Annotated in this window: 51 protein-coding genes, 1 tRNA gene and 1 other RNA gene (2 of these 53 only partly in view); 27 read left to right on the top strand and 26 right to left on the bottom strand. The window is 65.3% G+C overall.

Annotation, left to right across the window (positions count from 1 at the left end; genetic code table 11):
- On the bottom strand, window positions 1-426 hold the 5' end (the start) of the coding sequence (locus ACXJ1Z_RS03185) for an aspartate carbamoyltransferase catalytic subunit (RefSeq protein WP_463779482.1). The gene continues 555 nt to the left of window position 1, outside the view; 426 of the gene's 981 nt are visible here — the first part of the coding sequence; the start codon lies at window positions 424-426; its stop codon lies off the left edge, out of view.
- A gap of 194 nt (window positions 427-620) precedes the next feature.
- On the opposite strand from ACXJ1Z_RS03185, the gene sppA reads away from it, so the two are divergent.
- Complete coding sequence (sppA, locus tag ACXJ1Z_RS03180) at window positions 621-2,510, top strand: signal peptide peptidase SppA (protein ID WP_463779480.1); 1,890 nt, start codon at window positions 621-623, stop codon at window positions 2,508-2,510.
- Between the two features lie 42 nt (window positions 2,511-2,552).
- On the opposite strand, the gene ACXJ1Z_RS03175 is transcribed toward sppA, so the two are convergent.
- The gene (locus ACXJ1Z_RS03175) at window positions 2,553-2,768 is read right to left on the bottom strand and encodes a hypothetical protein (protein WP_463779479.1); all 216 of its coding nucleotides are present in this window, start codon (window positions 2,766-2,768) and stop codon (window positions 2,553-2,555) included.
- A 128-nt stretch (window positions 2,769-2,896) separates the two neighbouring features.
- On the opposite strand from ACXJ1Z_RS03175, the gene ACXJ1Z_RS03170 reads away from it, so the two are divergent.
- The 4 genes from ACXJ1Z_RS03170 to clpX all read left to right on the top strand — a co-directional run bounded on the left by ACXJ1Z_RS03170 (window position 2,897) and on the right by clpX (window position 6,989).
- Window positions 2,897-2,981, top strand: a tRNA-Leu gene (locus tag ACXJ1Z_RS03170).
- Between the two features lie 60 nt (window positions 2,982-3,041).
- Window positions 3,042-4,628, top strand: coding sequence for a trigger factor (tig, locus tag ACXJ1Z_RS03165; RefSeq protein WP_463779477.1), 1,587 nt, complete (start codon window positions 3,042-3,044; stop codon window positions 4,626-4,628).
- Between the two features lie 283 nt (window positions 4,629-4,911).
- A complete protein-coding gene (gene clpP, locus ACXJ1Z_RS03160; RefSeq protein ID WP_463779475.1) occupies window positions 4,912-5,589 on the top strand; it encodes an ATP-dependent Clp endopeptidase proteolytic subunit ClpP in 678 nt (225 codons plus the stop codon).
- 137 nt (window positions 5,590-5,726) lie between these two features.
- Window positions 5,727-6,989, top strand: a complete 1,263-nt coding sequence (clpX, locus tag ACXJ1Z_RS03155; RefSeq protein WP_463779473.1) for an ATP-dependent Clp protease ATP-binding subunit ClpX — start codon at window positions 5,727-5,729, stop codon at window positions 6,987-6,989.
- A 138-nt stretch (window positions 6,990-7,127) separates the two neighbouring features.
- On the opposite strand, the gene ACXJ1Z_RS03150 is transcribed toward clpX, so the two are convergent.
- Window positions 7,128-8,042, bottom strand: coding sequence for a cation diffusion facilitator family transporter (locus tag ACXJ1Z_RS03150; RefSeq protein WP_463779472.1), 915 nt, complete (start codon window positions 8,040-8,042; stop codon window positions 7,128-7,130).
- 410 nt (window positions 8,043-8,452) lie between these two features.
- Here ACXJ1Z_RS03150 and ACXJ1Z_RS03145 point away from each other — a divergent pair, with 410 nt between their 5' ends.
- Window positions 8,453-11,812 (top strand): TonB-dependent receptor, encoded by a 3,360-nt coding sequence (locus ACXJ1Z_RS03145; protein ID WP_463779470.1) that lies wholly within the window; start codon window positions 8,453-8,455, stop codon window positions 11,810-11,812.
- Between the two features lie 160 nt (window positions 11,813-11,972).
- Window positions 11,973-12,590: a carboxymuconolactone decarboxylase family protein gene (locus tag ACXJ1Z_RS03140; protein WP_463779469.1), complete on the top strand. Its 618-nt coding sequence runs from the start codon at window positions 11,973-11,975 to the stop codon at window positions 12,588-12,590.
- A gap of 3 nt (window positions 12,591-12,593) precedes the next feature.
- On the opposite strand, the gene mtgA is transcribed toward ACXJ1Z_RS03140, so the two are convergent.
- The 7 genes from mtgA to ACXJ1Z_RS03105 all read right to left on the bottom strand — a co-directional run bounded on the left by mtgA (window position 12,594) and on the right by ACXJ1Z_RS03105 (window position 20,320).
- On the bottom strand, window positions 12,594-13,262 hold the full coding sequence (gene mtgA / locus ACXJ1Z_RS03135; protein WP_463779468.1) for a monofunctional biosynthetic peptidoglycan transglycosylase: 669 nt from the start codon (window positions 13,260-13,262) through the stop codon (window positions 12,594-12,596).
- Window positions 13,263-13,365: 103 nt separating this feature from the next.
- Window positions 13,366-14,574: an ABC transporter permease gene (locus ACXJ1Z_RS03130; protein ID WP_463779466.1), complete on the bottom strand. Its 1,209-nt coding sequence runs from the start codon at window positions 14,572-14,574 to the stop codon at window positions 13,366-13,368.
- The gene (locus ACXJ1Z_RS03125) at window positions 14,574-15,332 is read right to left on the bottom strand and encodes an ABC transporter ATP-binding protein (protein ID WP_463779465.1); all 759 of its coding nucleotides are present in this window, start codon (window positions 15,330-15,332) and stop codon (window positions 14,574-14,576) included. Before ACXJ1Z_RS03125 ends, ACXJ1Z_RS03130 begins: the two co-directional genes overlap by 1 nt.
- The gene (locus tag ACXJ1Z_RS03120) at window positions 15,325-16,674 is read right to left on the bottom strand and encodes an efflux RND transporter periplasmic adaptor subunit (protein WP_463779463.1); all 1,350 of its coding nucleotides are present in this window, start codon (window positions 16,672-16,674) and stop codon (window positions 15,325-15,327) included. Before ACXJ1Z_RS03120 ends, ACXJ1Z_RS03125 begins: the two co-directional genes overlap by 8 nt.
- Window positions 16,674-18,146 carry an efflux transporter outer membrane subunit gene (locus ACXJ1Z_RS03115; protein ID WP_463779462.1) on the bottom strand — a complete coding sequence of 491 codons (1,473 nt, stop codon included), beginning with the start codon at window positions 18,144-18,146 and terminating at the stop codon, window positions 16,674-16,676. The genes ACXJ1Z_RS03120 and ACXJ1Z_RS03115 overlap by 1 nt, the downstream gene beginning before the upstream one ends.
- 224 nt (window positions 18,147-18,370) lie before the next feature.
- Complete coding sequence (rpoH, locus tag ACXJ1Z_RS03110) at window positions 18,371-19,279, bottom strand: RNA polymerase sigma factor RpoH (protein ID WP_463779461.1); 909 nt, start codon at window positions 19,277-19,279, stop codon at window positions 18,371-18,373.
- 93 nt (window positions 19,280-19,372) lie between these two features.
- Window positions 19,373-20,320 carry an RluA family pseudouridine synthase gene (locus tag ACXJ1Z_RS03105; protein ID WP_463779459.1) on the bottom strand — a complete coding sequence of 316 codons (948 nt, stop codon included), beginning with the start codon at window positions 20,318-20,320 and terminating at the stop codon, window positions 19,373-19,375.
- Between the two features lie 15 nt (window positions 20,321-20,335).
- On the opposite strand from ACXJ1Z_RS03105, the gene ACXJ1Z_RS03100 reads away from it, so the two are divergent.
- From ACXJ1Z_RS03100 to ACXJ1Z_RS03080, 5 genes are all read left to right on the top strand, one after another.
- The gene (locus ACXJ1Z_RS03100; protein WP_463779458.1) at window positions 20,336-20,752 is read left to right on the top strand and encodes a M67 family metallopeptidase; all 417 of its coding nucleotides are present in this window, start codon (window positions 20,336-20,338) and stop codon (window positions 20,750-20,752) included.
- A gap of 84 nt (window positions 20,753-20,836) precedes the next feature.
- The gene (locus ACXJ1Z_RS03095) at window positions 20,837-21,481 is read left to right on the top strand and encodes a histidine phosphotransferase family protein (protein WP_463779457.1); all 645 of its coding nucleotides are present in this window, start codon (window positions 20,837-20,839) and stop codon (window positions 21,479-21,481) included.
- 54 nt (window positions 21,482-21,535) lie between these two features.
- Window positions 21,536-22,240 (top strand): N-acetylmuramoyl-L-alanine amidase, encoded by a 705-nt coding sequence (locus tag ACXJ1Z_RS03090; RefSeq protein ID WP_463779455.1) that lies wholly within the window; start codon window positions 21,536-21,538, stop codon window positions 22,238-22,240.
- A gap of 9 nt (window positions 22,241-22,249) precedes the next feature.
- Window positions 22,250-22,681, top strand: an RNA gene (gene rnpB / locus ACXJ1Z_RS03085) — RNase P RNA component class A.
- A gap of 144 nt (window positions 22,682-22,825) precedes the next feature.
- Window positions 22,826-23,728 carry an alpha/beta fold hydrolase gene (locus tag ACXJ1Z_RS03080; protein ID WP_463779454.1) on the top strand — a complete coding sequence of 301 codons (903 nt, stop codon included), beginning with the start codon at window positions 22,826-22,828 and terminating at the stop codon, window positions 23,726-23,728.
- Window positions 23,729-24,168: 440 nt separating this feature from the next.
- On the opposite strand, the gene ACXJ1Z_RS03075 is transcribed toward ACXJ1Z_RS03080, so the two are convergent.
- The gene (locus ACXJ1Z_RS03075) at window positions 24,169-24,981 is read right to left on the bottom strand and encodes a metallophosphoesterase family protein (RefSeq protein WP_463779453.1); all 813 of its coding nucleotides are present in this window, start codon (window positions 24,979-24,981) and stop codon (window positions 24,169-24,171) included.
- A gap of 259 nt (window positions 24,982-25,240) precedes the next feature.
- On the opposite strand from ACXJ1Z_RS03075, the gene ACXJ1Z_RS03070 reads away from it, so the two are divergent.
- From ACXJ1Z_RS03070 to ACXJ1Z_RS03050, 5 genes are all read left to right on the top strand, one after another.
- Window positions 25,241-26,653, top strand: coding sequence for a glycosyl transferase family protein (locus ACXJ1Z_RS03070; RefSeq protein WP_463779452.1), 1,413 nt, complete (start codon window positions 25,241-25,243; stop codon window positions 26,651-26,653).
- A complete protein-coding gene (locus ACXJ1Z_RS03065; RefSeq protein WP_463779451.1) occupies window positions 26,650-27,846 on the top strand; it encodes a hypothetical protein in 1,197 nt (398 codons plus the stop codon). The genes ACXJ1Z_RS03070 and ACXJ1Z_RS03065 overlap by 4 nt, the downstream gene beginning before the upstream one ends.
- A gap of 47 nt (window positions 27,847-27,893) precedes the next feature.
- On the top strand, window positions 27,894-28,808 hold the full coding sequence (locus ACXJ1Z_RS03060) for a sulfite exporter TauE/SafE family protein (protein ID WP_463779449.1): 915 nt from the start codon (window positions 27,894-27,896) through the stop codon (window positions 28,806-28,808).
- Entirely contained in the window at window positions 28,805-29,557 is a 753-nt protein-coding gene (locus tag ACXJ1Z_RS03055; RefSeq protein ID WP_463779447.1) for a TIGR02186 family protein, read from the top strand. The genes ACXJ1Z_RS03060 and ACXJ1Z_RS03055 overlap by 4 nt, the downstream gene beginning before the upstream one ends.
- Window positions 29,558-29,650: 93 nt before the next feature.
- Window positions 29,651-31,324 carry an ATP-binding protein gene (locus tag ACXJ1Z_RS03050; RefSeq protein WP_463781151.1) on the top strand — a complete coding sequence of 558 codons (1,674 nt, stop codon included), beginning with the start codon at window positions 29,651-29,653 and terminating at the stop codon, window positions 31,322-31,324.
- A gap of 15 nt (window positions 31,325-31,339) precedes the next feature.
- Here the strand turns inward: ACXJ1Z_RS03050 and ACXJ1Z_RS03045 are convergent, their stop codons facing one another.
- The 3 genes from ACXJ1Z_RS03045 to ACXJ1Z_RS03035 all read right to left on the bottom strand — a co-directional run bounded on the left by ACXJ1Z_RS03045 (window position 31,340) and on the right by ACXJ1Z_RS03035 (window position 36,579).
- On the bottom strand, window positions 31,340-32,824 hold the full coding sequence (locus ACXJ1Z_RS03045) for an MATE family efflux transporter (RefSeq protein WP_463779446.1): 1,485 nt from the start codon (window positions 32,822-32,824) through the stop codon (window positions 31,340-31,342).
- The gene (locus ACXJ1Z_RS03040) at window positions 32,821-33,552 is read right to left on the bottom strand and encodes a 7-carboxy-7-deazaguanine synthase QueE (protein ID WP_463779445.1); all 732 of its coding nucleotides are present in this window, start codon (window positions 33,550-33,552) and stop codon (window positions 32,821-32,823) included. The genes ACXJ1Z_RS03045 and ACXJ1Z_RS03040 overlap by 4 nt, the downstream gene beginning before the upstream one ends.
- Window positions 33,553-33,744: 192 nt before the next feature.
- Window positions 33,745-36,579 carry a valine--tRNA ligase gene (locus tag ACXJ1Z_RS03035; protein ID WP_463779443.1) on the bottom strand — a complete coding sequence of 945 codons (2,835 nt, stop codon included), beginning with the start codon at window positions 36,577-36,579 and terminating at the stop codon, window positions 33,745-33,747.
- 107 nt (window positions 36,580-36,686) lie between these two features.
- Between ACXJ1Z_RS03035 and ACXJ1Z_RS03030 the strand changes: the two genes are divergently transcribed.
- The 4 genes from ACXJ1Z_RS03030 to ACXJ1Z_RS03015 are packed head-to-tail and all read left to right on the top strand — an operon-like array spanning window position 36,687 to window position 40,287.
- Entirely contained in the window at window positions 36,687-37,802 is a 1,116-nt protein-coding gene (locus ACXJ1Z_RS03030; protein WP_463779442.1) for an MlaE family ABC transporter permease, read from the top strand.
- The gene (locus tag ACXJ1Z_RS03025) at window positions 37,799-38,686 is read left to right on the top strand and encodes an ABC transporter ATP-binding protein (protein ID WP_463779440.1); all 888 of its coding nucleotides are present in this window, start codon (window positions 37,799-37,801) and stop codon (window positions 38,684-38,686) included. The genes ACXJ1Z_RS03030 and ACXJ1Z_RS03025 overlap by 4 nt, the downstream gene beginning before the upstream one ends.
- Window positions 38,687-38,695: 9 nt before the next feature.
- On the top strand, window positions 38,696-39,634 hold the full coding sequence (locus tag ACXJ1Z_RS03020; protein ID WP_463779439.1) for an MlaD family protein: 939 nt from the start codon (window positions 38,696-38,698) through the stop codon (window positions 39,632-39,634).
- Between the two features lie 41 nt (window positions 39,635-39,675).
- Window positions 39,676-40,287: an ABC-type transport auxiliary lipoprotein family protein gene (locus ACXJ1Z_RS03015; RefSeq protein WP_463779438.1), complete on the top strand. Its 612-nt coding sequence runs from the start codon at window positions 39,676-39,678 to the stop codon at window positions 40,285-40,287.
- A 34-nt stretch (window positions 40,288-40,321) separates the two neighbouring features.
- Here the strand turns inward: ACXJ1Z_RS03015 and ACXJ1Z_RS03010 are convergent, their stop codons facing one another.
- The 7 genes from ACXJ1Z_RS03010 to crcB all read right to left on the bottom strand — a co-directional run bounded on the left by ACXJ1Z_RS03010 (window position 40,322) and on the right by crcB (window position 45,039).
- Entirely contained in the window at window positions 40,322-40,957 is a 636-nt protein-coding gene (locus ACXJ1Z_RS03010; RefSeq protein ID WP_463779437.1) for a hypothetical protein, read from the bottom strand.
- Window positions 40,958-41,108: 151 nt separating this feature from the next.
- Window positions 41,109-41,807 carry an ATP12 family chaperone protein gene (locus ACXJ1Z_RS03005; RefSeq protein WP_463781149.1) on the bottom strand — a complete coding sequence of 233 codons (699 nt, stop codon included), beginning with the start codon at window positions 41,805-41,807 and terminating at the stop codon, window positions 41,109-41,111.
- Window positions 41,804-42,034: a hypothetical protein gene (locus ACXJ1Z_RS03000; RefSeq protein ID WP_463779436.1), complete on the bottom strand. Its 231-nt coding sequence runs from the start codon at window positions 42,032-42,034 to the stop codon at window positions 41,804-41,806. The genes ACXJ1Z_RS03005 and ACXJ1Z_RS03000 overlap by 4 nt, the downstream gene beginning before the upstream one ends.
- A complete protein-coding gene (locus tag ACXJ1Z_RS02995) occupies window positions 42,019-42,669 on the bottom strand; it encodes an HAD-IA family hydrolase (RefSeq protein WP_463779435.1) in 651 nt (216 codons plus the stop codon). The genes ACXJ1Z_RS03000 and ACXJ1Z_RS02995 overlap by 16 nt, the downstream gene beginning before the upstream one ends.
- Window positions 42,666-43,280, bottom strand: coding sequence for an FMN-binding negative transcriptional regulator (locus ACXJ1Z_RS02990; protein WP_463779433.1), 615 nt, complete (start codon window positions 43,278-43,280; stop codon window positions 42,666-42,668). Before ACXJ1Z_RS02990 ends, ACXJ1Z_RS02995 begins: the two co-directional genes overlap by 4 nt.
- Entirely contained in the window at window positions 43,280-44,653 is a 1,374-nt protein-coding gene (locus ACXJ1Z_RS02985; protein WP_463779432.1) for an RluA family pseudouridine synthase, read from the bottom strand. The genes ACXJ1Z_RS02990 and ACXJ1Z_RS02985 overlap by 1 nt, the downstream gene beginning before the upstream one ends.
- Complete coding sequence (crcB, locus tag ACXJ1Z_RS02980) at window positions 44,650-45,039, bottom strand: fluoride efflux transporter CrcB (protein ID WP_463779431.1); 390 nt, start codon at window positions 45,037-45,039, stop codon at window positions 44,650-44,652. Before crcB ends, ACXJ1Z_RS02985 begins: the two co-directional genes overlap by 4 nt.
- A gap of 386 nt (window positions 45,040-45,425) precedes the next feature.
- On the opposite strand from crcB, the gene rpsU reads away from it, so the two are divergent.
- From rpsU to gatB, 6 genes are all read left to right on the top strand, one after another.
- Window positions 45,426-45,632, top strand: a complete 207-nt coding sequence (gene rpsU / locus ACXJ1Z_RS02975; protein WP_127708418.1) for a 30S ribosomal protein S21 — start codon at window positions 45,426-45,428, stop codon at window positions 45,630-45,632.
- A 153-nt stretch (window positions 45,633-45,785) separates the two neighbouring features.
- Complete coding sequence (locus ACXJ1Z_RS02970; RefSeq protein ID WP_463779429.1) at window positions 45,786-46,328, top strand: FKBP-type peptidyl-prolyl cis-trans isomerase; 543 nt, start codon at window positions 45,786-45,788, stop codon at window positions 46,326-46,328.
- Between the two features lie 114 nt (window positions 46,329-46,442).
- The gene (gatC, locus tag ACXJ1Z_RS02965) at window positions 46,443-46,745 is read left to right on the top strand and encodes an Asp-tRNA(Asn)/Glu-tRNA(Gln) amidotransferase subunit GatC (protein WP_463779428.1); all 303 of its coding nucleotides are present in this window, start codon (window positions 46,443-46,445) and stop codon (window positions 46,743-46,745) included.
- A gap of 2 nt (window positions 46,746-46,747) precedes the next feature.
- Complete coding sequence (gene gatA, locus ACXJ1Z_RS02960; protein WP_463779427.1) at window positions 46,748-48,235, top strand: Asp-tRNA(Asn)/Glu-tRNA(Gln) amidotransferase subunit GatA; 1,488 nt, start codon at window positions 46,748-46,750, stop codon at window positions 48,233-48,235.
- Window positions 48,236-48,303: 68 nt separating this feature from the next.
- Window positions 48,304-49,422 carry an acyltransferase family protein gene (locus ACXJ1Z_RS02955; protein WP_463779425.1) on the top strand — a complete coding sequence of 373 codons (1,119 nt, stop codon included), beginning with the start codon at window positions 48,304-48,306 and terminating at the stop codon, window positions 49,420-49,422.
- A gap of 61 nt (window positions 49,423-49,483) precedes the next feature.
- On the top strand, window positions 49,484-50,980 hold the full coding sequence (gene gatB / locus ACXJ1Z_RS02950) for an Asp-tRNA(Asn)/Glu-tRNA(Gln) amidotransferase subunit GatB (protein WP_463779424.1): 1,497 nt from the start codon (window positions 49,484-49,486) through the stop codon (window positions 50,978-50,980).
- 221 nt (window positions 50,981-51,201) lie between these two features.
- Here gatB and ACXJ1Z_RS02945 read toward each other — a convergent pair whose 3' ends face one another.
- From ACXJ1Z_RS02945 to ACXJ1Z_RS02925, 5 genes are all read right to left on the bottom strand, one after another.
- Entirely contained in the window at window positions 51,202-51,873 is a 672-nt protein-coding gene (locus tag ACXJ1Z_RS02945; protein WP_463779423.1) for a hypothetical protein, read from the bottom strand.
- A 91-nt stretch (window positions 51,874-51,964) separates the two neighbouring features.
- Window positions 51,965-52,261, bottom strand: coding sequence for a hypothetical protein (locus ACXJ1Z_RS02940; protein WP_463779421.1), 297 nt, complete (start codon window positions 52,259-52,261; stop codon window positions 51,965-51,967).
- Window positions 52,258-55,152, bottom strand: coding sequence for a M16 family metallopeptidase (locus ACXJ1Z_RS02935; protein ID WP_463779419.1), 2,895 nt, complete (start codon window positions 55,150-55,152; stop codon window positions 52,258-52,260). The genes ACXJ1Z_RS02940 and ACXJ1Z_RS02935 overlap by 4 nt, the downstream gene beginning before the upstream one ends.
- A 162-nt stretch (window positions 55,153-55,314) precedes the next feature.
- A complete protein-coding gene (locus ACXJ1Z_RS02930; RefSeq protein ID WP_463779418.1) occupies window positions 55,315-55,761 on the bottom strand; it encodes a nuclear transport factor 2 family protein in 447 nt (148 codons plus the stop codon).
- Window positions 55,762-55,849: 88 nt separating this feature from the next.
- Window positions 55,850-56,467: the 3' portion of a glycine betaine ABC transporter substrate-binding protein gene (locus ACXJ1Z_RS02925; protein ID WP_463779416.1), read on the bottom strand. 834 nt of this gene lie beyond the right edge of the window; 618 of the gene's 1,452 nt are visible here — the last part of the coding sequence; the start codon falls outside the window, past its right edge; it ends in the stop codon at window positions 55,850-55,852.

The following is a 56,467-nucleotide window of genomic DNA, read 5'->3' as shown; positions in this document are numbered from 1 at the left end:
GCCGGCATTGAGCACCGGGCAGTCCACCTTGTCGGCGATCAGCTGCACCGCGCCGGAACTCGCATGCCGGATCACGATGGCGTCGGCGTGCATGGCGTTGAGCGTCATCGCCGTGTCGATCAGGGTTTCGCCCTTCTTCACGCTGGAAGTCGCCACCGCCATGTTGACCACGTCGGCGCCCAGGCGCTTGCCGGCGATCTCGAAGCTGAGCAGCGTCCGCGTCGAGTTCTCGAAAAAGGCGTTGATGATGGTCAGGCCGGCGAGCAGGTCACGCGTCTTCTTGGCCTGACGGTTCAACTCGACCCATTGCTCCGCCTCGTCCAGCAGATAGGTGATCTCGTGAGGAGCCAGGCCGGCGATGCCCACCAGGCCACGATGCGGGAAGGCTGCGGAGCCTTCCGGATAGATGAACGTCGGTGCTGTCATTGAAGACCACGCTCTAGGCATGACCGCCGGGTGGCTCAAGAGGCGCCGCGCGACTATCCCCGATTGCGGCCGGCGATCCGACAGACAAAAGCTGGATCGCGGACGAGCCCGATGCGCATGGCGAACGAAACCAGCCAAGTGGTTCCCATCAACGCGTTATGCTCTAATGCTTCGCGCAGGAAAGGCAGGTACCGATGGAATTCGCCCGCAAGGTCTGGAAGTTGCTCGTGGGGATCAAGGACGCGCTCGTGCTCGTCCTCCTGCTGATGTTCTTCGGGCTGCTTTATGCCGTGCTGTCGATGCGCCCCACGCCGGGCAAGGTCACCGAAGGCGCGCTGGTGATCCAGCTCGACGGCGCCGTGGTCGAAGAGACCGCCGAAGTCACGACGTCGGACTTGCTGCTGGCGCAGACGACCAATGCCGACCTGCCGCGCGACGTCCGCGCCCGCGATATCGAACGGGCGCTGAGCACCGCTGCCGGCGATCCCAAGATCAAGCTTGTCGCGATCGACCTGTCGCGCTTTACCGGCGCGGGATTCGTTCACTTGCGCGACATCGGCGCGGCGATGGACCGGGTGCGGGCGGCGGGAAAGCCGGTGCTGACTTATGCCGATGCCTATGCCGATGACGGCACCGTGCTGGCGGCCCACGCCAGCGAAGCCTGGGTCAACCCGATGGGCGGGGCGATGGCGGTGGGGCCGGGCGGCAACAACCTGTATTTCGGCACCTTGCTCCAGAAGCTGAAGGTCAATGCCCACGTCTTCCGGGTTGGCACCTACAAGACCTTCGTCGAGCCCTATACGCGCGACGGTCCGTCGCCAGCCGCGATAGAATCCTACACCGACCTTTACAGCGGACTATGGCGCGCGTGGCAGGCGAACGTGCAAAAGGCGCGGCCCAAGGCCAATCTCGCGCTGGTGACCGGCGATCCGATCGGCTGGCTCAAGGCCTCGGGCGGTGATTTCGCCAAGGCTTCGCAGGCCGCCGGCCTCGTCGATCGCATCGGCACCCCGTCCGACTATGCCGCGCGCGTGGCGCAGCTTTCGGGCACGCCGCTCGCCGACACGCCATCCAGCGATCTCGTCGGCACCCAACTCGCCACATACCTCGCCGCCCATCCGGAGAGCACCGGCGGCGCGACCATCGGCATCGTGACCATCGCCGGCAATATCGTCGACGGGGATGCGGGACCGGGAACGGCGGGCGGTGATCGCATCGCCGAGGCGCTCGACAACGCCTTGAACAGCAACATTAAGGCGCTGGTGGTGCGCATCGATTCGCCTGGCGGTTCGGTGCTGGCATCGGAACGCATCCGCCGCTCGATCGAGCGCTACAAGCAGAAAGGCATTCCCGTCGTCGCCTCGATGGGCAATCTCGCGGCTAGCGGCGGCTATTGGGTCTCGACGCCGGCGCAGTACGTCTTCGCGGAGCCCGGTACGATCACCGGCTCGATCGGCGTTTTCGGCATCCTGCCCACCTTCGAGCGGGCGCTGGCCGACATTGGCGTGAAGTCGGGCGGGGTGAAGACCACCGCGCTTTCGGGCCAGCCGGATCTGCTGGGGGGCTTGTCCCCCGAACTGGAACAGATGGTGCAGATGGGGATCGAGGATGCCTATGCGAAGTTCCTAGGCCTGGTCGGCAAGGCCCGCGGCAAGACCCCGCAGCAAGTCGATGCCATTGCGCAAGGCCGTGTCTGGACGGGCGAGCGCGCCAGGCAGAACGGCCTGATCGATGCCTATGGCGATCTCGACGCCGCCCTCGCTTATGCTGCCAAGGCCGCAAAGCTCGACAAGAGCGAGTGGCACGTCAAATACATCGGCCGCAAGACCGACCCGCTGAATGCGCTGCTGCTGCAGATGTACCAGCGTCGCGAGCCCGGTGGAGACATCGCGGCGATGGCTGGGCGGCGTCAGCGTGAACAGCTCACCACCGCGCTGAACCAGGCCGAGGCGATGGTTTCGGGGCAGGGGATGCAAGCGATGTGCCTGGAATGTCCGGGTGTTCCATCGGCTGCCGCGATTCGTCGGCAGCAGGGATCGCCGATGACGGGGTTGCTGTTGCGACTGGGGGCGCTGGCGCGTTGAGAGATGCGCCTCGACCCTTCTGGGAAGAGGCGCATCTGACCCTTACGCCTGCATCGGTGGCGGCATCTCGGTTGGCGCTTCGTCCGGCACGTCGACCGCCGGCACGTCGCCGGGCATTTCGTCCGGCCCGTCGGGGGTGCCGGGCTGCGTCGGTTCCTGCGGCACCGGGGTCTCGGCCGGGGCGACGTCGGGACGGTCGATATCTGGGCGCGGGGCGCCGGGGTCGGTGGCCATGCTGGTTCCTTTTTGCTGGTCCATGCGAAACGCGGGCACGGCGCGCAGGTTGCGCGCGTTCGCCAGCGCTTGCCCTAACGGGTCCATCGCTATAAGGGGCCATCCCTTGAGTTTCTGACCACGACCGCAAGGTCGACGGTCGGGCACGCTTTGCGGGCGTGGCGGAATTGGTAGACGCGCTGGTTTTAGGTACCAGTATCGTAAGATGTGGGGGTTCGAGTCCCTTCGCCCGCACCAATTTTCCGCCGCTGCGAGGATGCCCGGCCGCAATCGAATTGCACAGGAAGGCATCGTAACATGCAGATCGTCGAGACCACCAACGAGGGCCTGAAGCGCGCTTATACGGTGACCATCCCCGCCAAGGAGATCACCGCCCGCATCGAGGGCGAAGTGAAGCGCATGGCGCCGCAGATCAAGATGCCCGGCTTCCGCCCCGGCAAGGTGCCCGCCAACCTCGTCAAGAAGATGCACGGTCCCGCGCTCCATCAGGAAGCGCTGCAGACCTCGATCAAGGAAGCGATGGACAAGCTCGTCGCCGACAATGCGCTGCGTCCCGCGATGCAGCCCGATGTCGCGCTTGGCGAAGGCTACGAACAGGGCAAGGATGCCGAGCTCTCCGTCAGCCTCGAAGTGCTGCCCAAGATCGAGGCGCCCACGCTCGACGGTCTGAAGCTCGAGAAGCTGGTCGTTCCCGTTACCGACGAGCAGGTCGACGAATCGGTCGAGCGCATCGCCGGCCAGCAGAAGAACTACGAAGCCGCCGAGGGCCGCGCCGCCGAAGATGGCGACCAGGTACTTTGCGATTTCGTCGGCAAGCTGAACGGCGAGGAGTTCGAAGGCGGCAAGGCCGAGAACCAGGCCATCGTCATCGGCTCGGGTCGTCTGATTCCGGGCTTCGAAGAGCAGCTGATCGGCGCCAAGGCCGGTGAAGAGCGCACGATCACCGTCAAGTTCCCCGAGGACTACGGCGCCGAGAATCTTGCCGGGCAGGATGCGACTTTCGACATCACCGTCCATGAAGTGAAGGTGCCGGCCGAACTCAAGATCGACGAGGACTTCGCCAAGCAGCTCGGGCTCGAGAGCCTGGAGCAGCTGCGCGGCCTGCTGCGCGGTCAGCTGGAGCAGGAAACCGCAGGGCTCACCCGCACCCAGATGAAGCGTCAGTTGCTCGACCAGCTCGCAGCCGGCCACGACTTCGACGTGCCGCCGACCATGGTCGAGGCCGAGTTCGACCAGATCTGGCAGCAGCTGCAGCAGGAAGCGGCCAACGAGGACGATGCCGAAGCCGCGCGCGCCGAGATCGAGGCCGAGAAGGACGACTACCGCAAGATCGCCGAGCGCCGCGTGCGCTTGGGCCTGCTGCTGTCCGAGATCGGCCAGAGCAACGGCGTCGACGTTTCCGCGCAGGAAATGCAGATGCTGCTTCAGCAGGCCGCGCAGCAGTATCGTCCCGAGGATCGCCAGCGCTTCGCCGAATACATCCGCAGCGACCCCATGGCCGCTGCCCAGCTGCGTGCTCCGCTGTACGAAGACAAAGTCGTGGATTTCCTGATCGAGAAGGCCGAAGTGACCGAGCGTGAAGTGACGCGCGACGAGTTGCAGGCCGCGATCGAAGCCGATGCCGACGGCAATGTCGAAGGCGCCGACGCTCAGGAAAAGCCCAAGAAGTCGGCCAAGAAGGCGAAGGCCGCCGATAGCGCCGACGAAGCCACCACCGAGCCGGCAGGCGACGATGGCGAGCCGAAGAAGGCGAAGAAGAGCGCCGTCAAGAAGAAGGCCGACGTTGCCGAAGAAGACAGCGCAGCCGAGGCCGGCGACGATGCGGTCGAAGGCGACGCCAAGCCCAAAAAAGCATCCAAGAAGGCTGCGAAGTCCGAAGACTGATCCTGGTCGTTTGGTTGCAAGCAAGAAAAGGCGCTGCGGGACACCGTGGCGCCTTTTTCGCATCCTACGCGGCGGCTTTGGCCTTGTAAAAAAACCCGTGTCTATGGCTGGCTGCGGGCCCGGTAATACCGCCCGAAACCTGCGCGGTCGAACAGGGCGCGATCGTAGCGCAATCGATCTATCCCCAGCCACATCCTCCGACGCCCCGCCGATACCGGCTTAATCCCCTTGAACAAACGCAAGTGGCACGCGACATAGGCGGACCAGATTGAAGAGGACATCCATGATCGACTTGTTCGGCGCATCGGGCGCCCAGGGTAAGTTCAGCCAAGACCCGGTCACGGGTGCGCTCGTACCCATGGTGGTCGAACAGACCAGCCGTGGCGAGCGCAGTTTCGACATCTTCTCGCGCTTGCTGCGGGAGCGTATCGTGTTCGTGACCGGCGGTGTCGAGGATCAGATGGCCTCGCTGATCGTGGCCCAGCTGCTGTTCCTGGAGAGCGAGAATCCCACCAAGGACATCTCGATGTACATCAACTCGCCCGGTGGCGTGGTGACGGCCGGCATGGCGATCCACGACACCATGCAGTACATCCGCCCGCGCGTGTCCACCGTGTGCATCGGCCAGGCGGCATCGATGGGCAGCTTTCTGCTTGCCGCCGGCGAGCCCGGCATGCGCATCGCGCTGCCGAACGCGCGCATCATGGTTCACCAGCCGTCGGGTGGCGCACAGGGCATGGCCTCGGACATCGAGATTCAGGCGCGCGAGATCTTGCGCATGCGCCGTCGTCTCAACGATCTGTACGTGAAGTACACCGGCAAGTCGCTTGACGACATCGAGAAGGCGATGGACCGCGACACTTTCCTCGAGGCCGACGAGGCACTGACATTCGGGCTCGTCGACAAGGTGTTCGAGAGCCGACCCGATTCGGAAAAATCGGCAGACGACTCGAAAGCCTAGAGATACGACCTAGAATGAGGGGTGGGACCGGTCCCACCCTTCACCTTGCCGCAAGGTTATCGGGCTAGGATTGATCAACCGGCCACCCGCAGAGTAAGGGTGGCGAGTCGCCCCGAGCCGGGGCAGCAAGACAGAGAATGACGAAATTGAGCGGATCTGACGCCAAAAGCACCCTGTACTGCAGCTTTTGCGGTAAATCGCAGCACGAGGTGCGCAAGCTCATCGCTGGGCCGACGGTCTTTATCTGCGACGAGTGTGTCGAGCTTTGCAACGACATCATCCGCGAAGAGACCAAGGCCGGGATCGCCGGCAAGAAGGATGGCGGCGTCCCGTCGCCGCGCGAAATCTGCGAGACGTTAAGCGATTACGTGATCGGCCAGGACCGCGCCAAGCGCGTGCTGTCCGTAGCGGTGCACAACCACTACAAGCGGCTCAAGCACTCGGGCAAGTCGGGCGACGTCGAGCTTTCGAAGTCGAACATCCTGCTCATCGGCCCCACCGGTTCGGGCAAGACGCTGCTGGCGCAGACGCTCGCCAAGACTTTCGACGTACCTTTCACGATGGCCGATGCGACGACGCTGACCGAGGCCGGCTATGTCGGCGAGGATGTGGAGAACATCATCCTCAAGCTGCTGCAGTCGTCCGACTACAATGTCGAGAAGGCACAGCACGGCATCGTCTATATCGACGAAATCGACAAGATCAGCCGCAAGGCCGAGAACCCGTCGATCACGCGCGACGTATCGGGCGAGGGCGTGCAGCAGGCGCTGCTCAAGCTGATGGAGGGCACCACGGCATCGGTTCCTCCGCAGGGTGGCCGCAAGCATCCCCAGCAGGAGTTCCTGCAGGTCGATACGACCAACATCCTGTTCATCTGTGGCGGTGCCTTTGCCGGCCTCGACAAGATCATTTCGGATCGTTTGCAGAAGCGCTCGATCGGCTTCGGCAACCACGTCGCCGATCCCGACAAGCGTCGTATCGGTGAGCTGCTGCAGAAGGCCGAGCCTGAGGATCTGCTGAAGTTTGGCCTGATCCCCGAATTCGTCGGCCGTCTGCCGGTGATCGCGACGCTCGAGGATCTCGACGTGGTCGCACTGGTCAAGATCCTGCGCGAGCCCAAAAACGCCCTGATCAAGCAGTACGCCAAGCTGTTCGATCTCGAGGATGTCGAACTGACGTTCACCGACGAAGCGCTCGAAGCGATCGCGCAGCGCGCCATCGAACGAAAGACCGGCGCGCGGGGCCTGCGTTCCATCGTCGAAAGCATTCTGCTCGATACGATGTTTGACCTGCCGACCGAGAACAACATCGCCGAGGTGGTGGTCGACAAGGATGTCGTCGACGGCCGCAAGGAACCGGTTCGCGTCCACAAGGGCGACAAGGCCGAAGAAGCGGCCTGACGGATCAACCAATGCGGAGTAAATACGGGCGGGTCACCTGTGTGACCCGCCCGTTTCTTATGGCGTCGTTCGCCGCGCGTTCGCAATGGCCGTGGGCGTCAATCGCCGCCGCCGCCGATCCCGTCTCCGGTAATGCCTCTAGACGACATCGTCGGCCTGGAGCGCGCAAACATGTTCGTCCGGCTCGATCTGCAGGGTCGGATGGCCGATCCCGAAGCGGTGGTCCAGTTCATGAGTGACGTCATGGAGGAACGACCCGTCCGGCATCTGCGGCATGACGAGATGCGCGGTGAGCGCGGCTTCGGTGGTGCTCATCGGCCAGACGTGCAGGTCATGGACCCGCTGCACGCCGGGTAGTCCCTGCAGATAGCGGCGCACCTCCGCCAGATCGATTCCCGCCGGGACGCCGAGCAGGCCCAACCGTAGCGAATCGCGCATCAGGCCCCAGCTTGACCAGGCGATTACCGCGGTGACCAGCAGAGATGCGGCCGGGTCGATCCACGTGGCACCGGTCCACATGATAAGGAAGCCCGCGACCACCACGGCGGCCGATACCGCGGCGTCGGCCATGAGGTGGACGAAGGCGGCGCGCACGTTGAGGTCCGACTTGCTGCCGCGCGCGAATAGCATCGCCGACAGGAAATTCACCGCGATGCCGATCGCTGCCACCCAGATGATCATCGAACTGGCGACAGGCGCCGGTTCGGACAGGCGACGGATCGTCTCGACCAGAATCCCGCCGATCGCCACCCACAGCAAGGCAGCGTTGGCCAGGGCGGCAAGGATCGATGAGCTTTTCAAACCATAAGTGAAGCGTTCGGATGGAGCGCGTGCGGCCAGTACGCTGGCGATCCAGGCAAGCACCAACGACAGGACATCGGACAAATTGTGACCCGCGTCCGCAACGAGCGCCATCGATCCGCTGACCAACCCCGCCGCGATTTCCCCAACCACGAAGATCAGGTTGAGCCCGACTGCGATGCCGAAGGTCATGCCGCGCCCGGCCGCCGGGGGGGCGTGGTGGTGATGGTGATCGTGATGGCCGTGATCCATGCGGCCGCTCTGCAACCATCATGATCGCGAAGCAACAGAACGCGTCGATCGATCACGGATTTGCGATGCGCGAAGCAATTAAGATGGCTTTCGAGTGATAAATATGCCGCATCGCAGCAAAATGTATGCAGTGCCGCTGCACTGTCACAAACGGTGCGCTATGAGCCAAACATTGACGACATGCCAAAAGCTTAGTCGCCGATGGTGGCGGGGCAACTTCGCTCGAAAAAAGGTTCGCCAGCAACCGATCGTTACGTCCTTGACCTGACGTGCGAGCCAAGGCGCGGGTGGATCATCGGTCCGGAGGCACAAGCGGAATGCGGGGTTCAGCTTTCCGTCCGAGCTTGCGGCATGTCGTGCGGCGATGAGCACCACCGGGGGTGGCGCTCTTCTACAGGGGACACATTACGATGCATCTTAGGTATTTGCTTGCCGCAAGCGCGGCGACAGTCTCGCTCGTAGGCGCTTTCGCCACGCCGGTGATGGCCCAGGAGACCACGGCTTCGATCTCGGGAACGGTGACGAGCGACAGCGCTCCGGTTCAGGGTGCGACGGTAGAGGCCCTGAACACGGCGACCGGTTCGCGTACCACCGCAACGACCGGACAGAGCGGCGGCTATTTCCTGACCGGCCTGCGTCCGGGCGGTCCCTACACCGTAACGGTCAAGGCGCCGGGCAAACCGGACTCGACCGTTACCGACATCAGCACCGTCGTGTCGCAGACCTTCGAACTTCCGATCGATCTTTCGGGTGCGGACGCGATCGTCGTCACGGCCAGTCGCATCAAGGGTGCGGGTTCGATTTCCCGCGGTCCGGCCACGGTGCTGAATTCCGAGCAGATCGCCAACGTCGCAACGGTCAATCGTGATCTTCGCGACCTTATGCGCCGCGACCCGTTCGCGCGCCTGGACGACACCCCATCAGGTGGTCGCGCGGTATCTTTCGCCGGGCAGAACGCGCGCTTCAACCGCTTCACCGTGGATGGCGTGCCGATCACCGACAACTTCGGCCTCAATCCGGACGGCTTGCCCAGCCGCCGGTCGCCGATCCCGCTCGATTCGATCGGTCAGTTCCAGGCCCGGGTCGCCCCTTACGACGTGCGTGACGGCAACTTCCAGGGCGGCATCGTCAACGTCATCCTGCGTTCGGGCACCAACGACTTCCAGGGCACCGGCTTCTTCGCCTATTCTTCGGACGAACTGTCGGGCAAGAAGACCAAAGCAGGCCCCGGCGTGCCAACCGGCCGCGTGACCCTGCCCAACTTCGAATACAAGAACTATGGTGCTGAGCTTTCCGGCCCTCTGATCAAGGACAAGCTGTTCTTCATGATCGCGGGTGAGCGAATTCGCGCCCCGCGTCCGATCTCGGAAGGCCCCGGGGACAATAACGCCGGCGTGGCGATCCCGAATTTGCTCCAGAGCAATATCGACACGATCTCCGCAATCGCTTCGTCACGTTATGGCTATGACACTGGCGGCGTCGTCAACAGCAACGGCGACAAGGATGACCGTCTGGTCGGCAAGCTCGACTTCAACATCTCGGACACGCAGCGGCTTTCGGTCACCGGCACGTATGCCAAGGACGAGTTGATCCTGACCAACAATACCAGCCCCAATGCCGCGACGGCGCAGCTGGGTCTGGAATCGAACGCATATATTCAGGGCAACGAGCTTTGGACGGCCGTGGCTCAGTTGAACTCGGACTGGTCGGACAACTTCTCCACCGAAGTTCGCGGTTTCTACAAGGACTACAAGCGCATCCAGGATCCGCTCCTAGGCCGTGGCTTCGCGCAGATGACCGTCTGTAATGCGCCGACCTCGGATCGTACGAGGCCGGGGGCGGCAGGCGCCGGTGCGGCGGTGAACTGCGAGCCGGGCTTCGCTCGCGTTTCGTTCGGTCCCGACATCTCGCGTCAGACGAACGCGCTGAACACGCAGACCTGGGGTGGCCTTGTTCAGGCGCGCCTGACGATGAACGATCACGACCTGCGTGTCTTCACCGAAATCCAGCACGTCGACGTGTTCAACGCCTTCCTCAGTTCGTCGAACCCGGCGGCCGGCACCAGCGGTGCGTATTACTTCGACTCGATCGCCGACTTCCAGGCAGGCAACGCGCAAAGCTTCGGCTACATCAACGCGGTGCCTTCGCTGAACCCGGACGACGCGTCGGGTATCTTCAGCTACATGAGCTACACCTTCGGCATCCAGGACAACTGGCGTATCAACGACAAGCTGTCGGTCAGCTATGGCGCGCGCTATGACGTGTATGGCAGCGACAGCCGCCCGGCACTCAACCCCAACTTCACCAACCGTTACGGCTATGCCAACACCGCGTTCCTGTCGGGCCGTGGCGTATTCCAGCCGCGCTTCGGCTTCGATTTCACCCCGGTGCGCTCGCTGAGCATCCGTGGTGGTCTGGGTATCTTCTCGGGTGGTACGCCGGACGTCTATCTGTCGAACAGCTTCTCGAACACGGGTATCCTGTCGAACCTGATCAACATCACCCAGAACAACAACGGCACCTACGCAGGGGCGAGCCCGGCCATCGCGGCACTTGGCCCGGTGGCGCTGACCAACGTCAACGGGACTACGATCCCGGCGGCGGTGAATGCCCAGCTGGTCAACGGGGTTTCGGCCGCCGCGACCAACGCGACCGACCCGAAGTTCAAGATTCCGTCGCAGTGGCGGGCCACCTTGTCGGCGGACTGGACCCCGACCTTCGGCGAGAGCGCGTTCGGCCGTGGCTGGACCTTCGGTGCCGACGTGTTCTATTCCGATGTTCGCGATCAGGTGTTCTTCACCGATGCCCGTTCGGTCCCGACCGCGCTGACTACGCCCGACGGTCGCGTGCGTTATCGCTCGCTCACCACCTTCGACGACACCTTCAACGACATCATCCTCACCAACACCAGGAAGGGCCGCAGCTATGTCGCTGTCGCCCGCTTCCGCAAGGATTTCGACTTCGGCTTGAACCTGGGCGGCAGCTACACCTATCAGGACATCAAGGACCAGACGCCGGCAACGTCGTCCACCGCCGGATCGAACTACGCCAACGGCGCGTTCCTGGAAGCCAACGGTGCGGCGTACGGTATCTCGAACGACGAGGTGAAGCACAACTTCAAGTATGACGTGACCTTCGATCACGCCTTCTTCGGCGATTACAAGACCACGCTGGCCTTGTTCGGCGAGACTCGTATCGGTCGTCCGTACAGCTACACGTTCCAGGATACGAGCCCGCGCCGCAGCGCCATCTTCGGCACGACCGGTTCGACCAGCCGCTATCTGATGTACGTGCCGACCGGTCTCGACGATCCGCGGGTTTCGTATGACAGCGCTACCACTGCGACGACGCTGAACAACTTCTTCGATAGCTCGGGCCTGTCGAAGTATCGGGGTGGCATCGCTCCACGCAATGCCTTCAACTCCAAGTGGTTCACCCGGATCGATCTTCACGCCGCGCAGGAAATCCCTGTCCCGGGCTGGTCGAAGGGACGGTTCCAGGTGTTCGCCGATATCGAGAACTTCACCAATTTCCTGAACAAGAAGTGGGGTCAGATCCGCGAGTATCAATTCTCGTACACCGCCGTCGCTGCTCGCGTGGCCTGCCTTACCGCGCCGACACCGACGGGGACGAACGGACCGGTCGCGACCAACTCCGGCCAGGCTTGCGCGCAGTATCGCTACAGCCTGCCGACGGCGACCCCGAGCGATACGATCTACGCACCGCAATCGCTCTACACGATCCGCGTGGGGGCGCGCTTCAGCTTCTAAGGCTGGCGACATCGCGAAAATTGCAGGAGGCGGCCTTCGGGTCGCCTCTTTTTTTGTGCCGCACTCCTCCGCGCCTTCCCGCCGGCGATGGAGGCAATTTTGGCTGGTCGCTGCGCGCATCCACGGATAGCCTGCCGGCAAAACAAGGACAGACGGTGGGATGACGATGATGGAAGCCGATCCGGAACAGCGCATGATCGAAATCACGGGTGCGCCCGAGCGCTTGTCGAGCTTGTCGGCGCAACATCTGGATGCGCGTCATCTTGCGGCGATCGAGCAACTGCGATTGATGCTCGCCTATCCCGAAGATCTGCCGCTGCACTCGTTCTATGCCATCCTGGCGCACAGTCCGGACCTGTTCGCGACCTACATGGATTTCGGTGTGGCGATCACCATGCGCACGGCGTTGCCGACGCGATGGCGCGAATTGCTGATCTTGCGCACGGGGTGGCTATGCGGCGCCCCTTATCAATGGGGCGAGCATGTCATCACCGGGCGCCAGGCGGGTCTGACCGAGGCCGAGATCGAGCGGGTGACGATCGGCGCGGACGCGGACGGGTGGGATGCGCAGGATCGCGCGATCCTGCGCGCGGCCGAGGAGCTCCACGCGGCGGCGATGATCGGGGATGAAAACTGGGCGCTGCTGGCGGGCTTTCTCGACGAGCGCCAACTGCTCGAAGTGCCGATGGTCGTCGGCCACTATCACACCACGGCTTACGTCCAGAATTCGCTGCGCGTCGCGCTCAATGACCACAATCCCGGGCTTTCCGCGCGCTAGGCGTCAGTCGTAGATGCAGGCGTCCAGGCCGCTGCGCCGGACCGTGCCAAGCCGCGCAGCGACGGCGTTGCCATACCGGCGCGTAAAGCCACGGGGGTTCTTGACGCTGCGCTTCTTGGGGCTGGGGAGGGCGGCGGCCATGCGCGCGGCCTCGCTCGCCGAAAGGTGCGCGGCGGACTTGCCGAAGTAGCGCTGGGCGCCCGCTTCGACGCCGTAGGTGCCAAGCCCGGTCTCGGCGACGTTGAGGTACATCTCCATGATCCGCCGCTTGTCCCAGACGCTTTCGATCAGGAATGTGAACCACACCTCCAGCCCCTTGCGCGCGTAGCGGGTCCAGCCTTCGCCTTGCCACAGGAACACGTTCTTGGCGGTCTGCTGACTGATGGTCGAGCCGCCGCGGATGCGACCGCCGCGCGCGTTGCGCTCCATCGCCTTTTCGATCGCGACCGTGTCGAAGCCGTTGTGCAGGCAGAACTTGGCGTCCTCGGCGGCGATCGCGGCATCGACCATGCTGCGATCGATCCGGCTGAGCGGGGTCCAGTCCTTGGTGATGCCGTTGGCATCGACCAGCATCGTCACCGTGACCGGCGGCGGGACGAAGCGGAACAGCACCACCAGCCCCAGGCTGACGGCGACGAACCAGAACACAGCCTTGGCGAGAAAGCGCAGCATGGACCCCCTGTGCACGGCTAGAGCGATCCTCCGCGCGCAGCAGCATTAGCGGCTTGCGGTGCTTGGCGGCAACCGGTTCTCGGCCCTGCGGAGCGTGAAAGCCTTATTCGTGGCGCAACGCGTCGATCGGGTTGAGCGAGGCCGCGCGCCGGGCGGGGAAATAACCGAAGACGATGCCGATCACCGCGGAGATCAGGAACGATACGATGTTGATCTGCAGATCGAACGTCCACGGCACCTGCAGCAGCGGCGTGACCGCCACGATCACCAGTTGCGCGAGGATCAGTCCGACGATGCCGCCCAGGCACGACAGCACGATCGATTCGACCAGGAACTGCATCAGCACCTCGTTGGCGACAGCGCCGATGGCGAGGCGGATGCCGATCTCGCGGGTGCGTTCGGTGACCGAAACCAGCATGATGTTCATGATGCCGATGCCGCCGACGACGAGGCTGATCGCCGCCACCGCCGCGACGATGCGGGTCAGCAGCTGGGTGGTTCCGGTCAGGGTGTCGGAAATCTGCTTGGTGTCGAAGATGTTAAAGTCGTCGGTCTTGCCGCCGGTGATCTTGCGCCGCTCGCGCAGGAGGTCGGTGAGCGCGGCCTGGACCTGCGTGGTCGAATAGGCATCGTCCACGCCGATCAGGATCATGCGGATGTCGGTCGACCCGGTGAAGCGGCGCTGCACGGTCTTGATCGGCATGATGACGACATCGTCCTGGTCACCGCCGAAGCCGCCCTGGCCGCGCGTGCTCAGCGTGCCGATCACGTCGCAGCTGATCGCACCGACGCGGATCCGTTCGCCCACCGCGCTGCCGCCGTTGAACAGGTTCTTGGACACGGTGTTGCCCAGGATGCAGACCGATTTACCCGCCGCTTCTTCCGCGGGCATGAAGGTGCGCCCCGACGCCATCGGCCAGGGCTGGACCTTGAAGTAGGCGTCGGTGGTGCCGTTGACGGTAGTCGACCAGTTCGCGCCTTCATAGATCGCGGTGGCGCTGGTCTGCGCCTGTGGTGCGACCGCGACGATGCCGGTCAGCTGCTGGCGGATCGCGGTAACGTCATCGGGCTCGAACGGTGGCGGCTGGGGGCCACCGCCGCCGCGCCCGAAGCCCTGGCCAGGGCGGACTTGCAGAATGTTGGTGCCCAATGCCGAGATCTGCTGCTGCACCGCCGCCGTGGTCGCCTTGCCCAGCGTCACCATCGTCACCACCGCGCCGACGCCGATGACGATGCCCAGGATCGTCAGGAAAGAGCGCAGGATGTGCCGGCGGATCGAACGGATCGCCAGCAGGAACACGGTGCCCAGCATCAGGCGGACGCCCCGGAGACGGACGCCCCAGAGACGGACGATTGGGCGACCGGCGCCCCGGCGACATGGTTCGCCTCGATGCGATCGACCAGCCCGTCCTTGAAGTGGACGACGGTGCGCGCGAACGCGGCCATCTCCGGTTCGTGCGTGACCATCAGCACGGTGATGCCGCTGTCGCGATTGAGCCCGGTGAGCAGCTGCATGATTTCGACCGAGCGTTCCGAATCGAGGTTGCCGGTCGGCTCGTCGGCCAGCAGCACGTCGGGCGAGGTGACGATGGCACGCGCGATGGCGACGCGCTGCTGCTGTCCGCCCGACAGCTCGGCCGGGGTGTGGTCCCACCACTCGGCCAGGCCGACCTTGTCGAGCGCGGCCATCGCCGTCTTGCGCCGCGCGACTTTCTCGTCGCCGCGATAGAGCAGCGGCAGTTCGACGTTCTCGAGGGCAGAGGTGCGCGCCAGCAGGTTGAAGCCCTGGAATACGAAACCGAGGTACTTGCGACGCAGCAACGCGCGCTCGTCGCGGGTGAGCGTTTCGATATGATGGCCCTTGAACAGGAACTGCCCCGTCGTTGGCATGTCGAGACAGCCCAGGATGTTCATCGTCGTCGACTTACCAGAGCCGGACGGCCCCATCACCGCCACGAAGTCGCCGCGCATGATGTCGAGGTCGACGCCCTTGAGCGCCTGGAACGCGGTTGCGCCGCTGCCATAGACCTTCACGACGTTACGCAGCGAGATCAGCGGGCTGTCAGCCACTCTTGGTCTCGTCCGAAAGCTGGCCGGTGATCACGTCCATGCCGGGGTTGAGCCCGCCCGAAAGCACCTCGGTCATCGTGCCGTTGGTCTGGCCGGTAACGATCTGGATCGGCTGCGGCTTGCCGTCCGCACCCTTGATATAGATCGTCTGCTTGCCGGTCGCCTTGCCGGTGGTGGCCGTCTTCTCGCCGCGTCCGCCACGCCGGGGCGGGCGGAACGACAGCGCGCCGGCGATGCCGCCGCCGCCCGAGCCCTTGGCACTGTCGCCCGCGCTGGTGGTGGCAGGCGTGAAGCGCAAGGCGGCGTTCGGGATCAGCAGCACATTCGGTTTGTCGGCGGTGACGATATCGGCGGTCGCGGTCATGCCGGGGCGCAGTTGGCCATCACGATTGGCGACCGAGAGATCGGCCGCATAGGACACGACTTGTCCGGTGGTGCCGGTCGTGGTCGTCGTGGTGCTGCTGGAACTGGCCGACGAGGCGGACAGGTTCGAGCCGATGTCGACCCGCGTGATCGCGGCTGGGAAGGTCTTGCCGGGGAACGCGTCGACGGTGAAGCTGGCCTTCTGGCCCTGCTTCACCGCGCCGACGTCGGCCTCGTCGATCGCGACCTCGAGCTTCATCTCCGACAGATCCTCGGCGATGACGAACAGCGTCGGCGTGTTGAACGACGAAGCCACGGTCTGGCCGGGATCGACCTGGCGGGCGAGCACCACGCCCGACACCGGCGAGCGGATCACCGCACGGGCGCGCTGAGTCTGGGTCTGGCCCAGCACGGCCTCGGTCGCGACGACGTTGGCGCGGGCGACGCCCAGCGCCGCGCGCGCGCGCTGTACGTCGGCGCGACCGGTCTGCAGCTCGGTGCGCGATGGCACCTTGCCACCCGACAGGCGGTTCACCTCTTCGAGCCGCGCGAGTTGCGCCTGGGATTCCGCCACGGTGGCGCGGGCCTGCTCGACCTGGGCCTGGTTGGCGGCAAGCTGCGCCTTGTTCTGGCGGATCTGATCGTCGAGCTGCTCGGGGTCGATCTCGGCGAGGGCCTGCCCGGCGGCGACGGAATCGTTGACGTCGACCAGCACCTTGACCACCAGCCCCGAAAGCTGCGAGCCGACGGTCACCTGGTTGGTCGGCGCCAGCTTTCCGGTGGCGGATACCGTCGTCGTCAGGCGGCCACGCTCGGCCTTCTCGGTCGCGTATTTCGCCTCGGCCGAGCCGCCGAAGCAACGCGCCAGCAGCAGTACCAGCGCGACGACGACGAGCGCGATCGCGCCCCATTTCGCATAGCGCTTCCAGGCGGGCTGTTGCTGAACGCCGAGGAATTCGTCGAGGTTCTCTTCGGCCATTATCCGTAAGGTCCAGTCGAGGGTACAAGAGGCGTGGTCGGATCGGCGGCGGCATCCCAGCCCCCGCCCAGCGCGACGTAGAGCGATATCAGCGCGGTCGCCTTGTCGGAGCGCGCCTGCACCACGCCATTGCGCGCCGATACCAGTGCGGCTTCCTGCGTGTTGAGCGTGTTGAAGTCGGTCAGCCCGGCACGGTACTGGCTGCGCGCCAGGATCGCCGAATTGTTCGCCGCCTCGAAGGCGATCGCGAATTGCGTTTCGCGACGGCGCGCGGCGTCGAGAGCGACGGACGCGTTCTCGGTATCCTCCAGTGCCAGCAGCACTGTCTGCTTGTAAGCGGCGAAGGCGCCATCGGCGGCGGCGCGGCTCGCACGCACTTGCGCGCGCAAGCGGCCGCCGTTGAAGATCGTCTGCGCCAGGCCTGCGAACAGGTTGCCGGTGATCGTATCGAGCAAGGTGCCGGTGGAGATCGCGCGGCTGTCCAGGCTGCCGCTGATCGACAGCGCGGGATAGAGCTGCGCCTGGCTGACGCCGATCTGCGCGACGGCGGCGGCCAGCGTCCGTTCCGCCACGCGGACATCGGGTCGCTGGCGCAGCACATCGGCCGGAATGCCGAGTGCCAGCTGGTCCGGTCCGCGCGGGATCGGGCGGGGCGCCTGGAGCACTGCCTTGAACGCCCCGGGTGCCGCGCCGATCAGCACGCCGATACGCGAGACGGCACCGTTGTATTGCTGTTCGATCTGCGGGATCGCGGCGGCGGTCTGGGCACGGCTGGCGCGGGCCTGTTCGACGTCGAGCGACGAGACCAGGCCGGCCTGCACGCGCCACTGCGCGATCTGCAGGTTCTCGTCCTGGATGGCCAGGCTCTGGCGCGCGTTTTCCAGCTGGGCCTGATAGGCGCGGGCCAGCACGTAGTTCGTTGCCACCTCGCTTTGCACCGACAGCAGGGTCGCGGCCTGCTGGAAGCCGCTCGCTTCGTACTGGGCCCGGCTGGCCTCGACCGAGCGGCGTATGCCGCCGAACACGTCCGCCTGATAGCTCGCGTCCAGTCCGAGCGAGAAGTTGGACGTGCCGCCGCCCGCGCCGGTGTTGATCACGCTACCATCGGGCAGGGTCAGGGTCTGGCCACCGCCGCGCAGCGTCTCCGACCGGCTGTTTCCGCCCGATCCGGAAAGCGATGGCAGCAGCGCCGCGCGCGACACGATCAGGGATTCGCGTGCCTGACGCAGGCGCGCGACGGCTTGAGACAGATCCAGGTTCCCGGCTGCGGCGCGCGCGATCAGGTCGTCGAGGATCGGATCCTGGAAGCGGCTCCACCACCGGTCGACCTGGCCCGGAGCGGCTTGCGCGGGGACCGACCATCGATCGGGTACGCCCAGCGCCGTCGCGGGTGCCGGATGATAGTCCGGACCGACCGCGCATCCGCTCAGCGCAGCCAGTGCCAGCAACGCGGTGAACGCGGGTCGGGTCACGATGACGTCGTTAGCGGACAAGGGCAATTCGCGGCGAACATCCGGAGAGACTAGAAAGCACGCATGCTCAAGGCAATGCGGTTGCCCCCGCGTTCGGGCACAAACCCCGCTTTGATACCGGGATTATACAAATTGCGACCGGACGATCGGCCTGATGTCCGGCGCGCACGCAAAAAGGGCCGCCCATGATGGACGGCCCTTTTGCAGGTCGATGACTTCGGCGCTCAATTGAGCGCGGGCAGCAATCGCTTGTCTGTGGCGATACGATTCATCGCCTTCTGCAGCTTTTCGAACGCGCGCACCTCGATCTGGCGCACCCGCTCGCGGCTGACGTGATAGACCTGGCTCAATTCCTCGAGCGTCTTGGGATCGTCGGTCAGGCGACGCTCGGTCAGGATGTCGCGCTCACGCTCGTTGAGGGTGTCCATCGCCTCGACCAGCAGATCATGGCGCACGGTCTTCTCTTCGGCGTTGGCGACGATCTCGTCCTGCAGCGGATTGTCGTCCTGCAGGATGTCCTGCCACTGACCTTCGCCTTCCTCACGCAGCGAGACGTTCAGCGAGGCATCGCCGCCCATCATCATGCGCCGGTTCATGTTGACCACCTCGGTTTCGGACACGCCGAGCTTGGTCGCGATCGCGGTCACGTGGTCTGGATGCAGATCGGAATCCTCGTACGCATCGAGGTTCTTCTTCATCCGGCGCAAGTTGAAGAACAGCTTCTTCTGCGCGGCGGTGGTGCCCATTTTGACGAGGCTCCACGAACGCAGGATGTACTCCTGGATCGAGGCCTTGATCCACCACATCGCATATGTCGCCAGGCGGAAGCCACGCTCGGGCTCGAACTTCTTGACGCCCTGCATCAGGCCGATGTTGCCTTCGGAAATCAGCTCGGAAACCGGCAGGCCGTAGCCGCGGTAACCCATGGCGATCTTCGCCACGAGACGAAGATGGCTGGTCACCAGTTGCGCCGCGGCCTCGCGATCCTCATGTTCACGGTAACGCTGCGCCAGCATGTATTCCTGCTCGGGCGCGAGCACCGGGAATTTCTTGATCTCGGACAAGTAGCGATTGAGGCTCTGCTCGCCCCCAAGGGCGGGAACGGCTGGTAAATTGCGTTCCTTAGTGCTCACGTATCGGTCCTTTCTGTGTCGGCCCGCGGTCTAAGACCCAATCAGGCATCTTAGGTCGGAGCCACATGTTCAGTATAGCACACAATTCCGATTTCAGTGTCGCAATTCCCTGATGAGTGCCGACATGTCGGCGGGAATGGGGCTGAAGAACTGAACCGTTTCCCTATTAACGGGATGGAGGAAACCTAGTTCCGCGGCATGGAGAGCCTGACGGCGGAATTCCAGTTGTGCGAGAAGCGGTTTCAGCTTGGAAGGGGTGCGTCCATAGGCTGGATCCCCCAATAGCGCATGGCCGATTGACGCCATGTGAACGCGCACCTGGTGCGTGCGCCCGGTCTCCAGCCGACACTCGACCAAAGCGGCGGATTTCAGCGGTTCCAGCAGCTTGTAATGGGTCACCGCGTGCTTGCCGCGACCGTCCTCGACGATCGCCATCTTCTTGCGGTCGTGGCTCGACCTGCCGATCGCCCCTTCGATTCGCCCCGACGCCAACCGGGGTAGGCCGGATACGACGGCGCGGTAGGAACGTACGATGGAGTGGTCGGCGAATTGTTCGGCCAGGCCTTCGTGCGCGCGGTCGGTCTTGGCCACCACCAGCAAGCCCGACGTATCCTTGTCGATGCGATGGACGATCCCCGGACGCGCCACGCCGCCGATACCCGAAAGCTGGCCCCGGCAGTGATGGAGCAGCGCGTTGACCAGCGTACCGTCGAGGTTGCCCGCAGCGGGATGAACGACCAGCCCGGCTGGCTTGTCGACGACGATCAGATGCTCGTCCTCGAACACCACCACCAGCGGGATGTCCTGCGCCTCTGCCAGCGCTGGGATCGCTTGCGGCACCGCGATCGCGAAGGCGCTGGCCCCGGGGATCTTGAGCGAGGGCTGGGTGGCGGCAACATTGGCGATCGTGACACGCCCTTCCGTGATCAGCGCCTTCACCCGTTCGCGCGAAAGGCCGCTGGCATCGGCGAGCGCCTTGTCCAGCCGTGCGGCCTCGGGGCCGGTCACGCCGGAAATGATGTTTTCGTGGCCCCCATCCATCGCTAGGATTTGGGCATGACCATCGAGGTGACAAGTGGCGTGATGGCCACACTGCGCGAGGAAGCGGCCTGCGCCGCGCCGCTCGAATGCTGCGGGCTGCTGCTTGGTGGCGCGCCAGACGGTATCGGGCACGGAGCGCGGATCGAGCGGGCAATGCCGGCGGCCAACGTCTCACCCGAGCCGGCGATCCGCTTCGAGATCGACCCGTTGACCTTGCTGGCGGCGCACAAGGCGGCGCGGGGCGGCGGGGCGGCGGTGGTGGGTTACTATCATTCACACCCCACTGGCCATCCGCTGCCATCTGCAACCGATTGCGAACATTCCACCGGCGATTTGCGGGTCTGGGGCATCGTCGCGAGCGGCGAGGTTGCATTTTTTCGCGATACCGCAGATGGATTCACGCCACTTTCCTATCGAGTGATCGAAAGTTAGAGCGGTCGACACCCTCGGCAGGAACAATCCCGGCTGGTCGCACCTCGCGGCGGCGTGGCGAAGAACGGAAAAAACAGGCAAATCATGACCACAGCCGCGCTCGATCTTGCCAGCCTGCTTTGTTCTCGCCTGTGCCACGACATGCTCAGTCCGGTCGGCGCCTTGAGCAACGGCATCGAGCTGCTGGCGGATGAAAAAGATCCGGACATGCGGGCACGATGCTTCGAGCTGCTCGAACAGAGCGCCCGGATCTCGGCCGACAAGCTCAAGTTCTTCCGCCTCGCGTTCGGAGCCGCCGGCGGCTTTGGCGAGATGGTCGCGGTGAACGAGGCGCGCATCCTGGTCGATGCGCTGGTCGCCAACAACCCGCGCATCACCGTCGAGTGGGCATTGGGCAGCGACGCCTTGCCCAAGCCCGCGATCAAGACGCTGCTGAATTTCGCGCTGATCGGCATGGAAGCGCTGCCGCGCGGCGGCGTGCTGTCACTGGCGGCCGAACAGCGTGACGGCGCCAGCGAGATCGTGGTGCGCGCAGAAGGCGCTCGCATCGCCTTCGATCGCGATATCGGCCGCGCGCTGGAAGGCACCTTGCCGCCGCACGAACTGTCGAGCCGGACGGCGCCGTCGGCCATGCTCGCCGCGCTGGGTGAGACGGTGGGCGGCCAGTTGCAGTACATGCTGGGCGACGATGCACTGGTGCTCGGGGCCGTGCTGCCCGATCCTGCCTGAGCGATCGTGACGGGTGATCGCCCAATCGCCTGACATGGGGAAGGGAACGGTGCGATGAACCGCTGGCTGGTCAACAAGGTGATCGCCTCACCCAATTTCAACGACCGCAAGCTGCCGATCTCGATGGTGGTGCTGCATTACACCGGAATGCGCAGCGCGGGCGAGGCGCTGGCGCGATTGTGCGACGAATCCTCCCAAGTCTCCGCGCATTACCTGATCGACGAGGAGGGCCACGTCACCAACCTCGTGCCGGAGGAGAAGCGGGCCTGGCACGCGGGCGCCTCGTACTGGCGCGGGATCACCGACGTGAACTCTGCCAGCATCGGGATCGAGCTCGCCAATCCGGGGCACGAATGGGGCTATCGTCCGTTCCCGGAACCGCAGATGGACGCGCTGCTGCCCTTGCTGGCGGACATGATGGACCGGCACGACATTCCGCGCGCGAACGTGGTCGGCCACTCCGACGTCGCCCCGGCGCGCAAGACCGATCCGGGCGAATACTTCGACTGGGCGCGCCTGGGCCAGCTGGGCCTCGCACTGGAAATCCCCAAGGCCAAGATGAACCTGTTCTACGACAATCCGGGCGCGTTCTATCTCGCCATGGAGCGGTTCGGCTATGACATCACCGACGGACGCGGCGCGGTCACCGCGTTTCAGCGGCGTTGGCGGCCCGAATACATCGATGGCGAGATCGACGGCGAGATCGGCGGCATACTGCTGGAGCTTTTGTTGGAACGCGACGTCGGGCGTGCTAGGTGACCTCCCGCGCCGGGGAGCCGGGCAGCCGCGTCGCTATTCGTAGCGCCGAGGAAAGTCCGGGCTCCACGAAACAAGGGTGGCGGGTAACGCCCGCCGGTCTCGGTTCACGCCGGGGCTAGGGACAGTGCCACAGAGAGCAGACCGCCGACGCTCTTCGGAGCCGAGGTAAGGGTGAAAGGGTGCGGTAAGAGCGCACCGCGCTTCCGGTAACGGCAAGCGGCAAGGTAAACCCCACCCGGAGCAAGACCGAATAGGGGCTGCGTGCTGGCGTCGGCGAAAGCCGGGAGATCGGCGGGTCTGTTTCGGACCCAGGCAGCCCGGGTTGGTCGCTGGAGCGGTGCAGCGATGCACCGCGTAAGAGGAATGGCTGCCCATGCCGCGTGGGTCTCTCACGAGATACCGCCGGCAAGACAGAACCCGGCTTACAGGCTCCCCGGCGCAATTGATGGAAAGAGGGTCGGGCGCGCGGACGGCGCCCCCGATCGTGTCCGCTATCGCGCGATAATTGGTGGTGCGCTTGCCGGTTTTATCGGTAAGTCTACCTATCAACGCGTGATGCTGCCGCGTTTTTTTGGGGAGACTGACGTGCGCTATGCGATCGTTCTGGCTGGCGTCGTGGTCGCCGGGCTGCTCCTGCTGGTGTTCAGGCCAGCGGCGGGCATCGCGCGGGATCCGCAGGCGGCATTCAAGGCCGCCGGGCAGCGTGCCGCCCCGCCGCTGGCGACGATCCGATATGGCGCGGCACCACAGCAGGTCGCAGATCTGCGCATTCCGTCGGGCAAGGGACCGTTTCCCGTCGCCGTCATCATTCACGGTGGGTGCTGGAGCGTCAGCGCCGTCGATCACGCCGGCATCGCCGGGCTGGCCGACGCGCTCGGCAAGCGCGGCTTCGCGACCTGGAACATCGAGTACCGCGTTCTGGGCGACGCCGGTGGCGGCTGGCCCGGATCGTTCGAGGATGTCGCGGCGGCGACCGACAAACTGGCGGAGGTCGCGGCCGGCTATCCCCTCGATCTGACGCGGGTGACGGTCGTGGGCCATTCGTCCGGCGCCCATTTCGCCTTGTGGGTCGCCTCGCGTCCAAGGCTGGCCGCGCCGTGGTCGGCAGCGGTCGTGCGACCGATCAGCGTGGTCGCGATCGACGGACCGGCATCGCCGGCATCGTTCATCGGTATGGACGCGCAAGCCTGCGGCCGACCGGTCATCGTGCCGATGATGGGCGGAACGCCGCAGGAAAGACCGGAGCAATACGCCCTCGCGTCACCGGCCGATCACCTGCCGCTGGGGGTGCATCAGTTGTTGGTCGGCGGCGCATTCGCCAAGCTGATGCACGACTATGCCGATGTCGCGCGAGCGAGCGGCGATACGGTGGACCTGATCGAGCCGGGCGGTGCCGACCATTTCGACATCGTCACCCCCGGCACGACCAATGGCGACGCCGTCGTCGACTACATTGCGGCCAAGGCCCTGGTTCCGGCTCGCCGCTGACAGTTGGCTCAAGTCCACGCGGCTTGACAAAAGTAACCAGATAGGCTATATGGCTGAGCATCGGAGCAATCCGGTAAACGGCAGGTGCGGGCGGACAGGGCCTTGTTCGACACTAACCCGCACCGTGCGGCCGGCGCTTCACAGACGGGCGCCTGCACCCAATGCGATTGCTGACGATCGGCATACCGGCGGTACGTCCGCAGGCTCTCCCGATCGTTCAAACCGGCGGTGTTCTGCGAACCTTTCGCCGCCCGGGCTTCGCATGACAATAAGGTCGAGTTGACGGTCCGCTTCTCGCGCTTCCCCCGTTAGCCAGTCGCAAGATGGAACGCGAGCCAAGCCTGTCGCGCCAGGCACCCCGCGCCGGCCACAACGTCCGCCGTGTGTTTCCCTTGGCGTAACCCCCGCGCTCGCTGGCGGGCGAAAAGCCGTGTCCGCCGTCAGGCTGCGCGCGCGAACGAGGCGATTGCGCCGTCCTCCTGCTCGCATGCCTGGATCAGCCAACGCTCGGTCCCCTCCAGCCCGATCGCGGTGAGCCGGCCGCTCTGATAGGCGCCGGTGTCGATACCGATGCGATTGGACATGAATTCGGGCGCATCGGTGATGGTGTGGCCGTGCACGATCATCCCGCCGAAATCACCGGCATGGCTCAGAAACGGCTCGCGGATCCAGCGGCAATCCTCGATGGTCTGGCGATCGAGGGGCAGGTCCGGGCGCACCCCGGCATGAACGAAGACGTAATCGCCCAGCCGCACCATCTGTTCGAAGCTGCTCAGGAACGCGCGATCCTCACGCGGAACCGCCTCGGTCATCAGCTGCAGCAATTGCTCCGGGTTCGCCACCGCCAGATCCTGCGCCGCCACGCCATACGACTCCAAGGTCATGCGCCCGCCATAGCGCATGAAGGCCCGCAGGATGCCGGGATCGGCGAAGCTGTCGAGGAACATCTCCTCGTGATTGCCCATGATCAGCCGCACTTCGCGCCGCTGCGACAACACGCGCGCCGAGGCGATAACCCCGGCGCTATGCGGGCCGCGATCGATGAGGTCGCCCAGCAGCACGATGATGGTCCGTGCCGGCTCGCGTGCGGCATCGTCGTTCTCGATCGAGCGGATCACTTCCCGAAACAGATCGAGCCGTCCGTGGACGTCGCCGATGGCATAGATGCGCGTGCCGGGGGCGGTGCTGGCGGGGCGGATCGGCGTGGCTGGCTCGGGCGATCGGCCCGAGAACATGTGGCGTAGGCTTTTCATTGTCTTACCTGATTGTCCCCGCTCAACGCATGGCGGACACGATGTGGCCCTACACTGAACGCCCAGGTCTTAATAATCGGTCGAGGGGGCGGGCCGGCGCACGCGTTATCACCGCAGATACCGCATTCCCGCCAAGTCGCGGTGCCTCGGATTCCGGCCGGCACGCGGGTACCGGGTTACAGGCCTGTATTCGTGGTTACATAAATGTAAATGGCGCCCGCATTCGACTCTTCGTAACCCCGCCGCGGGGGTGCGCAGCATGACGATCGACCTGATATTGCCGGTACTTGCAGGGCTGCAGGTGCTGGAGCAGGAACTGCTTTACTTCGCCGCGTTCTGGTTCGTGCTTGGGGCGGCGGACGAGTTCGCGGTGGATTGCCTGTGGCTCGGCCTGCGCTTACGTCGCTGGTGGTTCAAGGATGATGTGCCCGGGCTGGATACGGCAAGGCCGCTGGCGGCACCCCTGGCGGTGTTCGTCGCCGCATGGCAGGAATCGCAGGTGATCGGCCACATGGTCCGCCATGCCTTGCGCGTCTGGCCCCAGCGCAACCTGACCCTCTACGTCGGCTGCTATGGCAACGATCCGGCGACGGTGGCGGCGGCGATGACGGCGGCGTCGGGCGATCCGCGGCTGCGCATCGTCATCCATGACAAGGCGGGCCCCACCACCAAGGCCGATTGCCTCAACCGCGTCTATCGCGCGATGTGCGAGGACGAGCGCCGCCGCGCCGTCCGCTTTCGCGGCGTGGTGATGCACGATGCCGAGGACATGGTGCATCGCGACGCGATCGCGGCGATCGATGCCGGGCTGGACGCGGCGGACTTCGTCCAATTGCCGGTGCTTCCCGAACCGCAGCCACGTTCGCACTGGATCGCCGGACATTATTCCGACGAGTTCGCCGAAGCGCATGGCAAGACGCTGGTGGTGCGCGATGCCTTGCGCGCGCCGATCCCGGCGGCGGGGGTGGGCTGCGGCTTTGCGCGCGAACGGCTGGCGCAGCTGGCCCGGATGCGCGGACCGGCGGGAGTCGACGGTCCGTTCGCGTCCGAATGTCTGACCGAGGATTATGAGCTGGGCCTGCTGTTTTCGCACGACGATGGCCGCTCGCGCTTCCTGCGCCTGCGCGGTGCCGACGGCAGCCTGATCGCGACGCGCGCCTACTTCCCATCGACGCTGGAGACCGCAGTGCGCCAGAAAACCCGCTGGATCCACGGCATCGCCTTGCAGGGCTGGGACCGGCTCGGCTGGTCTCGCCGCCCGCTCGACGTGTGGATGCGGCTGCGCGACCGGCGCGGTCCGCTGATGGCGGTGGTGCTCGCCGCCGCATATGCCTGGATCTGCGTGAGCGGGGTGCTGCTGTTCGCACAATGGCAAGGATGGACCCTGCCGCAGCGCGATCCACCTGCCTTGCGGATCATGCTGATCGTCAGCACCGTCAGCCTGCTGTGGCGCATGGCGATGCGCTGCGCCTTCACCACGCGCGAGTACGGCGTGGTCGAGGGCTTGCGGTCGGTACCCCGGATGTTCGTTGCCAACGTGATCGCGATCATGGCCGGGCGCCGCGCACTGGTGAGCTACGTGCGCACCTTGCGCGGGGCGGCGGTGGTCTGGGACAAAACCGAGCATCACGCCCATCCGGCGATCGCCCAGACCCGCGCGGTGCCGGCATGAGCGCGCGGCGACAGCGTGCACGCGGCCAGCCGCTGGTGGTGCTGGCCGCGCTGCTGCTCGGCTGGGCCGGGGCGCGGATCACCAGCCTGGGCGGACAGGACGGACCAAGCCTGCCCGAGGCGGTACTGACGGTCGAAACCGCCACGGCCGCGCCGGCTGGGCCGAACCTTGCGTACTATCCGGGGCCGCAATCCTATCCCGGGCCGATGGAGCCGATGCGCGTCGCCTATCAGCCCACGATCCAGTATGTCCCCGTGTGGTATGGCCCCGATCGGAGGCTCCATTATGGCCCGGGGCCGATGGATCGACGCGGCACCTTCACCGGCGCAGATGCGCGCGCGGGCATTCCGGACGATACCGACGGCAACTACTTTCCGCAGTACTCGAGCAATCGCCCGATCTCCCCCGCCGCTCGCGACGATGGCTTGCTGGCCGACGGGATGCCCGCCTTGTTCACCGGTGCTCCAACCCGCGTGCGCTACGGTGAACCCGCCGCGCTGCTGGGGGGACGCATGGGTCGGCTGATCGGCGATCCGTCGCGGTGGTCGATGGATGCCTGGGCGCTTATCCGCAAGGATCCGGCGAAGGTTCCACCGCAAGGCACGCTGCCGAGCACTTACGGTGCCAGCCAGGCCGGCGCGGTGTTGCGCTATCGCCTGGCGATGCAGGATCCCCGCCAGCCCACGGCGTATTTGCGCACGACCAGTACGTTGGGCGGCCTTACCGAGACGTCCGCGGCGCTCGGGCTCTCGGCCCGTCCGCTGGCAAGCGTGCCGATCGTCGCCGCGATCGAGGGACGTATCACACAGCAGGCCGGATCGCACCGGTTCCAGCCCGCGGCGATGGCGGTGACGACGCTGCCGCTGCTTCCGCTGCCGGGCGGGACACGGGCCGAGGTCTATGGCCAGGCGGGCTATGTCGCCGGCCGTTACGCCACGCCCTTTGCCGATGGGCAGGTGCGGGTCGATCGTGCGCTGCTCGATCTCGGGCGGGCGCAGGCGCGGGTCGGCGGGGGTGTGTGGGGCGGCATCCAGAAGGGCGCCTCGCGGCTCGATGCCGGACCCGGCGCCACCGTTTCGTTGCCGCTGACGCCCAAGGTGTTCGGCCGCCTCGCGGTGGACTGGCGCTTCCGCGTCGCCGGCAATGCCGAGCCCGATTCCGGCCCGGCGCTGACGGTCGCGGCAGGATTCTGATCAGACGGCTTTCCACGCCCCCATCGGTAGGCTAGCGAGGCGTGCCGATGGACGTTTACCTGCCAATCGCGAACTTGTCGGTCAACGGTCTCATCATCGTTGGCCTGGGGCTCCTGACCGGCCTGCTCTCGGGCATGTTCGGCGTGGGCGGCGGCTTCCTGACGACGCCGCTGATGATCTTCTATGGCATCCCGCCCACCGTCGCCGCCGCCTCGGCCGCCAGCCAGGTGACCGGCGCCAGCGTATCGGGCGCCTTCGCCCACTCGCGGCGCGGCGGCGTGGACTACCAGATGGGGGGCGTGCTGGTCGCGGGCGGCATCGTCGGCACGGGCGTGGGCGCACTGCTGTTCAACCTGCTGCAGCGGCTTGGCCAGATCGATACCGTCATCAACATCCTCTACGTCGTGCTGCTGGGCTCGATCGGCTGGCTGATGGCGCGCGAGAGCATTCAGACGCTGCGCGCGGAACGCAGCGGCACCCCGCTGCCTGCACGCAAGCGACGCCATCATCCGCTGGTCGCCAGCCTGCCGATGCGCTGGAGGTTCTATCGATCCGGCCTGTACATCTCGCCGCTCGCGCCGTTCCTGCTGGGGCTGGCCACCGGCATCCTGACGATGCTGATGGGGATCGGCGGCGGCTTCGTGCTGGTTCCGGCGATGCTGTATATCCTGGGCATGAGTGCCAACGTGGTCGTCGGCACCTCGCTGTTCCAGATCCTGTTCGTGACGATGGCGACGACGATGATGCATGCGCTGACCACCAAGGCGGTCGACATCGTGCTCGCCACGCTGCTGCTGATCGGGTCGGTCACGGGCGCGCAGATCGGTGCGCAGTTCGCCCAGAAGGCGAGCCCGGTGAAGCTGCGCCTGCTGCTGGCGGTGGTCGTGCTGCTGGTCGCGTTGCGAATGGCGATCGGTCTCGGCTTTCGTCCGGACGAAATCTACACGGTCGCGCCGCTGTGAGGGCGGCGGTCGCCTTGCTCCTCCTGTTGCTGCTGGGCGCCGCGCGTGATCCGATCCTGGTGCCGGAAGTCTCCCAGCACGAGGTGCTGTTGCGCCAAGGCTTCACCGGCACCGAACTGCTGCTGTTCGGTGCCGTGCTCAGCCCGGACGGCACGCGCGCGGCAAAGGATTACGACATCGTCGTCGTGCTCAAGGGGCCGACCCAGTCGATCGTGGTGCGCGAAAAGCAGAAGGTCGCGGGCATCTGGATCAACGTCGACAGCGCCGAACTGCGGTCGGCGCCGTCCTATTACGCGATCGCCTCGACCCGGCCCATCGCCCAGATCGTCGACGACAAGACGGCGGCGATCTATGAGTTGGGTCTGAAGTGGCTGCAGCTGTCGCCGATCGGCTCGATCGATGCGGCCGAACAGTCGCGCTTCGCCGCCGGTCTCGTCTCGCTCAACACCAGCAACGGCCTCTATCGCGAAGAAGAAGGCGCGGTGAAGGTCAGCGAGCAGGTGCTCTACCAGGCCCGAATCGGCCTGCCGTCACGCGTGCCGACGGGAACCTACACCGCGGAGACATTCGCCATCTCCAAGGGCCGTGTCGTCGCCTCGGCCAGCAGCACCGTCGAAGTGCGCAAGATCGGCATCGAGCGGGCGATCGCCATATTCGCGGACCGATATGGCCTGTTCTATGGCTTGCTCGCGGTCGCCGTTTCGGTGGCGATGGGCTGGGTGGCAGGCCGGTTTTTCGCCCTCGTCTAGGACGTAACCCTATCTAAAGACGATGTTAACCTAGCCTGCTTAGTCCCCGGCGTCATGGCAGTGCCAAACTGGCGCCGGGGCAGAGACATGCAGATGGCCGATATCGCGAGCGCCGGTTTCGCACCCGCCGCAGGTGCCCGGGACGGCGAGACCGGGCCTGGCGCAAGGGATGCGCAAGAACCGATCGGCATGGTCATCGAGGTGTCCGGCGCGGGATCGCGCGTGGTGCTGGACATCCCGCGACTGACCGAGTGCGCGAGCGATCCCGATCCGGCGCTGGCACTGGCGGGGCAGGTCGGCATCCAGATCAAGGTGCAGGCCGGAACCACGTGGCTTTTGGCGACGGTGCGCAGCCAGAGGCAGGACGCCAACTCGCCCGAGGCGATCATCGCCGTCATCGACTTTCTGGGGGAGGGCGATGCCGATCCCACCGGTCACATCGCCAACTTCCGGCGCGGCATCACCAATTATCCGATCCCGGGCGCGATGGTCTATCCCGCGACGACCGGGGATCTGCGCGACATCTATGCCCGCACCGGGCGCGCCGCGATCCAGGTCGGCAGCGTCTTTCCCACCCGTGATATCCCCGCGACGCTCTATATCGATGCGCTGCTGGGCAAGCACTTCGCGCTGCTGGGATCGACCGGCACCGGCAAGTCGACCGCCGCGGCGCTGATCCTGCACCGCATCTGCGAGGCGGCGCCCGAAGGCCACATCGTGATGATCGATCCGCATGGCGAATACGGCGCCGCGTTTAAAGACAACGGCGTGATCCTCGACGTCAGCAACCTGCAGATGCCGTACTGGCTGATGAATTTCGAGGAGCACTGCGAGGTCTTCGTCACCACTCGCGGTGACGAGCGGCAGGAGGATGCCGAAATCCTCGCCAAGTGCCTGCTGGACGCGCGCATGCGCAATCGCCTGGGCCAGGAGATGGGCAAGACCACGGTCGACGCGCCGATCCCCTATCTGCTGTCGGATCTGTCCGCGATCATCAACCTGGAGATGGGCAAGCTCGACAAGGGGCGCACCACGGCGGGCTACATGCGCCTCAAGAACAGGATCGACGAGGTCAGGGCCGACCCGCGCTACCAGTTCATGTTCGCAGGGATGCTGGTGGGCGACATCATGGCCGCGTTCATCGGCAAGCTGTTCCGCCTGCCGTCGCGAGGGCGGCCGATCTCGATCATCGACGTGTCCGGGGTGCCGTCCGAGATCACCGCAACCGTCGTCGCGGTGCTCAGCCGGCTGGTGTTCGACTTCGCGGTCTGGGCGCGCGAGGAGCATACCCTGCCGATCCTGCTGGTCTGCGAAGAGGCGCACCGCTACGTTCCGAACGAGCGCAATGCCGATGGTTCGTCGGTCGGGCGGATCATGTCGCGCATCGCCAAGGAAGGCCGCAAGTACGGTGTGTCGCTGGGCCTCATCACCCAGCGTCCCTCCGACCTGGCCGAAGGCGTGCTGTCGCAATGCGGCACGATCATCGCCATGCGGCTGAACAACGATCGCGACCAGGCCTTCGTGCGTGCCGCCATGCCCGAAGGCTCGCGCGGGTTCCTCGAGGCGATCCCGGCGCTACGCAACCGCGAATGCGTGATCTGCGGCGAAGGTGTCTCGATCCCGGTTCGCGTCGGGTTCGACGCGCTGGAGGATGGCCGGCGCCCCGCCTCGGGCGATCCGTTGTTCAGCGACCTGTGGTGCCGGACCGGCGGCGAGGACGAACTGATCCGTCGCACCGTCCAGCGCTGGCGCTCCGGCGGGCGTTGACCGGGGAGCCGGCGATCAGGCGGCCGGGGCCCCGGTCGCGGGCGGGATGACCGCGGCGCGGCGCCATTTGCCTTGCGTGTAGTAGCCCAGCGTCAGCGCCGCCGCGACCACCGAACCGGCGGGATAGGCCCACCACACCGCCTCGCTGCCGATGTGCGAATAGGCGAGGTGGTAGAAACCCAGCCGGGCGGGGTAGAGCGAGAGGAACATGATTACCATCGGCGCGATCACCGCGCCGTAGGCGCGCATCGTGCCCGACAGGATCATCGTCACGCACATCAGCACGAACGAACTGGTGCACACCAGCTGGATATGTTGGGCGATCGGCATCGCCGGGCTGCCGCCGCCAAGGAATAGCGCGAGCAGCGGCCGGTCGGCCAGGACGATGCCGGCCGCCAGCACCACCGACATGCTCAGGGTGGCCGCCAGCCCGATCTTGGTCACGTCACCCACCCGCTTGTGGTTGCCCGCGCCCAGCGACTGCGCGACCATCGCGCTGACCGCAGAGCTGACCGCGAACGCGGGCATCTGCAGGTAGTTCCACAATTGCAGCGAGGCGCCATAGGCGGCGGAGGCGTTCAGCCCCTCGCGATTGACCAGCCCGATCATGACGAGGCCGGCGGACGACACCAGCAGCATCTGCGCGCCCATCGGGATGCCCTTGGCGATCATGTAGCGCAGCGGCTCACCTTGCGGGATCAGATAGCGGAATTCCGGCCCGCGCAAACGCAGCGGCAGGTCCTGCGCGTAGATCCGCCATAGCTGGAAGATCAGTCCGGCAAGGTTCGCGAAGGCGGTCGCCGCCGCCGATCCCGCGATGCCCAGCGTCGGCAGCGGACCCGGGCCGATGATCAACAGCGGATTGAGCACGATGTCCACGGCGGCGGTCAGGATCATCGCATAGAGCGGCGTCTTGGAATCGCCCGCGCCGCGCATGCCCATCGACACCATCATCGATACCACGCCGAAGGGGATAGTGATGAAGATGACGCGCAGATAGCTCAACGCCAGCGCTCCGCTGGACGCCGGAGTGCCCAGCGCGGCGAGGATATGGGGCGTGAAGATCCAGCCGATCAGACCGGTGATCACGCCCAGCAGGATGCAGAAACCCACGCCGGTGCCGAAATTGCGCCGCGCTGCTTCGATATCGCGCGCGCCGAAAAATTGCCCGACGCGAACGGTGGTGGCGGTGCCGAACCCGATCACCAGCGCGATCAGCAGGAACATGACGATATTGGCGTTGGCGGTGGCGGCCAGCGCGCTCTCGCCCAGCAGGCGCCCCACCCAGATCGCGTTGATCGAACCGTTCAGCGTCTGCAGGATCGAGCTGATCAGCATCGGCACCGAGAACGCCAGCAGCGTGCTCAGGATCGGCCCTTGGGTCAGGTCGCCCTGACGTCCCCCCTCCTTGCCGTGCGGCGCACCGGGCGGCGGCGTTTGCGGTATCGGCTGGGTCTCGGCCGCGTTCTCGCCGATGGGGATGGGGGAGGCCTCGTTCATGTGCCCCTCGTGTCCCCATAGAGGTGGATGTGCAAGCGGTCGGTGAACCGAAGGCCGTGCTGCAGACAGATTTGCGCCAGCCAGCGGTTGCGTGGATGAAGTTCCGCCGGGGTGCGCCCTTCGGCCATCAGGAAGATGCGGTCACCGGGGATGGCGTAGCGGGTCTGCAGTGCGAGCACTTCGGCGACGTCGGCGTCATTCGCCACCACGAACTTGAAAAAGGCGCGCGGATCGGCGGACCAGGCGGCGAGGCGCTCCGGGATCAGCGCGAGGTCGGCCGGATTGCCGCTATGGCTGAGCTTGGGGCTGACGTTGTACTGGTGCACTTGGCCGTCGAGCGCCGGGTGCGGAGCGACGGTGCCGTTGGTCTCGATCTCGACGTGCATGGCGGGCAGCAATTCGACCATGCGACCCAGCGCTGCGCCCTGCAGCAGCGGCTCGCCGCCGGTGATCACCAAGCGATCGGGTGTCAGCGCGGCGATGCGGGCGGCGACGTCCTGCTCGCTCAACGTCAGCTGGTTCGCGCTGCGGTCGAAGGCGAGCGCGTCCTTGTGCGGGCGATTGTCGCCCTCGAAGCGCCAGGTATAAGCGGTATCGCACCACTGACAGGCAAGGTTGCAGCGCGACAGCCGCACGAACGTGCTCGGCCGGCCAAGCGACGGTCCTTCTCCCTGGAGCGAGGCGAAGATCTCCGGTTCGCCGGGCGTGGTGGTGGCGAGCGTCAGCATGTTGCCGCTTGCATGAAACACAAGTTGCCGCAGTTGCCGGTGTCCAGAGAGAAACCGTCATGCCTCCGATTTGCGCCGCTTCGGTTGGGGCAAAGAGCAAGGGAAGCGGCGGAGTTCATGATCGCGCAGATGCCAGATCGCGGCGATGTAGGAAAATGGTTTGTCCTCCCCGTTGCGGGGGAGGACGATGGTTCAGCCCAGCCGAGCCAGCGCCGCTTGCAACCGGTCGGCCTCCGAAGCGTGGGCGGCATGGTCTGCCTTGGCCTTGTCCACGGCTTCGGGCTTCGCCTTTTCCACGAAGGCCGGATTCTCCAGCCGCTTGCCCAGCGAATCCCTCTCCTTGATCGAAGTCGCCAGCGCCTTTTCAAGCCGCGCCTTCTCAGAAGCCAGATCGATCACGCCTTCCAGCGGTATCGCCAGCATCGCATCACCCGCACCCACCTGCATCGCGGGACCGGCAGGCGCGGCCTCGAAGCGGATCGCATCGAGACGAGCGAGGCGGTCGATCGCGCCGGCACTGCGGCCGATGGTGGCGCGGGTCGCCTCGGACGGCTCGGCAAGGTAGGCGGTCAGGCGGGCGCCCGGCGAGATGCCGAGTTCGGCCTTGGCCCCGCGCAAGTTGCCGACCAGCGCGATCAGCCACTCGACTTCGGACTTCGCCTGGGCATCGACAGCCGCTGCCGGCTCGGGCCACTTCGCCACGATCAGCTCGTAGGGCCGCTCGCCCATCTTCGACCACAGTTCCTCGGTCACGAAGGGCATGAACGGGTGGAGCATGACCAGGATCTGATCGAGCACCCAGCCGGCGACAGCCTTCGTCTCCTCGTCGAACGATCCCTTGATCAGCTCGATGTACCAGTCGCAGAACTGGCTCCAGGCGAACTGGTAGATCGTGTTCGCCGCCGCATCGAAGCGCAGGTCGGCCATGGCCTTGTCCAGTGCGGCGACCGTCTCGACCACTTCGCTGATGATCCAGCGGTTGACCGCCGAGGTCGCTGCCGGGGCGGCGATCGACTGGCTCGCGCCGATCCCGTTGGACTGGCAGAAGCGCGCCGCGTTCCACAGCTTGGTGGCGAAGTTGCGGTACCCCTCGACCCGCTTTTCATCCATTTTCACGTCGCGGCCCTGGCTCTCCATCGCCGCCATGAAGAAGCGCAGCGCGTCGGCGCCGTACTGGTCGATGAGGCCGAGCGGATCGACGACGTTGCCCTTGGACTTGGACATCTTCTGGCCATCGGCGGCGCGCACCAGACCATGCAGGTAGAGCCGCTTCCACGGCACTTCCTTCATGAAATGAATGCCCTGCATCGCCATCCTCGCATCCCAGAAGAACAGGATGTCGAAGCCGGAGATCAGCAGGTCGTTGGGGTAATGCTTGGCGAGCAGGGCGCTGTCGTCCGGCCAGCCGAGCGTAGCGAACGGCCACAGCGCGCTGGAGAACCAGGTGTCGAGCACGTCTTCGTCGCGCCAGATCGGAATTTTGCCGGCTAGTCGCGGGGCTGTGCCACCGCCTTTTTTGTCGGCAAACAATGTACCGAATATGGCGGTCTGTCTTGAGCTCTCGATGATAACTTCATCGGGTGAAACGCCGTAGAATTCAGCAGCTAGGAGTATAGCTTCGTTCTCGGTCTCAGCGACAAAATGCTCGTCGATGGCGCGATCACGACCGGACGCATACTCTTTGAAAACGGGTCTACCAGCTTCGTTCTTCGTAGGACCATACCAAGCGGGAATCCGGTGTCCCCACCACAGCTGACGGCTGACGCACCACGGCTGGATGTTCTCCATCCAGTTGAAGAACGTCTTCTCCCAGCTCTTGGGCACGATCTCGATCGCCCCCGAGCGTACCGCGTCCATCGGTGCCTTCGCCAAAGTCTCGGCATCGACGTACCACTGATCGGTCAGCCATGGCTCGATCACCACGCCACCACGGTCGCCGTAGGGCGTCTGGATTACCCGGTCCTCGACCTTTTCGAGCAGGCCGAGTTCGTCCATCGTCTGCACGACCTGCTCACGCACGGCGAAGCGGTCGAGGCCGAGCAGACCATGCGGCACCAGCCCGTCCGTCGTTTGGCAGACCTTGGCCTCGGCATCGAGCATGTTGAGCATGTCGCCCGCCTTGATCCCGGCGCGCCTTCCGACTTCGAAGTCGTTGAAGTCATGCCCCGGCGTGATCTTCACCGCGCCAGAACCGAGTTCCGGATCGGCATGCTCATCGAACACGACCGGGATCTCGCGCCCGGTAAGCGGCAGCGTCACGGTCACGCCGCGCGCGACCAGATCCTTGTAGCGCTCATCCGCCGGGTTCACCGCCACCAGCATGTCGGCCAGCATCGTCTCGGGCCGGGTGGTGGCGACCGAGATGTGGCCCGAGCCGTCCGACAGCGGGTAGCGGAAGTGCCAGAACTTGCCGTCGATCTCGCGCGTCTCGACCTCGAGGTCGGAGATCGCGGTCTTGAGGCGCGGATCCCAGTTCACCAGCCGCTTGTCGCGGTAGATCAAGCCTTGGCTGTGCAGGTCGACGAACACCTTCACCACCGCCTTGGTGAAATGCGGGTCCATGGTGAACTGCTCGCGACTCCAGTCCATCGAGCAGCCGAGGCGGCGCAGCTGGCCGGTGATGGTGCCGCCGCTCTCGGCCTTCCACTCCCACACCTTCTCGATGAACTGCTCGCGGGTGTAGTTGGTGCGCTTGTCCTGGCGCGCTTCCATCTGGCGCTCGACCACCATCTGCGTGGCGATGCCGGCGTGGTCGGTGCCGACCACCCACAGCGCGTCCTTGCCGCGCAGCCGCTCGTAGCGGATGACGATGTCCTGCAGCGTGTTGTCGAGCGCGTGCCCGATGTGCAGGCTGCCGGTGACGTTGGGCGGCGGGTTGACGATGGTGAATGGGGTCGCGTCCGGCCGCTCGGGACGGAACAGGCCGGTGGTTTCCCAATGCTGGTACCACTTGGCCTCGATCGCGGCGGGGTTGAAAGTCTTGTCGAGCACCGTGGTCGATGCTTCGCTATTGCTATCCTGCGTCATGGCGCGAGGCTTTGCCAGCGGCGCGCGGCGGGTGCAAGCGGCGCGCCGGACCAACCGACAGCACAATCTCTTGCCGTGCTGCCGATTTGGCCCCAATACAGTGCTGCATGCGCGAATGGGCTGACTTCACTCTTGCCGAAACGGCGGAAGGCGGCAGCCACACGCTGGCGCTCAACGGGCCGTTGCGCGTGCATTCCCTTGGCAATCTCGATACCAAGCTTGATGCGGTTTCAAGCCGGCTCGACAAGGTCGACATGGCCAGCGTCACCGATATCGACACCACCGGTGCCTGGCTCGTGCGCCGGTTCGCGCGCAAGCATCAAGTGCAGATCGTCGGCGAGAGCGAGCAGGCGCGGCGCCTGTTCGCCGCTATCGGCGACTTCGACGAACAGGACGTTGTGGTCGCACCGCGGCCAGGGATACTGCTGCGCACGATTGGCGAGGTGGGTGATATCGTCGTCCACTGGGGCCACGGCATCGTTCGCGTGCTGAGCTTCCTGGGCGCGCTGCTCGGATCGCTGGGTACGATGATCCGCCACCCGTCGCGGTTGCGCGGCACGGCGCTGCTGTACCACATGCAGTACGTGGGCGTAAATTCGCTGGGCATCATCGGCGTGATGAGCTTTCTGATCGGCATCGTCATCGCCCAGCAAGGCGCGGTGCAGCTGCAGCAGTTCGGCGCCGAAATCTACACGATCAACCTCACCGGGCGCCTGTCGATGCGCGAACTGGGCATCCTGATGACCTCGATCATGGTCGCGGGACGTTCTGGATCGGCGTTTGCCGCGCAGATCGGCACGATGCGGCTGACCGAGGAAGTCGATGCCATGCGCACGATCGGCGTATCGCCGATGGAGGCGCTGGTGGTCCCGCGCGTGCTGGCATCGGTGCTGATGATGCCGCTGCTGGGCTTTTACGCTGCGGTGGTCTCGATCATCGGCGGCGCCTTCATCTCCAGCTTCGCGCTCGATATCCCTTTCCTCACCTTCCTCAAGCGCATTCAGGAAGTGGTGCCCATCACCGACGTGTGGATCGGGCTGATCAAGGCGCCGGTGTTCGCGCTGATCGTGGCGATGGCGGGCTGCTATCAGGGCATGCAGGTCGAGGCCAATGCCGAGGAGGTGGGGCTTCGCACCACGCAATCGGTGGTGACGGCGATCTTCACGGTGATCGTGCTGGATGCGTTCTTCGCGATCTTCTTCACCGAGATCGGCTGGAAATGAGCGAGCAGGTGCAGACCATCGATCGCGGAACTGATGCTATCGCCGATTCTCCGATCGTCGTGCGCGGCCTGCGCAACTCGTTCGGCGACAACGTGATCCATGACAATCTCTCGCTCGAGGTGCGCAAGGGCGAGATCCTGGGCGTGGTCGGCGGCTCGGGCACGGGCAAGTCGGTGCTGATGCGTTCGATCATCGGCCTGCAGCGGCCCGATGCCGGTGAGATCGCGGTACTGGGCCATGACATGCTCTCACCCAGCGAGCAGGACGATATCGACATCCGTTCGCGCTGGGGCGTGCTGTTCCAGGGCGGCGCGCTGTTCTCCACGCTGACGGTGGGTGAGAACGTCGAGGTACCGCTCAAGCAGTTCTATCCGGACCTTAGTGACGACCTGCTGCATGGCATCGCCCGGTTCAAGGTGCGCCTCTCGGGCCTCGCGGAGGAAAGCGCGCTCAAATATCCGTCCGAGCTGTCCGGCGGCATGCGCAAGCGGGCGGGGTTGGCGCGGGCGCTGGCGCTCGATCCCGAACTGCTGTTCCTAGACGAGCCGACGGCCGGGCTCGACCCGATCGGCGCCGCCGCCTTCGACCAGCTCACGCGTGAGCTCAAGGAGACACTGGGGTTGACGGTGTTCCTGATCACCCACGATCTCGACACGCTCTATGCCATCTGTGACCGGGTTGCGGTGCTGGCGGACAAGCAGGTCATCGCGGTGGGTACGATCCCGGAACTGCTGGCGCTGGATCATCCGTGGATCCAGGAATACTTCAATGGTCCCCGCGGGCGCGCTGCGGAGGCGAGCCAGGAGCGGGGCCAGGAAAATCGCGCGTCGTTGGCCGAGATCGCTCCTGAGGGGCTCGACGCCACGGACACCACAGGAGCATAGGGTCAGACGATGGAAACACGTGCAAACCACGTCTGGGTCGGTGCGGTCACGCTGCTGCTGGTGGCGTTCCTGGCGGCGTTCGTGATCTGGATCGCGCGCCTGAACCAGGGCGCGCAGAACGAATACGACATCTTCTTCAAGCAGTCGGTCGATGGTTTGGCGAAGGGGTCCGAAGTGGCCTACGCTGGTGTTCCCAGCGGCCAGATCAGCCAGATCGAGTTGTGGCCCAAGGATCCCAGCTTCATCCGCGTGCGCATCCGCGTGGACGAGAAGGTGCCGATCACGGTCGGTACCACCGCGACCATCCAGGGCAGCTTCACCGGCGTTTCCGACATCCAGCTCGAAGGCGCGCAAAAGGGCGCTCCGCCGATCGTCGAGCCCGGGCCGGAAGGCGTGCCGGTAATCCCGACCAAGGCTGGCGGCCTGGGCGCGATCCTCTCCAACGCGCCGTTGCTGCTCGAACGACTGGCGACGCTGACCGAGAACCTCAACCTGCTGTTGAACGAGGACAATCGCAAATCACTCAGCGGCATTCTTGAAAACACCAACAAGATGACGCGCGATATCTCGTCGGCCACCCCCGAGTTCCGCGGGGCGATGGTGGAATTGCAGAAGTCGCTGGCACAAGCGCGGGTGACGCTGCAGTCGTTCCAGAACGTCGCCGACAAGGCCGACGATGTGTTGGGCAACGAGGGCAACTCGCTGGCGGTGCAACTGCGCCAGACGCTGGGTTCGGCGCAAAGCGCGATGGATCAGCTCAACAAGACGATGCAGACGGTACAACCCGCGCTCACCCAGGTCTCGACTTCGACCATTCCTTCAGCCGAAGCCGCCATACGCGATTTGCGCGCGACCACGCGCGCCTTGCGCAACGTGACCGAGAAGATCGACGAGCAGGGCGCTGGCGCTTTGCTCAAGGGCCAGAAACTGCCGGACTACAAGAAATGAGCGGACCGGACAGATACGCAGACATGGGAGGCGCAGGCCGCATGGTTAGGGGCAAGCTTTTGGCTCGACGATTGGGCGGCGGTGCCCTTGCCGGCCTCGCGACGCTGGCGCTGGCGGGATGCATCAGCTTCGGCCCCAAGGTGCCGCAGCAGCTGCTCAGCCTGGTGCCGGATAACACTGCCCAGGTCGGGCCGGTCTCGACCGGGAACACCGCGGATGCCATCGTCGTGCTCAATCCGGAAACGGATCGCACCCTGGACATGCTGCGGGTGCCGGTGCGGGTGAACGCATCCACGGTTGCCTATCTGCAGGATATCGCCTGGATTGAGAAACCGTCCCATCAGTTCCGCGCGCTGCTGGCCGAAACGCTGCGCACGCGAACCAGCCGGTTGGTGGTGGAAGACGGCGACATCGATGCGATCGGACGGACTGTGGTGAGCGGTCGGCTGCTGGCGATGGGGTATGATGCGCCTACGCAGTCGGTCGTGGTGCGGGTGGCGATCCAGCGGCAGGAAAAGGGCGGTGCGATCACCTCGCGCAGGTTCGAGGCCGTGATTCCGGGTATCGCCGCCAAGGCCGCGCCGGTCGCAGCGGCGCTTGGCCGGGCATCGAACGATGTCGCTGCGCAAGTCGCAAGCTGGGTGACGCAATAGCGCCACCCAAGACAGCCTGAGCCTTTTCGCGCGACTAGACGGCGATCCGCCCGAACGGCAGCAGCTTGCGCGCGATGGCTGCGCCTGCCTTGCCGTCATTGGCTCGTAGGGCCGGCAGGATCGATAAGGCGGCGCGCTTCATCCGCCCATCCAGCGGGGTCGGCGTGGCCGCGACCGCCGCCGCTTCCGCCCAGCGCCGGGCCTCGCCGACCGCGCTCGGATCGCGCCGGATCTTCATCATCGCCGCCAGACCAAGATAGAACGCGCGATTGCCGCCCAGCGCGACACCGCGATTGAGCGCCGCTTCACCAGCGTCACTGCGGGCGCCGAGTCCCGCCCGGGCAACCATGCTTCCCAATTGTTCGATCGCGTCGAGATGCCAGCCGGCAATCACCATCTGCGCTTCGGCGTCGCGCGGATCGCGTGCGGCCAGACCCTCGAAGATGGCGAGCGAGGCGCGGGCATCGCTGCGGCTGCGTGTCAGCTTCGCGCGGTAGCCGATGCCGATGCCGACGCCGCGTTGCAAAGTCGCCTCGTGTTCCCCGGGATGCGCCGCGAGGATACGGTCGGCGGCGGTGATCGCCTGCTGCACCAGCGCCAGCGCGGCGCCCTTGTCAGGGGCTTCGAACGCGGCGGCTGTCAGCAATTCGCGAGGGGTCTGCGCGGCCATCGCGACGGCGGGTATCGCTGTGCAGACGAGCGCAGATAGGGCCAAGGCAGTTGCGCGAAGCATAGACTCTCCCGCCACGAGGAAGTGGTTCGCCCGAAGATGACCGTGGTTACAGGATAATGCCAGCTGCGATTGCCATATGGCGCCTTGTTCAATCGGTCCGTGCCAGCACCGCGAAACGTGCCGCGCGGGTGAAGGCCTCGAACCGACGCGCCCGTCGTTCCTCGGCCTCCCACTCGCGGCCCCACAGTTCGGCCTGCCACTCTTCCTCGAGGTTCGCGGCGGTCCATAGCGCGGTGAGATCGGCATCCGGTTCGATCGCCAGTAGCGCGACCACGAGCGAGGCCGAAAGGCTTGTCAGCATCCGCAGCGCCGCCAGTTGGAACGGATCACGATCTTGCAGAGCCAGCGCCAGCCGTTCCAGCGTGGCGGCAGGCTGCGGCTTGTGGATGATGCCGGAGATGCGGGTGAAGCGCACGCCGAAATGCGCCTCGGCCTGAGTCAGCACCGGCTCCCAAATGTCGATCTGGCGCCGGTGCAGCGGCTCGTCGGGATCGGCACGATAGCACAGCGTATCGGTCTCCGCATAAGGCAGCAGGCCGGCAACCGCGTCCTCCTTGCCGCCGGCGATGGCATCGATCGCGTAGTCGGCAAGGTCTCGCAAAACGAACAGTCCGGGATCGAGCGTATCGCCCTGTACCGACCACTCCTGCGCCAACGCTTCGGCCAGCGCCTGCGTGGGCACGACCTGCGGCATGCCCGCGGCGGTCTTGATCGCCCGACCGTCTAGCCTCACCCGCCACCCATCGTCCGTCTGGTCGACCGCGACCGACTTGTAGAAGCGCTTCACTGCGGCGTTCTCCATTTGCGCGCAAGCCTGACCGGTATGATGAAAACGTCGACGAGGCCATTTGCGAGCAGCAGGTAGCCGAGCCATGCCGGCGCAGCGATCCGGTCCGACACGATCAGCATCCCGATCACGACTAAGGCTACGCCGGCAAGACGGACCGCCTGGATGGTGAAGAAGCGCCGTCGCGCCGCATCGGCCGCAATCGCGTCCGTCACGCCAGCAGCCACTGCGTCAACTCGGCAGGGCTGGTGGCGACGCGATCGGCGCCCGCAGCCAGAAGCTCGCGGGGCGCGTGATATCCCCAATCTACGCCGATACCGCGCACGCCGCCGTCTCGCGCCATCTGCATGTCGTAGGCGGTGTCGCCGATCATCACCGCCTGGTTCGCCTGGGCGCCAGCCTGCGACAGAGCGGCTTCCAGCATCGCGGGGTGCGGCTTCGAGGGGTGCCGGTCGGCAGTCTGCAGCGTGACGAACAGATCCGCGATGCCATTGTCGGCAAGGCAGTGCGTCAGCCCGCGATCGGACATGCCGGTGGCGACGCCAAGCGTCCAGCCTGCCGCCGCCAGCGTGCGCAAGGCCTCGGCCATGCCCGCGAACAGCGGCTGTGATAGCCGCCCGTCGCTGCGCGCGGTGCGAAACGCGATCTTGTAGCCCTCGACCAGGGCATGACGCAGGTCGTCGTCGCTTTCGGGGACCAGGGTGCCCATCGCCTGCGGCAGCGACAGGCCGACCGCGCGGCGGATCCTGGTGCGATCCGGCGCCGCGATCCCTTCGCCCGCGAACGCGGCTTCCATCGCCTCGCAGATGCTGGCCTGACCATCGATCAGGGTGCCATCGCAATCGAACACGGCCAGCTTCATGCGGCTTCGTCCCGCATCCGGCGCGCGATCCCGGCGTTGCCGTTCACGTCGAGGCCGCTGGCGACCCGCTCGCGATCTCCGGCAGACTTGTTCTGCGACAGCTTCGCGGTGTAGCGCCAGTCGCGGATATCGAGCTCGAAGCCGACGATCGCGGGGATCATCGCATCGACATCGGCGGGCGAAGCCTGATCGAGCGTCCAGGCGCTTCCGTGCGGGATGCGCGCCTCGCTGGCATCGATCAGCATGGCAATCTGGGCGCGCAAGCTGCTCTCATCCAGCTGGCTGACACGACCTTCAAGCTCCGCCGCGACATAGTTCCACGTCGGCACGTTGCTGGCGTCGGCATACCATCGCGGCGAGATGTAGCCATTGGGTCCGTTGACCACGCATAGCGCCGTCATGCCATCGAGGTGGTCGGCGATCAGATTGCGGCGCGCGATATGGAACCGCAACGCGCTTTCACCGAACCAGACGACCGGGGCATGCACCACGCGCGGACCTGCGGGCACGCCAGCGAAAATCATCGTGAAGCCGACCTGTTCGACCAGCGCACGACACGCCGCGAGGCTGCGTGCGCGGTCTTCGGGATGGAAGCACGGATCAGGGTGCATCAGGACTTTCCGCGTGGAGCGGATGGCCTTCCCGTCGGCTTGCGAGGCGCGGGCTTGCCTTCGGGGCGTGAGGCCGGCTTGCTTGCCGGGCGCGCGGATTTGGTGCCGGCCTTGTCGGTTTTCCCAACCGATTTGGAAGTGCCCTTGGCCGGGGCCTTGGCCGTCGCCTTGCCGGCGGTCTTGACCGAGCCGGGTCCGAACTTCACCGGTGCGCTGCGGCCCGATCCCTCGCCGCGAGAGCGCCGCTCACCGCGACGTTCCTTGCGGAACTGCTTGGCGTGGGCCTTGGCAAGGCGCTTCTTGTCTTCGCGCGTGTCCTCGCCGCGAAGCTCGGGGATGTCGGCACCATCGGCCTCGTCGAAGCCCAGCTGCTCCATGCCCATCGCGAAGTGTTCAGGCAGGGGAGCGGTGACGTCGAGCGGGGTGCCGTCCGGGTGGTCGATGATCAGGCGGCGTGCGTGCAAGTGCATCTTGCGGCTGATCGAACCCGTGAGGAACGCGTCCTGACCGCCGTATTTGCCGTCGCCGACGATCGGATGGCCGATCGCCGCCATGTGGACGCGCAGCTGATGCGTGCGCCCGGTCAGCGGGTGCAGCTCGACCCAGCAGGCGCTGTTGCCCGCGCGGTCCAGCACGCGATAGCGCGTGCGCGCCGATTGGCCGCCTTCCACATCGACGTGCATCTTCTCGCCGCCGGTACCCGGCTGCTTCGAAATCGGCAGCTCGATCATGCCATCCTCGATCGACGGCACCCCGACGACCAGCGCCCAATAGATCTTGCGCGCCGAACGGCCCGAGAACCGCTTCGAGAAATAGGCCGCGCTGCCCGGCGTGCGAGCGATCAGCAGCACGCCCGAAGTATCCTTGTCGAGCCGGTGGACGAGACGGGGACGCGGGCCTTCCGAAGCGTATGCGTCAAGCAACTGGTCGACATGCTGGGTCATGCCCTTGCCGCCTTGTGTCGCCAGGCCCGGTGGCTTGTTGAGCACGATCGCGGCGCGGTCCTGCGTCAGCACCATGCTGTCGGCGAGTTCGAGTTCCTCCTCGGTCAGCGGGCGGCGCACCGGTCCGTCAGACTTGGGGTCGCCACCCGGCGGCACCCGCAGCGTTTGCCCTGCAGCCAGATGCGTGTCGACCTTGGCGCGCTTGCCATCGACGCGGATCTGTCCGGTGCGGGCCCAGCGCGAAACGGTCGCGAAACCGACTTGCGCCAGATGCCGCTTGAACCAGCGATCGAGGCGCACGCCGTCATCGTCGTCGGCAATCTTGAACTGGCGCACGTTGTCGCTGGCGCCGCCCTTGTCCTTGTGCGCCTTAGGCTTGCGTGCCTCGTCCTTGTCGACGGGGCCATCGTTTGGATCGTACTTGCTCATGCCGTCGCTCGCATCATCATAAGGCCGAGCCACAGCCCGAACAGGCCAGCGCCGAGCGATGCGGCGATATAGAGGGCCGCAAGACCGGGTTGTGCACGCTGTATCAGGGAAATAGCCTCAAGGCTGAAGGAAGAGAATGTGGTGAAGCCGCCCAGCACGCCCACCGCGAGCAGCAGCCGGGTCGCCTCGCTATGGTTGCCGAACCGGGCGAGCCAGCCCACGAGCAAGCCCATCGCCAGGCTGCCGACGATGTTGACGCTTAACGTCGCCCACGGAAAGCCGCTCGCCCGCAACGGTCCGATCGCCCCCACCCACGCGCGCCCGATGCAGAAGCGCAGCCACGATCCGAGCGCGCCGCCGGAGGCGACGAGCAGCGAGGCTGTCATGAATGAAGGTTGCGGCGGTTGTGGCACCCTCGCGCCATAGACCGGGCACGGTTAGAAGTCACCCCATCGTCCCCGGGCCATCGTCCCCGGGCCATCGTCCCCGGGCCATCGTCCCCGAGGCCTGCGCCCATGCGGACTTAACCTCTGGAGATGAAGCTGCTATGGATAAGCAAGATGTCGCTGCGGCTGCGCGGAATAGCTCTGTCCGCGAACGAACCGTCACACCCTGCAGGGTTGCCAAGACGTAGCGACTCTGGTAGCGGCGCGCCGTTGTCGCAGATCCTCCGGAGGGATCGGCGGCGTTCGTCATTGTAAGTTTTTTGCGGGCGGTTCGGCAGGCAAGCGCTGGATGGCCTCGTTTCGCATTTTGTGAGGTTCTTCGATTTATGCAAATTCTCGTCCGGGACAACAACGTCGATCAGGCTCTGCGCGCGCTCAAGAAGAAGCTGCAGCGCGAGGGCGTTTATCGTGAGATGAAGTTGCGCCGTCACTTCGAGAAGCCGTCCGAGAAGCGTGCTCGCGAGAAGGCGGCCGCCGTGCGCCGCGCTCGCAAGCTCGAGCGCAAGCGCCTGGAGCGTGACGGCGCCAAGTAGGATTTGCCGGCTGTTCGGCGCAGGGGCGGGCCGCGCCTCTTCGCTTGAACGGTCGCCTTGCTTGAGCCATGAGGGCGCGGACCGGATCCGCGCCCTTTGCGTTTTCGCCAGACCTTTTTGTCCAGACCTTACTTGTTGCGAGGCCCGACCCAGATGACCGAGATCCACCGCGTCCCGCTCCAGCCGATCGGCAAGGGCAGCCTGACCAAGCTGTGGCTTGGTATCGCCGTCGTCGCATTGCTGGGTGGTGGGGTGGCCTATGCCACGATGCCGCCTTCGGTCGACGTCGAGACGATCACCAAGGGTACCGGTGAATCACCGACGCGGGAAGACGTCGCGCTGATCAACTACAAGGGCACGCTCCCTGACGGTAAGGTGTTCGACGAGGGCAAGCAGGCGGTTCTGCCGCTCGCGGAAGTCGTGCCGGGCGTCACCAAGGCGCTTGAACAGATGCAGCGCGGCGGCAAGTACAAGGTCCATATCCCCTCGCAACTGGGATATGGCGACAAGGCGACCGGACCGATCCCCGCCAATACCGACCTGAACTTCGAAATCGAACTGCTCGACTTCAAGAGTCGCGCCGAGATCGAGCAGCAGCAGCGGATCATGCAGCAGATGCAGCAGATGCAGATGGGTGGCGCGGGCGCCGCCGGTGCTCCGGGCGCCGTGCCGCAAAGCTTGCCGCCGACGCAGTGACCCGGCGCCAACGCGTCGCTTGAATCTGGCGGAGGTGCTTGCCACTTTCGCCGCTTCCCCGCCCGTTCGCGCGGGCCTTGTCGGGCGTCAGCCTGGCGGACATGAGGACGAACCATGTCGGTCGATACCGCAACCGTCGCGAAGATCGCTTCCCTCGCTCGCATCAAGTTGAGCGGTGACGAGGTCGAGGCGATGGTGCCTGAACTCAACGGCATCCTGGCTTGGGTCAAGCAGCTTGGCGAAGTCGACGTTTCCGGGGTGGAGCCGATGACAGCGGTGATCCCCAACACGCTGCGCCTGCGCGACGATGTGATCGATGCCGATCCGCTTACCGGTGGCGGCATCCGCGAGAAGGTCCTGGCCAACGCACCCGCTGCCGAGCACGGCTTTTACGGCGTGCCCAAGGTGATCGAATAAGCATGACCAATCTGACCGAACTTGGCGTCGCCGCCATTCGTGACGGCGTTGCCGCCGGCTCCTTCAGCGCCGTCGAAGTGGCGGAAGCGTTCAATGCCAACGTCGCCGAGGCGCAAGCCGCGTTGAACGCCTTTATCGTCGCCACGCCCGATATGGCGATCGAGGCGGCACAGGCGATCGACGCGAAGCGCGCCGCCAACCAGCCGTTGGGCAAGATGGGCGGCGTGCCGATCGGCATGAAGGACCTGTTCGCCACCGCCGGCGTGCAGACCACGGCTGCCAGCCACATGCTCGAAGGCTTCGTGCCAGAATACGAGAGCACGGTGTCGCAAAAGCTGTGGGATGCGGGTGCGGGCATGCTGGGCAAGCTCAACCTCGACCAATTCGCGATGGGTTCGTCGAACGAGACCAGCCATTTCGGCAACGTGGTCAACCCGTGGAAGCGCAACGACGGCGGCAGTGCGGCCCTCGCTCCGGGTGGCTCCTCGGGCGGTTCGTCCGCTGCGATCGCGGCGCGGCTGTGCCCGGCCGCGACCGGCACCGATACCGGTGGCTCGATCCGTCAGCCCGCCGCCTTCACCGGCATCACCGGCATCAAGCCGACCTATGGCCGCTGCTCGCGCTGGGGTGTCGTCGCCTTTGCCAGCTCGCTCGATCAGGCCGGGCCGATGGCGCGCGACGTCACCGATTGCGCGATCATGCTCGAAGCCATGGCCGGCTTCGATCCCAAGGATTCAACCAGCCTCGACCTGCCGGTGCCTGAGTGGGCGGCGGGTCTGAACGCGGACCTGTCGGGCAAGACCGTCGGCATCCCGCGCGAATACCGCATGGACGGTATGGACGCCGATGTCGCCAAGTCGTGGGACGATGGTATCGCCTGGCTCAGGGATGCCGGCGCCACGATCGTCGACATCTCGCTGCCGCACACCAAATACGCGCTGCCGGCTTACTACATCATCGCGCCGGCCGAAGCCTCGTCCAACCTCGCGCGCTACGATGGCGTACGCTATGGTCTGCGCGACTTGCCGGCGGGCTCCGGCTTGCAGGACATGTACGCAGCCACCCGTGCCGCGGGTTTCGGCGCCGAGGTGAAGCGGCGCATCCTCATCGGCACTTACGTGCTTTCGGCTGGCTTCTACGATGCCTATTACACCCAGGCGCAAAAGGTGCGGACGCTAATCGCTAGCGATTTCGAGGCGGCTTTCGGACGGTGCGACGTGATCCTGGCACCGACGGCTCCCTCGGCCGCCTTCGCGCTGGGCGAAAATGTCGACGATCCGCTTTCGATGTATCTCAACGACGTCTTCGCAGTGCCCGCCAGCCTCGCGGGCTTACCGGCGATGTCGGTACCCGCCGGGCTCAACCGCGAGGGTCTGCCGCTCGGCCTGCAGATCATCGGTCGGGCGTTCGACGAGCAAGGGGTGCTCGACGCCGGCCTCGCCATCGAGCAGCGGGCGGGGTTCACGGCGACCCCCGCCAAGTGGTGGTGACAGCCTAGGTCGGATCCCGATGTTTCTGGCGTTGCGGCCGGACTGTCATCCGCCAATGCTCTGGCGCGATGACGGATCAAGGCGGCACGACCAATCTGGATTTTATCAGCACTGGGGGCTACGCCGCCCCGGCCTCGGGGGGGATGGCATCGCACGATGATCGGCGCGTCGCTCTTCCCCGACCGTCGAGCGGCTTTTCGCATCCTATCAACCACATGCGCGGAATGGCGATCGTTCCGATCGTCGCCGGCCATTGCTATAACGCGTTCGAGTGGCGAGCGGGAAGCATTGGCTCGCACCTGACCGCGGTCTGGTCCGATCTCAACATCTTCTTTATCTTCATTTCGGGCTACCTGTTCCAGTATCTGCTCGGGCGCTTCGCCTACGGCAAGTACCTGCGAGCCAAGCTGCGCAACGTGATCCTGCCCTACCTGATCATGTCGGTGCCGGCGCTGATGCTCTATGGCGCCAACCTGAAGGCGCATCCGCATTTCGCGGAACTGCTGGCGACGATGCCGGTGGGCGAACGGCTGGCGCTGCTCGTACTGACAGGTGCGCAGATGGGGCCTTATTGGTTTATCCCAATGATGGCGATCTTCTATGTGCTGTCACCGTTGCTGGCCGCGATCGACCGTGCTCCGGTCGCCTACATCGGAATCGTGCCGCTGTTCGCCTGCGCCATCACGATCGTGCCCCGGCCGCTCTATGACATGCAGCCGATGCAGTCCGCGCTGCACTACCTGCCGATCTACATGCTGGGCATGCTGGTATCGCATTATCACGCGCGGATCACTCCGATGCTGGCACGCCATTGGTTGGCGATGGCAATGGTGTCGGCACTGTTGTTCGGCGTGATCGTCTATGCCGACTATGCCGGAACCATGTTTGATCGGTTGCCGATTACGACCTTCTTCTGCCTGACGCTGCTTGGTGTTCTGTCCCGCTTCACGGCCGAGCGAGTGCCCGCGCTCGATCTGCTGGCGCGCTACGCCTTCGGAATATTCTTTGTGCATGCGTACTATGTGGCGGCGGTGCGGCAGGCCTTTGCGATCTGGCCGACGCTTGGCGAGGGAAGCCAGTTCAGGTTCTTCCTGTTGCTGATCGTGATAATGACGCTGACGATGGCGACGGTATGGCTGGTGCGCCGGCTGGCCCCAGGGCGAAGTCGCATGCTGATCGGGTCGTGAGCGTGCCCGAATCCGCCAGTTTGCTCTTGCACGCGCGGACCAAGGGGATATCTGACGAGGCATGAACACATATCGCATCCAGGGCGCGACCGGCGAGTGGGAGGTCGTGATCGGCCTTGAGGTCCACGCGCAGGTCACTTCGAATTCCAAGCTGTTTTCCGGCGCCGCCACCGCGTTCGGTGCGGAACCCAACGCCCAGGTCAGCCTTGTCGACGCGGCGATGCCGGGCATGTTGCCCGTGCTCAACCGCGAGTGCATTCGCCAGGCGGTGCGTACCGGCATGGCGATCGACGCGCAGATCAACAAATGGTCGCGTTTCGACCGCAAGAACTACTTCTACGCCGACCTTCCGCAGGGTTATCAGATCAGCCAGCTTTATCATCCCCTGGTCGGCGCGGGCTCGTTGACGATCGACGCCGATGAGAAGGCCGGGTTACCCGAGGCGAAGATCATCGGCATCGAACGCATCCATGTCGAGCAGGACGCCGGCAAGCTGATGCACGACCAGCATCCGACGATGTCCTATGTCGACCTGAACCGCTCGGGTGTCGCGCTGATGGAGATCGTCAGCCAGCCCGACATGCGTTCGCCCGCCGAGGCTGGCGCCTATGTGCGCAAACTGCGTGCGATCCTGCGCTATGTCGGGTCTTGTGACGGCAACATGGAGGAAGGGTCGATGCGTGCCGACGTCAACGTCAGCGTGCGCAAGGCTGGCGAACCATTCGGCACCCGCACCGAGACCAAGAACGTCAACTCCGTGCGCTTCGTGATGGCCACGATCGAGTATGAGGCGAACCGTCAGGTCGACGTTCTCGAAAATGGGGGCAAGATCGTGCAGGAGACCCGTCTGTTCGACCCGGGTACGGGCACCACGCGTTCTATGCGCTCGAAGGAAGATGCGCACGATTATCGGTATTTCCCCGATCCCGACTTGCTGCCGCTGGTGCTTGAGGACGCTTTCCTCGAAGACTGCCGCAATTCTTTGCCCGAGCTGCCCGACGCCAAGCGCGCGCGGTACGAAGGCGAACTCGGTCTCTCTCCCTACAACGCGGCGGTGCTGACTGCCGAGGTGGACACCGCCCGTTGGTTCGAGCTTCTGCTTGGCGAGACGGCGACTGCGATCGGCAAGCAGCCAGCCGACGTCGCCAAGCAGGCGGCCAACTGGCTCATTTCCGAGTTGTTCGGCGCGCTGAACAAGCTGGCCAAACCGCTCGAAGAGTCGCCGGTTTCACCATCGGCCGGTGCCGAATTGCTGGCGCTGATCGGAAAGGGCACCATCTCGGGTTCGATCGCCAAGCAGGTGCTTGAGAAAATGCTCGAGACGGGTGACAGCGCCAGTGCCATCGTCGAGCGCGAAGGACTTAAGCAGGAGTCCGATACCGGTGCGATCGAAGCTGCGGTGGATACCATCCTCGCTGCCAACGCCGACAAGGTCGAGCAGTACCGTGGCGGCAAGCAGGCCTTGTTCGGATTCTTCGTCGGGCAGACGATGAAAGCCATGCAGGGCAAGGGCAATCCGCAGGTCGTGAACGAGATCCTGAAGTCGAAGCTGGGCTAGCGGCGCCGCCTCGGCGGATACTCTCAGGGGCCGTCGTCGACGCAACGGGGCCGCGGTGGTGCGGCCGTGCAGTGCGAAGCGGCTTCGCGGATGAGGGTGGCTGAGTACGTGGTCTGCGGCGTGCGGATAGCGAAACGGGTATGCTGGAATTGCGTCCAGCACACCCGCTGTGACAACGTAGCAGTGGCTTCAGACGTCAGGCCACCCCGCCGCTGTCGAGGCTAGAACGCGTAGCCCAGGGATAGCTGTACGATCGGAAAGATGTCGTATTTCTCGACATCGTCGCGAATGTCCTGTTCTTCGCGGGCGAGAGCATCCTGAAAAGCAGGATTTGACGCGATCGGTCCTGTGGCACGCAAGTCGCGGATGCGGGGCTTGCCTTCGAACATCACGCCGGCATCGATGCCGAACTTCACGCCCTTGGTCAGGCCGCCACCATAACCCAACGTCAGCGTGGGCGCGAATTGCTTTACCCGGACATCGCCATTGAGTCGTCCGATCTGCGCGCCGACGTATCGAGTTCCGCCGATCTCGACAGTCTCGGTGGCACCGGGCGTCGCAGTCAGCTTCACCTTGTTCTTGTTGTAACGCGCACCGCCCGAGACGCGAAATCCATTGGCGAACGGGTGCAGGTCGACCACCGCACCGGCGGAGGCGAGCTTGAGGTCGCCATCGTATTCGATCTCGTCACCATCGACCGAGTGGCTGAAGCTCAGGAATGTAGCGCTGCCTCGCACCGCGATGACCGGCGAGAGACGAGCGGTGATTTCAGGGCCGATGCCAAGAGTACCACCGCTGACGCCGGCGCTGAATTGCGAGGTCTGCTCCTGCGCCAGAGCGGGGCCGGCACCCGCCAGCAGCAGGATAGGTAGAGAAAGCAAACGCAGTTTCATGGTGTCCCCTGACATGATGACAACGCGAACCCGATTCTTCGTCGGCGTGGTGGCGGGCTCGCGTAATATCAGGGGCTTACGTCAATTCTGGTTAATTTCGGGTTCCACTCAGCGGCATCTTGCCGAATATCCCCGCCTTGACGCTGCCCGACAGAACATCGCCATCGACCTCCGCGTCGCAATCGAGGTCGAGCGGCATCGGCTTGGTGGTCTTCATCTTCCAGCTAAGGTGATTGCCTTCGATCTTGCCGGTGATATCCAGCGATCCGGGGCCGCCGCTGACCTTACCGTTGAAGCCGCCGACGTGATCGGGGACCACGGTGACTTGCGCCGTCTGCTCGCCGATCGGCGTCTTGATGCGGATATCCCAGGTTCCTGCGACGCTCATGGTGCGGTGCTTTCTTGCGGTGCCGCCACAAGGGCAGGGGCTGCCCGGTATTCGATCGGCAGGTCCAGGCCCTTGAGCTGTGGTTCGATTGCCTTGCGGTCTCCGACGATAACGATCGTCATGCCGTTCGGCTGCAGATAGGTTCGCGCCGCCTGCTCGATCGCCGGAGCGCCCAACCGGCGATAGGTGCTGGCGAGTGTCTCGTAGTAATCGTCGGGGCGCCCCAGCCGATCGTTGTTCTCGATCGCGGCAAGGACGCTGCCGTTGGTCTGGAACGAGTTCGGCATGCCGCGGATCGCGCCCTCGGTGACACGTTGCAACTCGACCGGAGTGACCGGAGCCTTGGCCGGGAAAGCCGTCATGTCGGCTACGATAGCCTTGATCGAAGGACCGGTCCTGTCGGTCTGCACCGGCGCCGAGACCAGCAACGTGCGGGGCCCGACGGGGCGCGTGACCGCGCTGTTGACGCCATAGGTCCAGCCTTTGTCTTCACGCAGATCGCTGTTGAGGCGGGAGAGGAAATCACCGCCGAGCACGTCGTTGGCAAGGTTCAGCGCCTCGGTACCTTGTGTCGTTCCGTTGATCGGCATCGTCCTGCCCGCAGCGATGAACGACTGCGGCGATGCAGGCCGATCGAGCACGACGATGCGCGGCTGCGCATTAGGAACCGCGGCATCGAGCGCCTTTCGCGGCGCTGGCGACGACGGTGCCCGCCAAGTGCCGAACGCGGCCTCGAGCATCGGCTTCAATTGCGCCATCGTGATGTCGCCGACCACGGTGATGTGGGCAAGGTCGGGGCGCATCCACTTGGTGTGAGCGGCTTGCAACGCCGCCGGGGTCAGCTTGGCGACTGTCGTTCCGGTACCCAGGCCATCCGAAGGTTGCGCATAGGGGTGAGAGCCGAACAGCAGTCCGTCCAACGTGCGCTGGGCCAGTGCCTGCGGCGAAGCCTGGACTTGCTGCAAGGCGGTCAGCTGCTGGTTGCGCACGCGGGCGACATCTTCGGCGCGATAGGCGGGATGCAGCACCACATCGGCCAGCAGCGCCACGGATGGCGCCAGATTGGCCGTCAGCGCCGACATCGCCACGCTACTGCGGTCAAGATTGCCACCGGCGTCGATCGACGCTCCGAGGCGCTCCTGCTCCTCGGCGATCTGCGTGGCATCGCGGGTGGTCGTGCCTTGCTCCAGCCCGGAGAGCATGAGCGCCTGGGTGCCCGGGGTGTCGAGCGAGTCCGCCGCGAAGCCCGCATCGAAGGCGATCGACATCGCCACCTTGGGGATCGCGGTGCGTCGGGCCAGTGCGACCGGGATGCCGTTCGAAAGGGTCGCATGCTCGACCGTGGGGAACTTGAGGTCGGCGATGGGCGCGATCGCGGGTTCCGCCCGCTTCGGGGCAGGTGCGAGCGCAGGCGCGGGCTTCTTGGCGTCGGCGGCGATCTTCTGGCCGGCCTCGTCGCCCCATCCGCCCATGGTTTCGCCGGATTCGGTGCGCTCCCCGGGTACGACATCGAGGGAGAAGGTCGGCCGCATCAGCCACTTCTGCATCGCGGCGCGCACCTGAGCCGGCGTGAGCGCCGCCATGCGAGCCAGCTCGTCCTTGTATTTGGCCGGATCACCCGAATAGAGTTCGCCTTCGGCCAGTGTCGCGCCCTTGCCGGACATGCCGCCGACCACCTCCAGACCACCGATCTCGCCGCTGAGCGCACTTGTGACCGCGCGGCGCACTTCGTCATCGCTCGGACCCTTGGCGACGAATTCGGAGGTGACCTGATCGAATGCGGCTTCGGCAAGCTTGCGGTCGACGCCGGGCTTGACGTCCATCGACGTTTGCAGAAAGCTGACTTGCTCGAAGGTCTGTGCCCCGGCAGTCACGGAAACGGCCAGTTCCTTGCCGCGCACCAGCGCATTGTCGAGGCGCGAACTCGCAAGACCGCCCAGGATCGTCATGCCTATCTTCAGCGCGATCGCATCGGGGTCGTTCAGTCCGGGTCCGCTCCAGTTGCGGGTCAACCGCGTGACCGGCACGCGATCCGTCATCTCGCGCGATTGCGGCGCCGACAGGGTGATGGGCGCGGCTTGTACCGGCTGGACAGCCGGTCCGCGCGCGATGTCGCCGAACCACTTCTGGACCAGCGGCCGCGCTGTGGCGGCGTCGATATCGCCACTGAGCACCAGCACCACGTTGTTGGGGCCGTAGTGATCGGTGAACCATTTGCGTACGTCACCCAGGCTGGCGGCGTCGAGATCGGCCATCGAGCCGATCGTTTCGTGGCGATAGGGATGACCGACCGGGAACAGCCCTTCGCCGACGGCATAGCTCATCAAGCCATACGGCTCGTTGTCGCCCTGGCGTTTCTCGTTCTGGACGACGCCGCGTTGCTTATCGAGCTTGTCCTGCGTCACGGCGGGAAGCAGGTGCCCCATGCGGTCGCTTTCCATGAACAACGCGAGATCGAGGGCACCGGTGGGCACGGTCTCGATATAGTTCGTGCGATCGTACCAGGTACTGCCATTGGTCGGGGTGGATCCGGCCGCTTCCAGCGGAATGTCGAAGCTGGGCGCGTTGGCCGATCCGCCAAAGAACAAGTGCTCGTAGAGATGTGCGAAGCCGGTCTTGCCGCGCGGCTCGTTCTTAGAGCCGACACGATAATAGGTCGTCACGCCAACGACCGGCGCCTTGCGATCGGTGTGGACGATCACGGTCAGCCCGTTGTCGAGCGTGAACTTCTCGAACGGGATATCCACCGCACCGACCAGATCCTTTAGCGAGGCCGTCGGGGCAGTAGGCAGCGGGGCGCTGGCGGGGCGTTGATCCTGGGTCTGCGCGCAGGCGGAGAGACACAGAACGGCGGCAAGGGCGGTACTGGCCGCCTGGGGGAAGTGACGCATAGGCCGGGGTGTAGCAGTTTGCGGGCGCAGGGCCAGTGCTGGTTAACACGCTACGCAAACAGGCGGGAATACCACGGTCCTCATCGCCGCACCGGCGGGCACTGCTTCCTGGTCAAAGGGAGCGGCGCCCGCGGCTTCGCGAGTGGGCTTTCAAGTCAGGGTTCAGCGCTTGAAGATCTGGCCGCTGTCGAAGAGCGAGATCTTCCAGTCGCCTGTGGCGTCACGGGTGGCTTCCATCTTCACGTCGGCGACGGCGAGCGGATCGCAATAGCCTTCGAACGGCGGGGTGCCGGCCTTGGCGAAGAACACCAGGATAAAGCCGATCTTGGCGTGCGCAGGATCGATGAACGAGACGCGCAAGCTGGAGATGATGTGACGCATGACCGGGGCGTTCTCACCCAGCTGCGCCTTGCGGCCCTGATAGAAGTTCGCGACGCCGTCCTTACCCTCGCGCCATTCGCCGCCGACGAAGTAGCGTACGTCATCCGCCAGCACGCCGGAGTCGAGGATCTCGAGTCCGTTGTTGATGTCGAGTTCGTCGCCCCATTCGTAGATCACCTGCTTGATCGCCAGAACGTCTGCGGCCTGCTCGGGGGTAAATTTCGCCACGGTCTTTCCTCATCCTTCGTTGCCGATTTAGGGCGACGCTAGGCGAGGGTGTAGCTTGCGCCAAGCCTCTAATCGACAGTGCTGTCGATCAGCTTCGAGCGGCTCGCCGCAATCCACGCGGCGTGATGGCGCGCTCGAGCAGGTGAAACGCACCTTCTATCACCAGCGCGAACAGGGCGGCGGGGATGGCGCCTTCCAGGATCAGGCCGTTGTTGGCGAGGCGTATGCCGGTGAGGATCGGCTGGCCGTATCCGCCCGCGCCGACGATCGCGCCCAGCGTTGCCAAACCCACCGCGATCACCGCGGCGGTGCGCACGCCGGCCAGAATCGTCGGCAGGGCCAGCGGCAGCTCGATGCGGATCAGCCGCGTCCAGCGCGACAGGCCCAGCGCCTTGGCGCTGTCGAGCAGGGTGGGTGCGATCCCGGCCAGCCCGGCATGGGTGTTGCGCACGATCGGCAGCAGCGAATACAGGAACAGCGCCGCGATCGTCGGCGCGGCGCCGATGCCGAGCAGCGGGATCAGCATCACGAACAGCGCGAGGCTGGGGATCGTCTGGAGCAGACCGGTCAAGGGCAGGACCAGCGCGCCGAGCCGTGGCAGGCGCGCCGAAGCGATCCCTAGCGGCAGGGCGATCACCAGAGCCAGCCCGAGCGCCACCGCGACGAGGGCGAAATGCTCGCGGGTGCGGTCGACCAAGCGGGACCA

This window comes from Novosphingobium sp. TK46 (assembly GCF_055361525.1).
Note: the sequence above shows the minus strand (reverse complement) of the source record. Positions and strands in the feature narration are given on the sequence as shown.

Coding starts and splice junctions, on each gene's coding strand:
- sppA (WP_463779480.1), top strand. CDS start 621: ATGGAATTCGCCCGCAAGGTCTGGAAGTTGCTCGTGGGGATCAAGGAC.
- ACXJ1Z_RS03175 (WP_463779479.1), bottom strand. CDS start 2,768: ATGGACCAGCAAAAAGGAACCAGCATGGCCACCGACCCCGGCGCCCCG.
- tig (WP_463779477.1), top strand. CDS start 3,042: ATGCAGATCGTCGAGACCACCAACGAGGGCCTGAAGCGCGCTTATACG.
- clpP (WP_463779475.1), top strand. CDS start 4,912: ATGATCGACTTGTTCGGCGCATCGGGCGCCCAGGGTAAGTTCAGCCAA.
- clpX (WP_463779473.1), top strand. CDS start 5,727: ATGACGAAATTGAGCGGATCTGACGCCAAAAGCACCCTGTACTGCAGC.
- ACXJ1Z_RS03150 (WP_463779472.1), bottom strand. CDS start 8,042: ATGGATCACGGCCATCACGATCACCATCACCACCACGCCCCCCCGGCG.
- ACXJ1Z_RS03145 (WP_463779470.1), top strand. CDS start 8,453: ATGCATCTTAGGTATTTGCTTGCCGCAAGCGCGGCGACAGTCTCGCTC.
- ACXJ1Z_RS03140 (WP_463779469.1), top strand. CDS start 11,973: ATGACGATGATGGAAGCCGATCCGGAACAGCGCATGATCGAAATCACG.
- mtgA (WP_463779468.1), bottom strand. CDS start 13,262: ATGCTGCGCTTTCTCGCCAAGGCTGTGTTCTGGTTCGTCGCCGTCAGC.
- ACXJ1Z_RS03130 (WP_463779466.1), bottom strand. CDS start 14,574: ATGCTGGGCACCGTGTTCCTGCTGGCGATCCGTTCGATCCGCCGGCAC.
- ACXJ1Z_RS03120 (WP_463779463.1), bottom strand. CDS start 16,674: ATGGCCGAAGAGAACCTCGACGAATTCCTCGGCGTTCAGCAACAGCCC.
- ACXJ1Z_RS03105 (WP_463779459.1), bottom strand. CDS start 20,320: ATGGATGGGGGCCACGAAAACATCATTTCCGGCGTGACCGGCCCCGAG.
- ACXJ1Z_RS03100 (WP_463779458.1), top strand. CDS start 20,336: ATGACCATCGAGGTGACAAGTGGCGTGATGGCCACACTGCGCGAGGAA.
- ACXJ1Z_RS03095 (WP_463779457.1), top strand. CDS start 20,837: ATGACCACAGCCGCGCTCGATCTTGCCAGCCTGCTTTGTTCTCGCCTG.
- ACXJ1Z_RS03090 (WP_463779455.1), top strand. CDS start 21,536: ATGAACCGCTGGCTGGTCAACAAGGTGATCGCCTCACCCAATTTCAAC.
- ACXJ1Z_RS03075 (WP_463779453.1), bottom strand. CDS start 24,981: ATGAAAAGCCTACGCCACATGTTCTCGGGCCGATCGCCCGAGCCAGCC.
- ACXJ1Z_RS03070 (WP_463779452.1), top strand. CDS start 25,241: ATGACGATCGACCTGATATTGCCGGTACTTGCAGGGCTGCAGGTGCTG.
- ACXJ1Z_RS03065 (WP_463779451.1), top strand. CDS start 26,650: ATGAGCGCGCGGCGACAGCGTGCACGCGGCCAGCCGCTGGTGGTGCTG.
- ACXJ1Z_RS03060 (WP_463779449.1), top strand. CDS start 27,894: ATGGACGTTTACCTGCCAATCGCGAACTTGTCGGTCAACGGTCTCATC.
- ACXJ1Z_RS03050 (WP_463781151.1), top strand. CDS start 29,651: ATGGCCGATATCGCGAGCGCCGGTTTCGCACCCGCCGCAGGTGCCCGG.
- ACXJ1Z_RS03045 (WP_463779446.1), bottom strand. CDS start 32,824: ATGAACGAGGCCTCCCCCATCCCCATCGGCGAGAACGCGGCCGAGACC.
- ACXJ1Z_RS03040 (WP_463779445.1), bottom strand. CDS start 33,552: ATGCTGACGCTCGCCACCACCACGCCCGGCGAACCGGAGATCTTCGCC.
- ACXJ1Z_RS03035 (WP_463779443.1), bottom strand. CDS start 36,579: ATGACGCAGGATAGCAATAGCGAAGCATCGACCACGGTGCTCGACAAG.
- ACXJ1Z_RS03030 (WP_463779442.1), top strand. CDS start 36,687: ATGCGCGAATGGGCTGACTTCACTCTTGCCGAAACGGCGGAAGGCGGC.
- ACXJ1Z_RS03025 (WP_463779440.1), top strand. CDS start 37,799: ATGAGCGAGCAGGTGCAGACCATCGATCGCGGAACTGATGCTATCGCC.
- ACXJ1Z_RS03020 (WP_463779439.1), top strand. CDS start 38,696: ATGGAAACACGTGCAAACCACGTCTGGGTCGGTGCGGTCACGCTGCTG.
- ACXJ1Z_RS03015 (WP_463779438.1), top strand. CDS start 39,676: ATGGTTAGGGGCAAGCTTTTGGCTCGACGATTGGGCGGCGGTGCCCTT.
- ACXJ1Z_RS03010 (WP_463779437.1), bottom strand. CDS start 40,957: ATGGCCGCGCAGACCCCTCGCGAATTGCTGACAGCCGCCGCGTTCGAA.
- ACXJ1Z_RS02995 (WP_463779435.1), bottom strand. CDS start 42,669: ATGAAGCTGGCCGTGTTCGATTGCGATGGCACCCTGATCGATGGTCAG.
- ACXJ1Z_RS02990 (WP_463779433.1), bottom strand. CDS start 43,280: ATGCACCCTGATCCGTGCTTCCATCCCGAAGACCGCGCACGCAGCCTC.
- ACXJ1Z_RS02985 (WP_463779432.1), bottom strand. CDS start 44,653: ATGAGCAAGTACGATCCAAACGATGGCCCCGTCGACAAGGACGAGGCA.
- crcB (WP_463779431.1), bottom strand. CDS start 45,039: ATGACAGCCTCGCTGCTCGTCGCCTCCGGCGGCGCGCTCGGATCGTGG.
- rpsU (WP_127708418.1), top strand. CDS start 45,426: ATGCAAATTCTCGTCCGGGACAACAACGTCGATCAGGCTCTGCGCGCG.
- ACXJ1Z_RS02970 (WP_463779429.1), top strand. CDS start 45,786: ATGACCGAGATCCACCGCGTCCCGCTCCAGCCGATCGGCAAGGGCAGC.
- gatC (WP_463779428.1), top strand. CDS start 46,443: ATGTCGGTCGATACCGCAACCGTCGCGAAGATCGCTTCCCTCGCTCGC.
- gatA (WP_463779427.1), top strand. CDS start 46,748: ATGACCAATCTGACCGAACTTGGCGTCGCCGCCATTCGTGACGGCGTT.
- ACXJ1Z_RS02955 (WP_463779425.1), top strand. CDS start 48,304: ATGACGGATCAAGGCGGCACGACCAATCTGGATTTTATCAGCACTGGG.
- gatB (WP_463779424.1), top strand. CDS start 49,484: ATGAACACATATCGCATCCAGGGCGCGACCGGCGAGTGGGAGGTCGTG.
- ACXJ1Z_RS02945 (WP_463779423.1), bottom strand. CDS start 51,873: ATGAAACTGCGTTTGCTTTCTCTACCTATCCTGCTGCTGGCGGGTGCC.
- ACXJ1Z_RS02940 (WP_463779421.1), bottom strand. CDS start 52,261: ATGAGCGTCGCAGGAACCTGGGATATCCGCATCAAGACGCCGATCGGC.
- ACXJ1Z_RS02935 (WP_463779419.1), bottom strand. CDS start 55,152: ATGCGTCACTTCCCCCAGGCGGCCAGTACCGCCCTTGCCGCCGTTCTG.